31 protein-coding genes (1 of these 31 running past the window's edge) are annotated in these 57,671 nt (G+C 74.4%); 12 read left to right on the top strand and 19 right to left on the bottom strand.

The window, feature by feature from the left end; translation table 11 throughout:
- The 13 genes from QOZ89_RS07735 to QOZ89_RS07675 form a co-directional block, all read right to left on the bottom strand.
- Nucleotides 1-11,248, bottom strand: the 5' portion of a protein-coding gene (locus QOZ89_RS07735) for a non-ribosomal peptide synthetase (protein WP_312623397.1). Its footprint begins 8,864 nt before the window's first position; 11,248 of the gene's 20,112 nt are visible here — the first part of the coding sequence; it begins with the start codon at nt 11,246-11,248; its stop codon lies beyond the left edge, outside the window.
- A gap of 122 nt (nt 11,249-11,370) precedes the next feature.
- Nucleotides 11,371-13,047: a (2,3-dihydroxybenzoyl)adenylate synthase gene (locus tag QOZ89_RS07730; RefSeq protein WP_071051138.1), complete on the bottom strand. Its 1,677-nt coding sequence runs from the start codon at nt 13,045-13,047 to the stop codon at nt 11,371-11,373.
- Entirely contained in the window at nt 13,044-18,191 is a 5,148-nt protein-coding gene (locus QOZ89_RS07725) for a salicylate synthase (RefSeq protein ID WP_312623396.1), read from the bottom strand. Before QOZ89_RS07725 ends, QOZ89_RS07730 begins: the two co-directional genes overlap by 4 nt.
- On the bottom strand, nt 18,188-18,478 hold the full coding sequence (locus tag QOZ89_RS07720) for an MbtH family protein (RefSeq protein WP_071051136.1): 291 nt from the start codon (nt 18,476-18,478) through the stop codon (nt 18,188-18,190). The genes QOZ89_RS07725 and QOZ89_RS07720 overlap by 4 nt, the downstream gene beginning before the upstream one ends.
- 146 nt (nt 18,479-18,624) lie before the next feature.
- A complete protein-coding gene (locus QOZ89_RS07715) occupies nt 18,625-20,316 on the bottom strand; it encodes an ABC transporter ATP-binding protein (protein WP_312623395.1) in 1,692 nt (563 codons plus the stop codon).
- A complete protein-coding gene (locus QOZ89_RS07710) occupies nt 20,309-22,081 on the bottom strand; it encodes an ABC transporter ATP-binding protein (protein WP_312623394.1) in 1,773 nt (590 codons plus the stop codon). The genes QOZ89_RS07715 and QOZ89_RS07710 overlap by 8 nt, the downstream gene beginning before the upstream one ends.
- Nucleotides 22,082-22,248: 167 nt before the next feature.
- On the bottom strand, nt 22,249-23,223 hold the full coding sequence (locus QOZ89_RS07705; RefSeq protein ID WP_083419245.1) for an ABC transporter ATP-binding protein: 975 nt from the start codon (nt 23,221-23,223) through the stop codon (nt 22,249-22,251).
- Nucleotides 23,224-23,302: 79 nt separating this feature from the next.
- Nucleotides 23,303-24,376 carry a FecCD family ABC transporter permease gene (locus tag QOZ89_RS07700; protein WP_071051209.1) on the bottom strand — a complete coding sequence of 358 codons (1,074 nt, stop codon included), beginning with the start codon at nt 24,374-24,376 and terminating at the stop codon, nt 23,303-23,305.
- Nucleotides 24,373-25,572, bottom strand: coding sequence for an iron chelate uptake ABC transporter family permease subunit (locus tag QOZ89_RS07695; RefSeq protein WP_312623393.1), 1,200 nt, complete (start codon nt 25,570-25,572; stop codon nt 24,373-24,375). The genes QOZ89_RS07700 and QOZ89_RS07695 overlap by 4 nt, the downstream gene beginning before the upstream one ends.
- 136 nt (nt 25,573-25,708) lie before the next feature.
- Nucleotides 25,709-27,478 carry an ABC transporter ATP-binding protein gene (locus QOZ89_RS07690; protein WP_083419244.1) on the bottom strand — a complete coding sequence of 590 codons (1,770 nt, stop codon included), beginning with the start codon at nt 27,476-27,478 and terminating at the stop codon, nt 25,709-25,711.
- On the bottom strand, nt 27,475-29,208 hold the full coding sequence (locus QOZ89_RS07685; RefSeq protein ID WP_312623392.1) for an ABC transporter ATP-binding protein: 1,734 nt from the start codon (nt 29,206-29,208) through the stop codon (nt 27,475-27,477). Before QOZ89_RS07685 ends, QOZ89_RS07690 begins: the two co-directional genes overlap by 4 nt.
- Nucleotides 29,208-31,232 (bottom strand): ABC transporter ATP-binding protein, encoded by a 2,025-nt coding sequence (locus QOZ89_RS07680; protein WP_312623391.1) that lies wholly within the window; start codon nt 31,230-31,232, stop codon nt 29,208-29,210. The genes QOZ89_RS07685 and QOZ89_RS07680 overlap by 1 nt, the downstream gene beginning before the upstream one ends.
- Nucleotides 31,229-33,151: an ABC transporter ATP-binding protein gene (locus QOZ89_RS07675; protein ID WP_312623390.1), complete on the bottom strand. Its 1,923-nt coding sequence runs from the start codon at nt 33,149-33,151 to the stop codon at nt 31,229-31,231. The genes QOZ89_RS07680 and QOZ89_RS07675 overlap by 4 nt, the downstream gene beginning before the upstream one ends.
- A 329-nt stretch (nt 33,152-33,480) precedes the next feature.
- Here QOZ89_RS07675 and QOZ89_RS07670 point away from each other — a divergent pair, with 329 nt between their 5' ends.
- From QOZ89_RS07670 to QOZ89_RS07655, 4 genes are all read left to right on the top strand, one after another.
- Nucleotides 33,481-34,464: an ABC transporter substrate-binding protein gene (locus tag QOZ89_RS07670; protein WP_312623389.1), complete on the top strand. Its 984-nt coding sequence runs from the start codon at nt 33,481-33,483 to the stop codon at nt 34,462-34,464.
- 3 nt (nt 34,465-34,467) lie between these two features.
- Nucleotides 34,468-35,637 carry a FecCD family ABC transporter permease gene (locus tag QOZ89_RS07665; RefSeq protein ID WP_312623388.1) on the top strand — a complete coding sequence of 390 codons (1,170 nt, stop codon included), beginning with the start codon at nt 34,468-34,470 and terminating at the stop codon, nt 35,635-35,637.
- Between the two features lie 80 nt (nt 35,638-35,717).
- Complete coding sequence (locus QOZ89_RS07660; RefSeq protein ID WP_312623387.1) at nt 35,718-36,860, top strand: FecCD family ABC transporter permease; 1,143 nt, start codon at nt 35,718-35,720, stop codon at nt 36,858-36,860.
- Nucleotides 36,861-36,951: 91 nt separating this feature from the next.
- The gene (locus tag QOZ89_RS07655; protein WP_491677174.1) at nt 36,952-37,857 is read left to right on the top strand and encodes an ABC transporter ATP-binding protein; all 906 of its coding nucleotides are present in this window, start codon (nt 36,952-36,954) and stop codon (nt 37,855-37,857) included.
- Nucleotides 37,858-37,905: 48 nt separating this feature from the next.
- Here the strand turns inward: QOZ89_RS07655 and QOZ89_RS07650 are convergent, their stop codons facing one another.
- Nucleotides 37,906-38,655 (bottom strand): DeoR/GlpR family DNA-binding transcription regulator, encoded by a 750-nt coding sequence (locus QOZ89_RS07650; protein ID WP_071051129.1) that lies wholly within the window; start codon nt 38,653-38,655, stop codon nt 37,906-37,908.
- 49 nt (nt 38,656-38,704) lie between these two features.
- Between QOZ89_RS07650 and QOZ89_RS07645 the strand changes: the two genes are divergently transcribed.
- The 5 genes from QOZ89_RS07645 (at nt 38,705) to QOZ89_RS07630 (ending at nt 44,076) form a co-directional block, all read left to right on the top strand.
- On the top strand, nt 38,705-39,067 hold the full coding sequence (locus QOZ89_RS07645) for a DUF4406 domain-containing protein (protein WP_198543400.1): 363 nt from the start codon (nt 38,705-38,707) through the stop codon (nt 39,065-39,067).
- Entirely contained in the window at nt 38,967-39,221 is a 255-nt protein-coding gene (locus tag QOZ89_RS47190) for a Chromate resistance protein ChrB (RefSeq protein WP_397428701.1), read from the top strand. The genes QOZ89_RS07645 and QOZ89_RS47190 overlap by 101 nt, the downstream gene beginning before the upstream one ends.
- The gene (locus QOZ89_RS07640) at nt 39,218-40,414 is read left to right on the top strand and encodes an MFS transporter (protein ID WP_198543399.1); all 1,197 of its coding nucleotides are present in this window, start codon (nt 39,218-39,220) and stop codon (nt 40,412-40,414) included. The genes QOZ89_RS47190 and QOZ89_RS07640 overlap by 4 nt, the downstream gene beginning before the upstream one ends.
- A gap of 67 nt (nt 40,415-40,481) precedes the next feature.
- The gene (locus QOZ89_RS07635; protein WP_274536581.1) at nt 40,482-40,607 is read left to right on the top strand and encodes a hypothetical protein; all 126 of its coding nucleotides are present in this window, start codon (nt 40,482-40,484) and stop codon (nt 40,605-40,607) included.
- 235 nt (nt 40,608-40,842) lie between these two features.
- A complete protein-coding gene (locus QOZ89_RS07630; RefSeq protein ID WP_083419240.1) occupies nt 40,843-44,076 on the top strand; it encodes an ATP-binding protein in 3,234 nt (1,077 codons plus the stop codon).
- A gap of 1 nt (nt 44,077) precedes the next feature.
- Here the strand turns inward: QOZ89_RS07630 and QOZ89_RS07625 are convergent, their stop codons facing one another.
- Nucleotides 44,078-44,989 (bottom strand): bile acid:sodium symporter family protein, encoded by a 912-nt coding sequence (locus QOZ89_RS07625; RefSeq protein ID WP_071051128.1) that lies wholly within the window; start codon nt 44,987-44,989, stop codon nt 44,078-44,080.
- A gap of 352 nt (nt 44,990-45,341) precedes the next feature.
- Complete coding sequence (locus tag QOZ89_RS07620; RefSeq protein ID WP_071051127.1) at nt 45,342-46,136, bottom strand: alpha/beta fold hydrolase; 795 nt, start codon at nt 46,134-46,136, stop codon at nt 45,342-45,344.
- A 158-nt stretch (nt 46,137-46,294) separates the two neighbouring features.
- On the opposite strand from QOZ89_RS07620, the gene QOZ89_RS07615 reads away from it, so the two are divergent.
- Nucleotides 46,295-46,507: a 2TM domain-containing protein gene (locus QOZ89_RS07615; protein ID WP_071051201.1), complete on the top strand. Its 213-nt coding sequence runs from the start codon at nt 46,295-46,297 to the stop codon at nt 46,505-46,507.
- A gap of 24 nt (nt 46,508-46,531) precedes the next feature.
- Here the strand turns inward: QOZ89_RS07615 and QOZ89_RS07610 are convergent, their stop codons facing one another.
- Entirely contained in the window at nt 46,532-49,831 is a 3,300-nt protein-coding gene (locus QOZ89_RS07610; protein ID WP_071051126.1) for an ATP-binding protein, read from the bottom strand.
- 595 nt (nt 49,832-50,426) lie between these two features.
- On the opposite strand from QOZ89_RS07610, the gene QOZ89_RS07605 reads away from it, so the two are divergent.
- Entirely contained in the window at nt 50,427-51,284 is an 858-nt protein-coding gene (locus QOZ89_RS07605) for an alpha/beta fold hydrolase (protein ID WP_157910567.1), read from the top strand.
- Nucleotides 51,285-51,291: 7 nt separating this feature from the next.
- Here QOZ89_RS07605 and QOZ89_RS07600 read toward each other — a convergent pair whose 3' ends face one another.
- Together QOZ89_RS07600 and QOZ89_RS07595 are read right to left on the bottom strand one after the other, a co-directional pair.
- Nucleotides 51,292-54,246, bottom strand: coding sequence for an AfsR/SARP family transcriptional regulator (locus QOZ89_RS07600; RefSeq protein ID WP_198543398.1), 2,955 nt, complete (start codon nt 54,244-54,246; stop codon nt 51,292-51,294).
- Nucleotides 54,247-54,326: 80 nt separating this feature from the next.
- Complete coding sequence (locus QOZ89_RS07595; RefSeq protein ID WP_071051124.1) at nt 54,327-56,513, bottom strand: MMPL family transporter; 2,187 nt, start codon at nt 56,511-56,513, stop codon at nt 54,327-54,329.
- Nucleotides 56,514-56,897: 384 nt separating this feature from the next.
- On the opposite strand from QOZ89_RS07595, the gene QOZ89_RS07590 reads away from it, so the two are divergent.
- The gene (locus tag QOZ89_RS07590; protein ID WP_071051123.1) at nt 56,898-57,596 is read left to right on the top strand and encodes an alpha/beta fold hydrolase; all 699 of its coding nucleotides are present in this window, start codon (nt 56,898-56,900) and stop codon (nt 57,594-57,596) included.
- Nucleotides 57,597-57,671 lie beyond the last annotated feature (75 nt).

Raw genomic sequence — 57,671 nt, 5'->3', positions numbered from 1 at the left:
CGGGGACGCCGTCCGGGACCGGGCGCAGCCAGCGGTCGAGCACGTAGACCGAGGTGTTGCGGATCGGCCGGCCGACGGTCGGGGTCCGGCTGTCGGCGGTGGCGGCACCGAGGGTGTTGATCGTGTACTCGGTCGGCCCGTAGAGGTTGTAGCCGGCCGTCCCGTGGGTGTCGCGCAGCCGGTTCCAGACCGAGTCGGGCACGGCCTCGCCGCCGAGCATGACCAGGGGCGGCCGGTGACGGTACCCGTTCGCCGGGGCGCCCTCCCGGTCCGGCGTCGCGCCGGAGCCCGGCCCCGCCTCGCCGGCGGCGGGCTCGTCGGTCCGGTCCAGCAGCCCGGACTCGAACAGGTGGGCCGCGTAGGTGGGCGTGACGTTGACGACGTCGATCCGGTGGCGATCGCAGTAGGCGACGAGGCCCTCGGCGTCGCGGCGCAGGTCCTCGTCGCAGATGTGCACCTCGTGGCCCTCGACGAGCCAGAGGAGCTCCTCCCAGGACATGTCGAACGCGAACGAGACGGTGTGCGCGATCCGCAGCCGCCGGCCACGACCTCCCAGATCGGCTTCGCCGATCCGGCAGGAACCCCGGGCCGCGGCCACGGTCGGGTCGAAGATCTCGTCCCGGTGGTTGAGCCACATGTTCGTCAGGCCGCGGTAGGGCGTGACGACGCCCTTGGGCCGGCCGGTCGAGCCCGACGTGTAGATCACGTAGGCGGGGTGGTCGAGCCGGTCCGCGCGGCCGCGGGCGAAGGCGCCGAGCTCGGCGTCCGACAGCGTGCCGGGGGCGGTCGCGGCGAGCTCGGCCGCGACGGCCTCGTCGTCGAGCACCAGCCAGGCCGGAACGACCCGGTCCGGGCCATCGGCCGGCGCGACCGTGCCGGCCACGACCGTGCCGGGAGCGTTCGTGCCGGGAGCGTCCGTGCTGGGAGCGTCCGTGCTGGGAGCGTCCGTCCCGCCGGTGAGGTAGCTGCCGGCGGCCTGGGTGGTCACCACCAGCTCAGCCCCCGCGTCGGCCACCATCTCGAGCAGGCGGGCGGGCGGATGGTCCAGCTCGAGTGGCAGGTAGGCGGCGCCGGTGCGCAGGACGGCGAACAGGGCGACGACCATGTCCACCGTCCGGCCGATCCCCAGGGCCACCACGATCTCCGGGCCGGCGCCGCGGGCGATCAGGAGCCGGGCCAGCCGGTTCGCCCGGTCGTCGAGCTCGCGGTAGGTCAGCCGCTGGGCGCCGAGGACCAGCGCGACCTGGTCGCCGAGGTCGCCGGCCCGCTCGGCGAGCAGGTCGGAGACGGTCTGGCCGCCGATCGGCAGCGCCGGCGCCGCCCCGACCGCGAGCCTTGCCCGCTCGGCGGGCAGCAGCAGGTCGAGGGAGCCGACCGGCGCGTCGACCTCGCCGACCAGCGCGTCGATCGTCGCCATGAGGCGGGCGAACAGTCCCTCGGCCGCCTCCGGCGCGACCACGTCCGCGCGGTACTCCAGCCGCGCCGTGATCCGCGCCCCCGGGAACAGGACGAACGTGAGCGGGTAGTGGGTGTGGTCGAGGCTGCCGCCCCCGATGATCCCGTGGCGGGCACTCGTCTGGTCGTTCGCCACCTCGTCGATGAAGTTCTGCAGGACGTAGAGGGTGTCGAACAGCACCGGGTGGCCGCTGGCCCGCTGGATGTCGCCGAGGCCGAGGTACTCGTGGTCCAGCAGGTCCAGCCGCTGCCCCGTGAGCCGGCGCAGCAGCTCGCCGACGGTCTCGCGCGGGTCGAGCCGGATCCGGACCGGAACGGTGTTCAGGAACAGCCCGACGACCTCGTCGATCCCGTCGAGCTCCGTCGGGCGGCCCGCGACGGTCGTGCCGAACACGACGTCGTCCGTCCCGGTCGCGGTCGCCAGCACCAGCGCGAGCGCGGCGTTGAAGACCGTGTTCAGGGTGACGCCATGGGCGCGGACGGCCGCCCGCGCCGCGCTCGCCGTCGCCTCGGGCAGCTCGGCGGTGATCCGGGCCGGCGCGACCGGCTGCAGGCCCCGCGCCGCCGGTACCACCAGCGTCGGGCCCTCCAGGTCGGCGAGCGCCGAGCGCCAGGCCTTCTCGGAGGCGGCCGTGTCCCGCTGGCGCAGCCACACCAGGTAGTCCCGGTACGAGCCGCGCGGCGCGGGCGGCGCCGGGCGCGACGGGTCCCCGCCCGCGGCGTAGAGGTCAAGCAGGCCCTCGACGAACAGGGCGCCGGACCAGCCGTCCCACAGCAGCACCTGGCGGTTGACGACGAGCCGGTCGCGCCCCTCGGCCAGGTGGATCAAGGTCAGGCGGAACAGCGGCGGCCGGGCGACGTCGAACGGGCGGGCCCGGTCGGCCGCGGCGATCCGCTCGGCCTCGGCTGCCCGCTCGGGCTCGGGCAGGCCGGACAGGTCGACCTCGTCGACCGGCGCGGGCAGCTCGCGCGCGATGACCTGCACCGGGCGAGGCAGGCCGTCGCTGAGGAAGCCCGCGCGCAGGGTCGGGGTACGGGCCATGAGCGCCTGGCAGGCTCGGCGCAGCCGCTCCACGTCGAGCCGGTGGTCGAAGTCGAACGTGAACTGGGCGGTGTAGGCGTCGCTGGTCTGGTCGAGGGCCGAGTGGAAGTACAGGCCCTCCTGCAGCGGCGAGAGCGGCCAGACGTCCTCGACCGCCGCCGGGAACGCGCCCGCGATCCGAGCCGACTCCTGCGCCGAGAGCGCGAGCAGCTCGACCGGCGGCTGAGCCGTCGCCGTCGCGGCGGTGGTGGTGGTGACGGTGGCGGCGGCGGCCGGCGCGAGCGCGGCCAGCTCACGCAGGGCGTCGAGGAAGCCGTCGGCGATGCGCGCCGTCTCATCCGCCGCGAGCACCGTCGTCAGGTAGGTGAACGTCGCGCGCAGCGCCGGCCCGTCGGCGGTCTCGACGCAGACCGCGTCGACGGTCAGCGGGTAGCCCACGCCCAGGCCGGGGTCAGGCCTGGCGGCGAGCGCGTCGAACTCCTCGGCCGGCCCCCAGTCGGCCCGGCGGTCGGCGCCGAACCGGCCCAGGTAGTTGAACAGCACCTGGGCCCGTCCGGCGCGGGCGAGCGCCGGGCCGGCCAGTGGGCTGGCGTAGCGCAGCATGCCGAAGCCGATGCCGCCATCGGGCGCGGCCCGCAGCCGCGCCGTCACGTCGGCGAGCGTCGCGCGCGCCTCCGCCCGGGCCGGCGCCAGCCTGACCGGCGCGATGCTGGTGAACCAGCCAACGGTCCTGGCGAGGTCCACCCCGGAGACGATCTCCTCGCGGCCGTGGCGTTCGAGGTCGACGAGAAGGTCGCCATCGACCTCACCGGCGGCGTCATCGGCGCCGGCCGGCCTGCCGCCGGGCTGGCCGTCCGCCTGCCGGGCCGGGACAGCCAGCCGCAGCCCGGCCAACAGCACGTCGGTGACCTCGGCGCCCGTCGCGACGGGAACGCCGGTGAGCAGGGCGGCCGTGGCGGCCGGTGGCAGTTTGACGACCAGGCTCGCGGTGTCGGCGATTGTGCCGACGGCGCCGGGCCCTGGCTGGGGCTCGGCCAGGCCACCGGAAACGGTGACCGGCCTCGCCGGTTCGGCGAACGGTCGCCCGCCCGGCGCGAGCGTCGCCAGCCAGTGGGCCAGCTCGCCGAGCCGGGCCGGCGCGGCCGCCTGCTCGCCGAGGACCTGGCTGAACGCGCGCAGCGAGGTGCCCACCGGGTCGAGCCAGGGCCGGCCGCCGGACCGGGCCGTGACGTACGCGGCCTCCAGGTCCGCGAGCAGGATCCGCCACGACACGCCGTCGATGACGAGGTGATGGGCGACGAGCACCAGCCGGCCGGGCTCGCCGGGGCCGGCGTCGAGCCAGACCGCGCGGAGCATCACCCCGGCGTCCGGGTCGAGGCGCCCGGCGGCCGAGCCGGAGGCGGCGGTGATGACGGCGCGCAGCGCGGTCGGGTCGAGCCCGGCGACGTCGATCCGGGTCAGCAGGCCGGCGTCCGCCGCCCCGTCGCCGGCCGTCGTGTCCCCCGCTGCCGTGCCTGCCGATGCCGTGCCTGCCGCGGCCCCGTCACCAGCGGTGGCCCCGTCACCAGCCGTGGGTGCCGCCGGGTCGATCTGGAGCAGCCACACGCCAGGCGCGGGCCGCAGCAGCCGGGAACGCAGGCCGTCGTGGTGCGCGACCAGCGCGGCGAGCGCGGCCCGCAGCGCGGCCTCGTCGGTGCCGGCCGGCGTCCGGGCCAGGAACGCCTGGTTGAACCGCCGGATCTCGCCGCCCCACTCGGCGAGCCGGGCCACGATCGGCAGCGGGGTGAAGATCCCCGTGGCCGTCGCGTCGAAGGTCCCGGCCGGGACGACCGCCGCGGCGGCGGACCCCTTGGCCGATGCCGGCCGGGCGGACTCGGTCTCCAGGACTGGCTGCCGCTCGGGCACAGCGGCGCGGCCGGCGACGAGCGCGGCGAGCGCGGCCGGCGTCCGCTGGACGAAGACCTCGCGCGGGGTGAGCTCGACGCCCTCCCGGCGGGCCCGGTTGACCAGCTGGATCGCGAGGATGCTGTCGCCGCCGAGCGCGAGGAAGTCATCGTCGACGCCGACCCGGTCGAGGCCGAGCACGGCGGCGAACACCGCGCACAGCGCGCGCTCCAGGTCGGTGCCGCCGGGGCGCGCCGACGTCACGGCGGTCAGGTCGGGGGCCGGCAGCGCGGCCCGGTCGAGCTTCCCGTTGCCGGTCAGGGGCAGCGCGTCCAGGCTGACGACCGCCGCCGGGACCATGAAGTCGGGCAGCGCCGCCGCGGCCCGGGCCCGCAGCGCCGCGCCGTCGACGTGGTGGCCCGCGCGGGGGACGGCGTAGGCGACGAGCCGGCGCCGGTCCGCGCCGTCCTCCCGGGCGACGACGACCACCCGCTCCACCGCTGCGTCGGCGGCGAGGACGGCCTCGATCTCGCCCGGCTCGATCCGGAAGCCCCGGATCTTGACCTGGTCGTCGGCCCGGCCCAGGTATTCCAGCGAGCCGTCGTCGCCCAGCCGGGCCAGGTCGCCGGTGCGGTACATCCGGTCGCCGGGCTCGCCGTACGGGTCGGCCACGAACCGGGCCGAGGTCAGGGCGGACCGCCCCAGGTAGCCGCGGGCGAGCTGGCCGCCACTGACGTAGATCTCGCCGGCGACGCCGGGCGGCACCGGGGCGAGGTGGCGGTCGAGGAGCCGCGCGCGCAGGCCACGCAGCGGTTCGCCGATCAGGCCGCGCCGCCCGGACGCGGCGTCGGCCTGCTCAAGCCGCAGGTACGTGACGTGCACCGTGGTCTCGGTGATCCCGTACATGTTGACCAGGGCGGGGGCGCCGTCCGGGTGGCGCTCGTACCACGGGGCGAGCCGGCCGACCTCCAGCGCTTCGCCGCCGAAGATGACCAGGCGGAGGCCGAGATCGCCACCGCCACCGGCGGCCGCCTCGGCCGCCATCAGCGCGCCGAAGGCCGACGGCGTCTGGTTGAGGACGGTGACGGACTCGCGGCGCAGCAGGGCGAGGAACTGCTCGGGGGAACGGGAGACGTCGTGGTCGACGACGACGAGCCGGCCACCGTGCAGGAGCGGCCCCCACAGCTCCCACACCGAGAAGTCGAACGACACCGAGTGGAACAGCGTCCACACGTCCGACTCGTCGAAGTGGAAGTGGTCCCGGCTGTCGGCGAACAGGCGCACCACGTTGCGGTGCGGGATCAGGGTGCCCTTCGGCCGACCGGTCGAGCCGGAGGTGTAGATGACGTAGGCGAGGCTGTCCGCCCGTGCGCGCCCGTCCGGGCCCGGTGGGCCAAAGGAGGTGCGAAAATGGTCTTCCTTCGCACCTCCGGCGGCCCCCGTCCCCGGAGGCACAAGCGAGGTCGACGGCTGCTCGGCCAGGGCCGCGACGACCAGCGGGTCGTCCAGCGCGATCAGGGGCACGCCCGTGCGGGTCGGCAGCGTCACCCGGGTCGCCGCGGTGGTCACCGCGCACACCGGCGCGGCGTCGCGCAGCATGAACGCGATCCGGTCCGCGGGGTAGTCCGGGTCGACCGGCAGGTAGGCGCCGCCGGCCTTCTGCGCCGCCAGCAGGGTCACGACCAGGTCGGTCGACCGGGGCAGCGCGACCGCCACGATCGACTCCGGCCCGACGCCCCGCCCGCGCAGCAGCCCCGCGAGCCGGGAGGCGCGGGCGTCGAGCTCGGCGTAGGTGAGCTCCTCTTCGCGCCAGCGCAGCGCCACCGCGTCCGGGGTCCGGCGGGCCTGGGCCTCGAACAGGTCGGGCAGGGTGGCGTCGGCGCTCCAGTCGCCGCGCCGGGGCGCCGAGGTGAGCGCGGCCTGGGCGCACGCGGCCGGGGGCAGGGCGGCGACGGCGCCGATCGGCCGGTCCGGGTCGGCCGCGATCTCGCCGAGCAGCGCGAGCATGCGGTCGGCGAGGCCGGCGACGGTCGCGTCGTCGAGGACGCCGCGCTGGTAGCCGAAGGTCAGCCGAAGCCGGTCGCCGGGGATCACCCGGATGGTCAGCGCGTAGTGGGTGGCGTCGTGACCGTCGACGGCGGCGAGCCGCGGCCCGCCGGCGGGGATCAGCGTGACCGCGTCGAACGGGTAGGACTCGAGCACGAGCAGGGTGTCGAACAGGTCCCCCTGGCCGGCCAGCGCCTGGATGTCGGCCAGGCCGAGGTGCTGGTGCGCGAACAGCCGGCCCTGGGCGGCCTGGAGGTCGGCCATGAGCGCGGCGAACGTCCGCTGCGCGGTGACCGTGGCCCGGACCGGGACAGTGGTGACGAACAGGCCGATCATGGCATCGACGCCGGTCAGCTCCGGCGGCCTACCGGCGGTCACCGCGCCGAGGACGACGTCGTCGCGGCCGGCCGCCCGCGCGAGCAGCACCGCGTGGGCCGCCCGCAGCACGGTGCTCAGCGTCAGGCCCCGCTCGCGGCCGAGCGCGGCGAGCCGGTCGGCCAGCTCCAGGTCGACCTCGCGGTCGAGGGCGGCCGCCGGGCCCGGCTCGGCGGCGCCCGCCGACTGGGCTGCCCCGGCCGGCGCGGCGGCGCGGTGGCCGGCGCCGGGCGCCAGCAGGGTCGGTCCCTCAATGCCGGCGAGCTCCGCGCGCCACGCCGCCCGCGCGGCGTCCCGGTCCTGGGCACCCAGCCAGCGCAGGTAGTCCGCGTAGGGGCGGGCGGCCGGCGGGCGGGCCGCCGCCGTGTCGGTGGCGGGGCCAGAGCCGCCGGCGGCGATGGAGTTGGCGTCGGAGCCGGCGGCCAGCTCGAACAGCTCGCGCAGCAGGAGAGGCAGCGACCAGCCGTCGACGATGACGTGGTGGGCGCAGACCGCCAGCCGGGCGCTGTCCGGCCCGGTGCGGACCCACAGGAAGCGGATGAGCGGGGGCGCCGCCAGGTCGAACCGCGCGGCCCGGTCGTCCGCGACCAGCCGGTCCGCTTCGGCCGCCCGCTCGGCGGCGGGCCAGGCAGACAGGTCGACGACGGTCCACTCCGGCTCGGCGTGGGCCAGGATCACCTGGGCCGGTGCCCGGCCGTCGGCCAGGACGGCGGCGCGCAGGATGGCGTGCCGGGCGGTCAGCGTCCGCGATGCCGCCCGCAGCCGGTCGAGGTCGAGCTCGCCCTCCAGGTCCAGGACGAACTGGATCACGTATACGTCCGGCGTGTCGTCGCCGTCGACGAGGCGGTGGAACAGCATCCCCGCCTGCGACGGCGACAGCGGCCACACCTCGGTCAGCCCGGGCAGCCGGTCACGCCAGCGGGCGAGGTCCGCCGGATCGACGGGCGCCAGCTCGGCGAGTTCCGGCTCGGCCGGGGGCACCGGACCGGCCGCGGCCGTCAGCTCGGCCGTGGCCACCGCGTCCGCGGCGGCGGCCAGGCCGGCGACGGTCGGGGAGATGAACACGTCGGCCAGCGCGACCGGCACGCCGGCGGCGGCCGCCTGGGTGACGACGGCGAAGGCCAGGATGCTGTCCCCGCCGTGATGGAAGAACGAGTCGTCGACGCCGAGGCCGGGCTGGCCGAGCACGGCCGCGAAGACGTCCCGCAGGACCGTCTCCGTGCGGGTGGTGGGCGCTCGGCCGGGCCGGGCCGCCGCGAAGTCGGGGGCGGGCAGGCCGCGGCGGTCCAGCTTCCCGCTCGTGTTGGTGGGCAGGGCGGGCAGCGTCACGAAGGCCGCCGGCACCATGTAGCCGGGCAGGAACGACGCCGCGTGCGCGCGGAGCCGGTCCGCGAGCGCCGCGCTCCTCCCGTCCGAGGCCTCAGCGGGCTGGCCCGCCGGCGCCGGCTCGAGCCGGTCGGCCGCGCGGGCCGCGCCGGCCGCCGGGACGACGTACGCCACCAGCGCGCGCCCGGCAGGTCCGTCCTCGCGGACGACGACCGCGCAGCGCGCGACCGCCGGGTGGCGTTCGAGCACCGCCTCGATCTCACCCGGTTCGATCCGGAAGCCGCGCACCTTGACCTGGTCGTCCGAGCGGCCGGCCACGACCAGCTCGCCCGGGGTCCCTGCCGGATCGCCCCCGGCGATCTGGGAGGTCCGCCCGATCCAGTGGGCGAGGTCGCCGGTGCGGTACATCCGCTCGCCGGCCGCGAAGGGGCTCGCGACGAAGCGGGCCGCGGTCAGCTCCGGCCGGGCGAGGTAGCCATGGGCGACGCAGACCCCGGCGATGTACAGCTCACCCACGACTCCGGGCGGCACCGGCATGAGCGCGCCGTCCAGCACGTAGGCCCGGGTGTTGCGCAGCAGCCGGCCGACCGGCGGTGGCCCGCCGTCGGCGCCGGCGCCGTGCCAGGGGCCCACCGTCACCCAGACCGCCGTCTCGGTCGGCCCATACAGGTTGGTGACGCTCTGCGCGCGCGCGGCAAGCTCCCGGGCAAGGCCCGCCGGCATCGGTTCGCCGCCGCACAGGACGCGCACCCCCGGGTAGGCCTCGGGAGCGGCATCGAGGATGGACCGCCACCGCGACGGGGTCGCCTGGGCGAGCGTGACCGCGCCGGTGGTCAGCAGCCGGGAGAGCTGGGACGGGTCTCGGGCGGCCTCGCCTTCGACGAGGTGGACCGAGGCGCCGACCGTCAGCGGCGCGAGCAGTTCGAGCGTGCTCGGGTCGAACGTCAGCGTGGTCGCGGCCAGCACCCGGTCGTCCGGTCCGATGCCAACCGTGTCGGCGACGGATGAGAGGAAGTTCGTGAGTGACCGGTGGCCGAGCGGGACGCCCTTGGGCCGGCCGGTCGAGCCCGACGTGTAGATCACGTACACCAGGTCGTCCGGGTCGACGGCCGGCGGCCAGGGTCCGGCGACCGCCGCGGCCGCGGGCTCGGGCTCGGGCTCGTCGATGAGGACGAGTTCCATGCCGGGTGCGGCCGGGATCCGCGGGGCGAGGGCGCGTGTGGTCACCACGACCGACGGGGCCGCGTCCTCGATCATGAACGCGATCCGGTCGGCCGGGTAGTCGGGGCCGATCGGAAGGTAGGCGGCGCCGGCGCGGCCGACGCCTGCCAGCGCGACGACCAGGTCGACCGAGCGGGGCAGCGCGATCCCGACGACGGAGCCGCGTCCGGCTCCTCGGCCGGCCAGCCGGCGGCCGAACGCGTCGGCCGCGGCGGCCAGCTCGCCATAGGTCAGCGTCCGGCCGGCGGTGACCAGCGCCGGCCGATCGGGGTCGCGGTCCGCCCGCGCGGCGAACAGAGCCTCCCACGGCTCGGTCGGGCTGGGCCCGGCAGTGTCGTTCCAGGCGCGCAGGACCTGGTCACGCTCGGCCTGGTCGAGCAGGTCCACCGGGCCGATCGGCGCGTCGGGCTCGGCCACCACCCGGGTCAGTAGCCGGGCAAGGCGCGGGCCGACGGAGCTGGCGAACGCGGCCGACACCGTCCCGGGCTGGAAGGTCGTCTCCAGTTCGAGCGAGTCGGGCTGGCCCGCGTCCCCACCGAGCTCGGCCACCACCATCAGCGGGAACTGGGCGGTGCCGTTGTGCAGGGGGCGGCGCTCGCCGCGCAGGTCGCCGCCGGCGGGGTCATGGCGGTGCAGCGCGGCGGCGGCCGGCGAGCGGACGCCGAACATCGTGCTGAACAGGCTGGACACCCCGTCGGAGCGGTCCGGGTTGACGGCGCGCACGACGTCGACCAGGTCGACGTCGGCGTGGGCGAAGGCACCCAGGCATGCCTCGCGGGCCTGTTCGAGGAGGTCGGTGAAGGTGTCGGCCGGTGCCACCGCCAGCCGGAGGCAGACGGTGTTGCCGAAGTAGCCGATGACGCCGTCGGTCGCGGCGGCGTCCCGGTTGACGACGGGCGAGCCGACGGTGACGTCGGTCGCGCCGGTGACCCGGTGGATCAGGGCGGCGTAGCCGGCGACCAGCACCATGAACGGCGTCACGCCGTACAGGGCGGCGAACGCCCGGATCCGGCCGGCGAGCTCCGCTGGTGCGTGGTGGACAACCTGCCGGCCCGCGTCGCGCCGGCCGGCGGCGGCCGCGCTGGGCAGGCCGCTGGCCGCGAGGGCGTCGGCCGCTCGGTCGTCTGGGGTCGGCTCGGGCAGGCGCACCGGCTCGGCCAGCGGGAGCAGCCGGTCCCGCCAGTAGGACAGGCCCTCCGGCCGGACGGGCGGATCGCCATCCAGCACGGCCGCGTCGAGGAACTGGACGGCGCCGTCCGCCCCGGCGTCCTGGGACGTGTCCGGGTCGCGGTCCCCTCGGCTGTAGGCGGCCAGCAGGTCGCCGAAGAAGACGTCCCAGGACGCGTCGTCCCAGGCGATGTGGTGGGCGGCGAGCGCGAGCGTGTGCCGCAGCGGCCCATGCCGCAGGACGGTGACCCGCAGCGGCGACTCGGCTGTCAGGTCGAACGGGCGCCGGGCCGCGCTCACGGCGATCTCTCGCGCGCGCCCGTCGCGGTCCTCGGCGGGCTCGGCGGGCTCGGCGGACAGGTCGACGCTGAGCCAGGCCGGTTCGACGTCGTCCCGGGATACCTGCTCCAGGTGCCCGTCCGGTGTGATCTGGTACGTCGTGCGCAGGATCTCGTGCTGGCGCGCGACAAGGAGCAGGGCGCGGCGCAATGCCTCCGCATCGAGCGGACCGGTCAGCTCGAAGGCGGCCGAGATCGTGTACGCGGCGCTGCCCGGGTCGAGCCGCGACAGGAACCACATCCGCCGCTGCCCCGGGCGGACCGGGTAGCCCCGCCCGGGCTCCCGCCGGGCCCGGCCGCCTGCGCCGCCCGCCACCTCACGCGTCAGCCGCTCGGCGGCAAGCCGGCGGCGGAGCAGCTCGCGCTTGCGCTGCGCGGAGTCGGGACTTGCCACGATGCACGTCCTTCCGGTGGTGCCGGCCTCGGTGGGCTGGGGGGCGGCACGGGTACGGCTGGGGTGGCGGGCGCCGGGCCGAGTGCACGGCTCGGTGCCCCGGCGGCGCTGGCCGGGCGGCGTCAGCCGATGCGGCGCCGCAGCTCCCGCTTGTCGATCTTTCCGACCGCGGTGAGCGGCAGCGCGTCGGCCACCGTGAGCAGGTCGGGGAGCATGAAACGGGCAAGCCCGCGCTCGCGCAGGAAGGCCTTGACCGCCTTGAGGGTGAGCGTCGCCGCGGGCACGAGGACGACGACCGCGCGGACGCTCTCGCCGACCTGCTCGTCCGCCGCCGCGATGACGGCGGCCTGCGCGATCGCCGGGTGGGCGAGCAGGTGCTCCTCCAGCTCGCCGGCGGAGACGTTCTCGCCGCCGCGGTTGATGACGTCCTTGATCCGGCCCTCGACGACCAGGTTGCCGCTGGGGGTCTGCCGGACCAGGTCGCCGGACTGGTAGTAGCCGTCCGGGCTGAAGGCGGTCGCGTTGTGCTCGGCGGCTCGGTAGTAGCCACGCAGGGTGTACGGGCCGCGGGTCCACAGCTCGCCGACCTCGCCGGGGGGCACGTCGGCGCCGTCGCGGTCGACGATCCGGATCTCGTCGGCCGGCGCGAGCGGCCGGCCCTGGGTGGTGAAGGCCAGCTCGTCGCCCTCGTCCAGGCGGGTGTAGTTCAGCAGCCCCTCGGCCATGCCGAAGACCTGCTGGACCTGCGCGCCGAGGGTCGTCGGGATCCGCCGGGCGAGCTCCGCGTCCAGCCGGGCGCCCCCCACCTGCAGCAGGCGCAGGCTCGCGGTGTCGGGCCGCTCCCACTCGGCGGCGCTGACCCAGATCCGCGCCAGCGCCGGCACGAGGGCGGTCACTGTCACCCGCTCCCGCGCGATCAGGTCGAAGGCGACCTCCGGGCTGGGCGAGCTCGCCATGACCACGGTCGCCCCGGAGCCGAACGCCCCCAGGATCCCCGGGCAGGCCAGCGGGAAGTTGTGCGCCGCGGGCAGCGCGACCAGGTAGGTGTCCTCGGCGGTGAGCCCGCACAGCTCGGCGCTGGCCGCCGCGTTGTACGCGTAGTCCCAATGGGTGCGCGGGATCAGCTTGGGCTTGCCGGTCGTGCCGCCCGAGATGAGCAGCACCGCGACGCCGGCCGGGTCGGGGGCGGGCGGCGCCGCGGCCCGCCCCTCGGCCCGCGCGGCCGCGCCGGCCGCCGCGAGCGCGTCGAGGCCGGTGAACTCGCCGGCGTCGCCGGCCACGAGCACGTGGCGCACGGCCGGGACCGTGGCCATGATGTCCCTCGCCAGCGCGCGGTGGTCGAAGCCCTCGTGCGTGTCCGGGACCGCGTAGGCGACGGCGCCGGACAGGCTGGCGAGGTGCTCGATCTCCACCCGGCGGTGCGCCGGCAGCGCCAGCACCGGGATGACACCGAGACGCAGCATCGCGAACAGGAGCGTCACGAACTCGGCGCGGTTCGGCAGCTGGACCAGGATGCGGTCGCCGGGCGCGATGCCGAGCTGGGTGAGCCCGGCCGCCAGGTCGTCCGCGGCCTGGTCGAGCTCGGCGTAGGAGAGCCGGACCGGGCACGACGCCGGCCCGGCCACGACGGCCGTGGCGGCGCCGGACCGGGCGGCCCAGTCCCGGAGGCGGTCGCCCAGCGGGCCGCCGCGCCAGTAGCCCTCGGCGACGTAGCGGCGGGCGAACTCCTCCGGCCAGGGGACCCAGCCGCCGGCCGTGTCCGGCTGGGCCGCGGCGTCGGTGACCAGCGGGGCGCTCACTGCTGCGTCCCGGCGGTGCCGGCGGAGGCGCCGGCGGCGCCGGCCTGGTCGGACGAGCCGGCCTGGTCGGTGGCGTCGAGCAGCCGTGCCTCGATCTCGTCGTCGGAGAGCGCGGCGATCTCCCAGGCGATCGCCGCGACGCGGTCGAGCCGCCCAGGCAGTGCCTCGGCCGCGCGCATGTTGTCCGCGAGCCCCGCGACCGTCGGTGCGCCGAAGACCATCCGCACCGTCACCTCGCCGGTGTCGAGTTCCTCACGCAATCGGGCCACGACGGACGTGGCCAGCACGGAGTCGCCGCCGAGAGCGAAGAACTCCTCGTCGACGCCGAACTCGTCGACGCCCAGCACCTCCCGCCAGACGGCCCGGATCACCCGTTCCAGGTCCGACCGCGGCGGTGCCGAGGCGCGGTGGGGCCCGGCCAGCTCGCGCTCGAGGAGCGCGCCGACCGCCCGCCGGTCGATCTTCCCGTTGGCGCTCAGCGGGAGCTCGGCCACCACGACGATGCGGTCGGGCACCATGTGCGGCGGCAGCAGCGCCCGCAGGCCCGCCTGGACCGCGGCCGGCGCCTGCGTCTCGTCGGTCCCCGCGGCCAGGACGACGACAGCCCCGAGCGCCGGCGGCCGGCCACCCGCGCCGGGCGTCAGCGCGGCCACCCCGGACCGGACTCCGGGCACGGAGCCGAGTGCCGCCTCGATCTCGCCGAGCTCGACCCGGAATCCCTTGATCTTGACCTGGTGGTCGCGGCGGCCGAGGAACTCGACGGTGCCGTCCGCCTGGTACCGGGCCAGGTCGCCGGTGCGGTACCAGCGGGCGCCCTCGTGGGTCACGAACCGGTCCGCGGTGCGTTCCGGGTCGCCCCGGTAGCCGCGGGCGACGCCGGCGCCGCCGATCCACAACTCGCCGGCGACGTGGTCGGGGCAGTCGCGGCCCAGGGTGTCCACGACACGCAGCGCGACGTTGCGCAGCGGCTTGCCGTAGGGCACCGAGCGCCACTCGGGCGGCACCGGGCCGCCCCCGGCGACCTCGCACACGGTCGAGTGGATCGCGGTCTCGGTCGTGCCGCCGAGCCCCAGGAACCGGCAGCCTGGGACGGCTGCCGCAAGCCTGCCCGGCAGGTCGACGCCGACCCGGTCCCCGCCGAGCAGCACCGCGCGCAGGCTGCCGCCCAGCGGCACGCCGGCGGACAGGACCAGGTCCAGCACGGCCGGCACGCAGTTGAGGATCGTGACGCCGCCGGCGATGAGCTCGGCCCACCGGGTCGCCTCGCGCCGGGACTCCTCGTCGACGATCACGACCGCGCCGCCGGAGGACAGCGGGGCGAAGATGTCGAAGACCGACAGGTCGAAGTCGAGAGCCGAGACGGCCAGCGTGCGGTCCCCCGCGCCGAGCTCCAGCCGGTCGATCAGGTCGTCGATGGTGTTCATCGCGGCCCGGTGCCCGACCTCGACGCCCTTGGGCTGGCCGGTCGACCCTGAGGTGAACAGGACGTAGGCGGGTTCGTCGAGGCGGGCGGGATCGTCCGCCGCGCCCAGCGTGAGCGCGCCGCGCGGGGCGGCCTCGTGAGCGTCGTCGAGGATGAGCGGGGTCACGCCGGCTGGCCAGTCCTGGCCGGCCGCCGGGCTGGCGATGACCGTGCGCAGGCCGGCGGTCGCGGCGATCTGCGCGACCCGGGCCGGCGGCTGTTCCACCCCGATCGGCACGTAGGTCGCTCCGGCCGCGAGCACGCCGAGGACGCTGACGACCTGGTCCGGCCCCTTCGGGAGGCTGACGCCGACCAGCTCGCCGCGCCGGACGCCGCGCGCGACCAGCGCGCCGGCGACGGCCGTCGCCCGCTCGGCGAGCTCGCCGTAGGAGAGCGACCGGCCCCCGGCCGGTCCAGCCGCGGACGCCGCCTCGTCCCACAGCAGGGCGGGCGCGTCCGGACGGTGTTCCGCCGCCGCGAAGAACCCCTCGTGCAGCAGGCGGGTGGACGCCGGCCCGGCCGTCGCCGCGACCCGGCGGCGCACCGCTCGGGTGGACTCGTCGAGGAGGCCGTCGACGGGCTGGTCCCAGGCGCCGCCGCCCGCGCTGCTCGCCGAGCCCAGGTCGGCCAGGTCTCGCACGAGCCGTTCGAACGCCGCGAACATCGCGTCGACGACGCCGGGCGCGAAGGAGCCCTCGCGGATGTCCCAGTTGACCAGCAGCCCGCCGTCGAGCTCGGTGACCTGGGCGTCCAGCAGCACCTGCGGGCCCTGCGAGATGATCCACACCGGCTGGCCGAACTCCCGGCGCACCGGGGCGTCGAACAGCTCGCCGAGGCCGAGCGCGCTGGTGAACACGACCGGTGCCAGCACCGGCTCGCCGTGGCGGCGGCCCAGGTCGCGCAGCACCTCGACGCCGGAGTAGTCCGCGTGGGCGGCGTCGGCGTGCAGCCGGGCCTGGACCTGGCGGCCGCGGTCGACGAACGGGACGCGGTCGGTCAGGTCGATCTCCAGCAGCACCGAGCTGGTGAAGTCGCCGACGACGCGGTTGACGTCGGGGTGGAGCTGCTCGCGGTCGAACAGCGGGACGTTGAGCAGGAACCGCGGCTGCGCGCTCCAGCCGCCGAGGACCTCGGCGAACGCGGTCGCGACGGCCATCGCCGGGGTCACGCCGCGCTGGTGGGCCGCCCGGCCGAGGGCCTCGCGGGCCGACGGCGGCAGCTGGAAGTGGCGCCGCGACACCCGCGGCGCCGCCGCCGGGCCGCCGGGTCCGGTGGGGCCGCCGGGTCCGGTGGGGCCGCCGGGTCCGGTGGGGCCGCCGGGTCCGGTGGGGCCGCCGGGTCCGGTGGGGCCGTCGGTCGCCACCGGGGCCGATGCCAGCGCGAGCTGGGGCGCTCCCGGCAGGCTGGGCAGGCGGTCGAGCCAGGCGGCGCGGGCCTGCGCCACCGCCTCCGGCCGGGCGGCCCCGTGCTCCGCCCGGTAGCGGCGGTAGCTGTAGGCCAGCGCGGGCGCGACCTCGTGCGGGCGGTCGTACAGGTCGGCCAGGTCGGCGAGCAGCACGCGGTAGCTGACGGCGTCCGCGGCGACCATGTCGACGTCGAGGTGGAACCGGGTCGCGCCGCCCGGCCGCAGGCTGAGCGCGGTCGAGAAGACCTCACCCCGCTCGATGTCGAGCATCTGGTGGGACAGGTCGTCGCGGACGGCGGCCAGCCGGGCGGCGGCGGTGTCCTCGTCCAGGCCGCGCAGGTCGTGGACGGTCAGCCCGCGCCAGCCGGAGACCTGTTCGACGACCTGGCCGCCGTTGTCGGTGATCCGGGTACGCAGGGCCTCGTGCCGTTCGATGAGCCGCCGGGTAGCGGCGGACAGCCGGGCCGGCTCGAGGCCGCTCCCATCGAACTCGGTGTAGAGGTGGGCGGCGACGCCCCCGTAGGTCTGGCCCGTGCCGCGCCCGACCCAGTAGGCGTGCTGCATCAGCGCCAGCGGGAACTCGGTGCCGGCCTCGGGCTCCACCCTCTCGGCACCCACCGGTTCGGCGCCCGCCGGTCCCGTTCCGGTCCCGGTCTCGGTCCGCGCCGGGGCCGCGGGCCGCCGGCTGGTCAACAGCTTGAACCAGCCGTCGAGGGTCGGGGTCTCGGCCAGCTCCGCGAAGTTGACCTCGATCCCGGCCCGCCGCCACTGCCCGATCGCCTTGATCAGGGCGATCGACTCCAGGCCCTGTTCGAAGAGGTTGTCCTGGTCCCCCAGGGCTGCCGGGTCCTCCTCCAGGAGCTCGGCGACGGCGCGCCGCAACGCCTCGAGATCCTCGGCCGTCACCGAACCGACCAGCCCCGAAGCGGCCGGGATCGCGGCCGGCTCAGGTGCCGCCGCCGGCCGGGCCGGCACGAGGAAGCGGCTGACGCTGCGCAGCTTCTCGCGCGTCTCCTCCAGCTCCCGCTCCGGGCTCGACGCCCCGACGATGCCCGCGCCGGCGCGCAGCCAGGTCCGGCCGTCGCGCTGGAACACCGTCCGCAGGACGAGGGCGGCGTCGATGGCGCCGTCCGAGGTCGCGCTGATCACGGCGCCGCTGTAGAGGCCGCGCGGCCGCGGCTCGTAGCCGCGGATCGCGGCGCAGGCGGCGTCCTTCGGCACGCCGGTCGCCGTGATCGACGGGAAGACGGCGGCCAGCGCGTCCCAGCCGTCCCGGCCGGGAACGAGCCGGCCGCTGACCCGCGAGGCCAGGTGCTGGACGCTGCCCCGCTCGAGGACGTTCATGAACTCGTCCACGACCAGTGTGCCCGGCGCGCACAGCGGCCGCAGCTCGTCCTGGACCGCCTGCACGGACACCGCGTGCTCGTAGATCTCCTTCGGGTCGCGCAGCAGCTCGTCCCGCCGGGCCGCGTCGCCGTCGTCGCCGAGCAACGCCCTCGTGCCGGCCAGCGGCTGGCTGGAGACCCGGCCGTCGGCGCCGACCTCGACCACGGTCTCCGGGCTGAAGCCGATCGCGCGCTCGCCGGCCAGGTCGACCAGGAAGGACCGGGCGGGCGTGTTGCCGCGCCGGCCGAGCTCGTAGGTGGCGACCAGGTCGATCTCGCCCTCGACCGGGACGACCCGGGAGGCGATCACCTTGCGCAGCCGGCCGGCCGCGATGTCCTCGACGGCGCGCGCGACCGTGCGCCGGTACTCGTCGGCGTCGTGCTCCAGGTCGGCCAGCGGCCGGGCCTCGCCCGGCTCGGCGGCGTCCGCGCCGGTCACGAGCTCGGCCAGGGCGTCCAGGTCGGCCGGGTCGGCCGCGCGCAGCAGCGCGCCGGTCGCCGACAGCCGCGCCTCGCGGGCCGGGATGACCAGATGGGCGAGCGGGTCGGGGCTGACCGGCCCGGGCAGCCCGAGCTCCCGGGGGCCGAGCTCGAAGCCGGCCCAGCCGCACGCCCGCCAGTCCGCGATCGGGAGGACGGACAGGACGCGGGCGAGGGCGCGCAACGGGTCACCCTCGACCGGCTCGACTCGCCAGCCACCGTCCATCCGGTAGCGGATCTCGTCCCAGTACAGGACGATCTCGGCCAGGGCGCCCGAGCCACAGCGCCATTCGCCGTCCTGCTCGTACACGGTGACCGGCGCGGCCGCACCGCGGGCGAACCGGGCCGCCGCGGCGAGCGGGTCGCCGAGGCCGGCCACCGTCCGTTCGCGGTAGACCACCGGCGCCGTCATCGCGACGTGCCGGAGTCGACGCCGTCGCGGCTGCCCCGCGCGGCGAGCGCATCCGTCGCCGGCGCCGCTGGGCCGTCGGCCTCCATCCGGGCGATCAGGCTGGCCGGACGCAGGTCCGTCCAGTTGGCCTCCACGTACTCCAGGCAGGACGCCCGGCTCGCGGCCCCGTGCACCGTCGTCCAGCCGGCCGGCACCGGCGCGAACGTCGGCCACAGCGAGTGCTGGCCCTCCGCGTTGACCAGGACGTAGAAGCTGCCCATCTCGTCATCGAACGGGTTGGTCGACATGAGGTGCCCGTCTCCTTGGATCTCTGCCCGCTAAATCAGCGCCCGTGATTTAGGTTCGCCTTACTTTAGGTTATCTTTACCTAAAATCGCCGCATTCGTCTACCCCCGCGCTTCGGATACCCACCACTCCGACGCCGCGCGCCGGATCAGCTCAGCCGGCCGGCCTCGACGCGCACGATCCGTGGCAGGCGCTCGATGGTGGTCGGCCGGTGCGCGATCACGATCAGCGTCCGGCCGGCCCGGAACCGTTCGACGGCCGCCTCCAGCCGCCGCGCGGTGTCCGGGTCGAGGTCCGCGGTCGCCTCGTCGAGCACCAGCACCTCCGGGTCGACCAGCGCGGCCCGCAGCAGCCCGACGATCTGCCGCTCGCCGGCCGACAGCCGGTCGCCGCGCCCACCCAGGTCCGCGTCCAGGCCGCCCGGGAGCCGGGCGACCCAGTCGGCCAGGCCCAGCAGGTCGACCGCCCGCTCCATCGCCGCCCGGTCCGGGGCGCCCGGCGTGAGGGCCAGGTTCTCGGCCAGCGTGCCGGTGATGATGTGCACCTGCTGCGGGATGAGGACGATGCGCGCCCGGACCTGTTCCGGGGTGGCCGCACGCAGGTCCACCCCGCCGTAGCGCACCGTCCCGGCGTCCGGCTCGTACAGGCCGGTCAGCAGCTTGGCCAGCGTGGTCTTGCCGGACCCGGTGGCACCGACCAGGCCCGCCCGGTCACCGGCGGCGAAGGCGACCGAGACGCCACGCAGCACGTCCGCGCGGTCGGCGTAGCCGAACCGCAGCCCGTCGGCGACCAGGTCGCCCCGCGCCGGCAGCTCGCTCCCCCGCGCTCCTGGGCCCGCGGGCGGGGCCGGCGGGAGCACGTCGAGCAGGTCTGTCAGGCGGGCGAGGCCGACCCGGGCCACCTGGGCCTGACCGGCCAGCCCCGCCAGCATCAGCAGGCCCTCGAACAGGTTGCTCGTCGCGACCACGAACACGACCACCGTGCCCACGTCCAGCTGCCCCGTCCGCACCAGCCAGACGCCCAGCAACAGCAGCGCGGCGGTGGCCAGGCCCTCGATCACCCCGAACAGCTGCAGGCGGTTCTGGACGCCGATCGTCCGGTCGGACGCCCGCAGCAGCTCGTCGTTGTCGGCCTGGAACCGGCGGATCCACTCGTCCGGCCGCCCCGGCGCGACCAGGGCCTCGTGCGCGCCCAGCATCTCCGTGAAGGTCGCGGTCATGGTGGCGTCCGTCGCCGCCTGCCGCCCGAACGCCGCCGGCGCCCCCCGGTTGAACCAGGCGGCGATCACGGCCGCGACCGGCAGGAACAACGCGAGCAGCAGCAGCGCGAGCAGCCACGAGTAGACCAGCAGCAGCGTGGTGGTCAGGACGACGGTGAGGCTGACGCTGACCAGGTTGGGCAGCTGGTCGCGCAGGAACAGCGTGAGGTCGGCGATCTCACCGGTCGAGCGGCGCAGCAGGTTGCCCGTCCGGTGCGCCTCGATGAAGCGCAGCGGCGCGCGGGCGAGGCGTTCGACGACGAGCTCGCGCAGGCCGCGGATCGTTCGCTCCCCGGCCGCGGACAGCAGGATCTCGGACCACCGCAGCAGGAGCATCCGGGCCACGACGAGCCCGGCCATCAGGGCGGCCGCCCACCACAGCCGGCCCCGGTCGCCGACGGTCACGGCATCGACCCCCAGGCCGATGGCCGGGGCGATGCCCACCACCGCCGCCGTGCTGGCCAGGCTCGCCAGCAGCGCGCCGCCCAGGATCGCCCGGTGCGGGCGCAGGTAGGGCCAGAAGCGCCGGAAGACGCCGGCGGTGGGCGGGTCCTCGGCCAGCAGCCGCACGGCCTCAGCCATTGCCGCCGCCCACCCCGACGACCTCGTCGCCACCCTGTCGCTGGATCGGCGCGGGCGCGGGTGCCAGCGCTGGCCACGCCTCGGGTGGTCCAGCCGCCGGCGCCTGTACGCCGGCCGCCGGTGCCGGCGTGCCGTCGGCCGTCAGCCGCAGCACCCGGTCGGCGGCGGCCAGCACGGACGGGCGGTGGGAGATGACGACGAGCGCGGACTCGGGCGACCACGCCCGCAGGCGGCGCAGGATCGTGGCCTCCGTCGCGGCGTCGACGGCCGCGGTCACGTCGTCGAGGATGAGGACGTCCGGCCGGCCGACCAGCCCGCGCGCCAGCGCCAGCCGCTGTCCCTGGCCGCCGGACACGGACGCCCCGCGCTCGCCCAACTCGGTGTCGTAGCCGTCGGGCAGGCCGCGGACGAAGTCGTCGACGGCGGCGACCTCGCATGCCGCCCGCAGCTCGCCGAGCTCGATGTCGCGGCCGACCCGCAGGTTGTCGGCGACCGTGCCGGCCAGGATCAGCGGCCGCTGCGGCACCAGGCCGACCCGGCGGGCGAGCTCCAGGCGGGGCGCCCGGCGCAGGTCGACGCCGCCCAGGCTGACCGTCCCGGTCTCCGGGTCCTCCAGCCGGCACAGCAGGCGGGCGAGCGTGCTCTTGCCGCTGCCCGTCGGGCCCGTGACGGCGACAAGCTCGCCGGGGCCGACGGACAGGTCGACCGGGCCGAGCACCCGGCGGCCGCCGTGCCGCGCCGTCACGGCGGCGGCGCGCAGCACCGCCCCGGGCGGCGGGGACTCGGCGTCGGCCGGCTCGCCGTCGTCGACCGCGGTGTCCAGGATCTCGGCGATGCGACCGGCCGCGACGCGGGCCTGGCCCTGGGCGGAGAGCAGGTCGACCGCGACCGTGACGGCGAGCGTCAGGGTGGTCATCCAGGAGGTGAAGGCGACCAGGCCACCGACGGTGAGGTCGCCGCGCAGCGCCGCCGTCCCGCCGATGGCCAGGCCGGCGGCGATCGCCAGCCGGGGCACGGTCGGCGGCACGGCCGACCACATCGCCGAGATGCGCGCGGTCGTCATCGTGTGCTGGGTGAGGGCCGCGCTGCGGTCGTGATGGCGGCGCACGAGGGCCGACTCACCGCCGAGGCCGCGCACCGCGGCGCTGGCCGAGAGCAGGTCCTCCACCGCGTCCGCCCGAGTGGCGAACGCCGAGGAGAGCTTCTCGTTCGCCGTGTCGAACCGCGCGGGGAAGTACGCGTTCGCCAGCGCGACCAGCGGGATGGTCACCACTCCCACGACCAGCAGCGGCCAGGCGAGCAGCGCGAAGGCGGGCAGCACGATGACGATCGTCACGACGATCCGGACCCAGATCGAGAGGTTCTGCACCCACAGCCGGACCAGGTCGACGTCCCGGGTGACCCGGGTGGCCAGGTCGCCGTGCCCGTAGCGGCCGAGGGCGGGGCGGTCGAGGACGGACACGCGCCGGACCAGCGCCGCCCGCAGCGAATGCGCGACCCGGTTCGCGGCCCGGCCCGACCACCACAGGCCGCCGGCGCCGCCGAGCACGAACACCACGGCGATCAGCGCCGTCGGGACGGCCCAGGTGAGCGTGCCGTGCACCGAGCGCGGGGTGACGCCCCGGTCGAGAGCGCGCTGGACGCACCACGGGAGGGCGAGCATCGCGGTCTGCTGGACGACCGTGGCCATCCCACCGAGGGCGAGCTCGCCGCGCCGTTCCAGCAGCCGCGACCGCAGCAGCCGGCTGCCCGTCGCGCTGTCCAACTCCGCACCGTCCTGACCGGATCGTGCCCGCGCCGTCCGATCAGCCGCTGCGCGCGGCCTCCAGGCGGGCAGCGTCGAGCGCCCGCGGCCCGCATGATCGGCGACAGCGGGCGGCGGTTACCTGCCCGACATACTTAGGTATAGCTAACTTAAATTTTACATACGAGTCAACCCATGTCGACGGGTTCGCTCGCCTCCGTGAGCGGTCCAGCCGATCCGTCCGAAGCGGCCGCCACGCTCAGCACCCCGACCGCCTGCCCGGCTGTCTCCACCGTTGTCCCCGCGGAGGTCTCCACAACCGCTGTCCCCCCGGAGGTCTCCGCAGCGGTCTGGGCGGCCGTCCCCGGCTCGGCCGGGCGGCGGCGCCGGTGCACCGGGATCACCAGCGGGGTCCCCGACTCCGGATCGGTGATGACCCGGCAGGCCAGGCCGAAGACGTCCGCGACGAGGCCGGCGGTGACGATCTCGGACGGCGGCCCCTGGGCGACGATCCGCCCGTCGCGCATGGCCACCAGGTGGTCGGCGTACCGGCTGGCCTGGTTGAGGTCGTGCAGCACGGCCACCAGCGTGTGCCCCCCGCCCGCGAGCAGCTCGGCGCACAGGTCCAGCACCTCGACCTGATGGGCGATGTCCAGGAACGTCGTCGGCTCGTCGAGCAGCAGGATCGGCGTCCGCTGGGCGAGGACCATCGCCAGCCACACCCGCTGGCGCTGGCCGCCGGACAGCTCGTCGACCATCCGGTCGGCGAGCTCGGTGACGTTGGTCCTGGCCATCACCTCGGCCACGACCCGCTCGTCCTCCCGGGACCACTGCCGCAGCAGCCGCTGGTGCGGGTACCGGCCGCGGGCGACCAGGTCGGCGACGGTGATGCCGGCCGGAGCGGTCGCGGACTGGGCCAGCAGGCCAAGCCGGCGGGCGACCTCCTTCGTCGAGTACGACGAGATCAGCGCGCCGTCGAGGTGGACCGCGCCCGCCTTCGGCCGCAGCAGCCGGACGAGCGCGCGCAGCAGCGTCGACTTGCCGCAGGCGTTCGGGCCGACGATGACGGTGAACGCGCCGTCCTGGATGTCGATCCCCAGCTCGCGGGCCACGACCCGGTTGTCGTAGGCGAGGGTGAGATCACGGGCGCTCAGCCGCGTCATCGGCGGTCCTCCTTCGTCGGCCCGGCCCGTCGTCGACCGGCCGGGCGCGCCGTCACCCGTGGGTGCCGTCCGCGCGGTGTCACGCCGACCGCCGCTGGCGGACCAGCAGGATGGCGAGGTAGATGCCGCCGATGGCGGCGGTCGCCACGCCGACCGGGAGCTGGGTGGGGGCGAACAGGCGCTGCGCCGCCAGGTCGCTGACCGTGACCAGCGCCGCGCCGGCCAGCGCGGTCGGGACCAGCGGCGGCGACGGCGCCGCGGTGAGCCAGCGGGCGAGCGGCGGCGCGGTCAGGGCGACGAAGCCGACCGGGCCGGCCGCCGCCGTCGCGGTGGCCGCCAGCGCCGCCGCGACCGTGACGAGCGTGAGGCGGCACCGCTCGACGTCGACCCCGAGGGCCTTCGCGGTGTCCGTCCCCAGCTCCAGGTAGGCCAGCCGGCGGCCCTGGTACACGCCGATCGGCACCAGGATGACCAGGGCCACGGCCAGCGGCCGGACCTGCTCCCAGCCGCGGCTGTTGAGGCTGCCGATCAGCCAGACCTGCGCCGTGACCGCGTCCGCCAGCGTCGCCCGGGTGATCAGATAGGAGTTGACGGCATTGAGCAGCGCCGCCGTAGCGATCCCCACGAGGACCAGCCGTGTGCCGGCGAGGCCGCGCCGGTAGGCCAGGAGGTAGACGGCGGCGCCGGTGGCGACGCCGCCGGCCAGCGCGCCCAGCGACGCCTGCGTCGCGTCGCCGCGCAGGACCAGCAGGACGATGACCGCGCCGGTGGCCGAGCCGGTGGTGAAGCCGAGGATGTCCGGGCTGCCCAGCACGTTGTCCGAGACGCTCTGGAAGATGGCGCCGGACAGCGCCAGCGCGGCGCCGACCAGCAGGCCGGTCAGCAGGCGCGGCAGCCGCAGGGTGTTGACCACGAAGTCCGTGCCGCCGTCGCCGTGCCCGAGCAGGGCGCGCACGACGTCGCCGACCGGGATCGAGTAGTCCCCCGTGGTCAGCGTGGCGACGCCGGCGGCGACGATCACCACGACGAAACCACAGCTCAGCGCGACGGAGCGCGGGACGACCCGGACGGACACCGCGTCGCCGCCGAACCGGGCGACCCGGTGGCGCCACACGGACGGGCGGGCGGCGGAGGTGGCGGCGGTTGTGGTCACGCCCGGCCCAGCCTCGCGCGGCGGCACAGCACGATGAACACCGGCGCCCCGACGAAGGCCGTGACGACCCCCACCTGCAGCTCTCCCGGCGCGATGATCACCCGGCCGACGAGGTCCGAGCCGATCAGCAGGACCGGGGCCAGCACCGCGGAGTACGGCAGGACCCAGCGGTTGTCGGGACCGGCGATCACGCGGGCGATGTGCGGGACGGCCAGGCCGACGAACGTGATCGGCCCGGCCGCGGCCGTCGCCCCGCCGCAGAGCAGGACGACGGCGACGGCACCCGACACCCGGGCGCGGTGCAGGCGGACGCCCAGCCCGCGCGCCGCCTCATCTCCCAGCGCGAGGGCGTTCAGCGGGCGGCCGAGGGTGCAGGCGATGAGGAGACCGGCCGCCATGATCGGCGCCGTCGCGGTCAGGCTGCCCGATCCCCGCACCGCCAGCGAGCCGACGTCCCAGTGCCGGAACTGGTCGAACGTGCGGGTGTCGAGCAGCAGCGCGGCGTAGACGAACGACCCGAGGACGGCGGTGGCGGCCGCGCCGGTCACGACCAGGGTCGCCGGCGACGTCCCCGAGCGGCCGGTGGCGCCGATCGCGAACACGGCGACCGAGGTCACGGCGGCGCCGACGAGCGAGAACCACACGTAGCCGGCCGGGCTCGTGATGCCGAAGACCGAGATCGCGACGACGACCGCGGCGGACGCGCCGATGCTGACCCCGAGCATCCCCGGCTCGACCAGGTCGTTGCGGGTCAGCGCCTGCGTCAGCGCTCCGGCGACGCCCAGCGCGGCGCCGACCACCAGGCCGAGCAGCGTGCGCGGGATCCGCAGGTCGTGGACGACCACGGCGGCCTGCGAGCCGTCGTCGTGCCACAGGACCCGCCACACGACGGTGAACGGGAGATGGTTCGCGCCGATCCAGACGCTGAGCAGGCACACCCCGGCCAGCACGACCACCGCGAGCGTCAGACCTGGCAACCGCCGCCGCCGCGGCTCCCACAGCCGCCAGCGGGCCTGGCGCAGCCGCGTGGCCTGGGACTCCCCGACGGCCGCGGGCACCGGTGCGACCGCGAGGATCGCCGCGGACGTACCGACCACCGGGACGGGCGGGTGCGTCGCCGTCGCGTCGCCCTTCGGCGGGTGTGCCGAGGGGGCCGGCGGACGCTCGGCGGGAACGCCGTCCGTGACAGTACGCACCAACCGCCCCACAGTCCGGCCCGACAAGTAAGGCCAGGTTAACCTACATCCGGCAAACCGACCGGCGGACGACGGCAAGGACCGGCCACCGCCCGACGCCAGGGCCGCGACCACCTCGGAGAGCGCGGCACCCGCCTTATGGGCTTGTCTGGTCGGCGGGCTCCCGGTCCAGGCGCTCGCCGGCGTGCAGCCGCCACCCGCGGGCGCGGCCGCGTTCGCGCCAGAAGGCGGCGTATCGCCCGTCCTGGGCCAGCAGCTCGGCATGCGGGCCGCACTCCACGACGCGGCCACCGTCGAGGACCGCGATCTGGTCGGCGCGCACGATCGTGTCGAGGCGGTGCGCGATGACCAGGACCGTGCGGTGGACGGCGAGCTCCGCCAGGGCCGCGTGCACCGCGGCCTCGTTCTCGGTGTCGAGGGACGCGGTGGCCTCGTCGAGGAGCACGATGGGCGCGTCCTTGCACAGGGCGCGGGCGATGGCGACGCGCTGGCGTTCGCCGCCGGACAGCAGCCGGCCGCCCTCGCCGACGCGGCTGACCCAGCCGTCCGGGAGCCGGGCGACGATGGAGTCCACCTGGGCGCGCCGGGCCGCGTCGCGCACCTGTTCCGGGGTGGCGTCGGGGTTGCCGAAGCGAATGTTGTCCTCGAGGGTGGCGTCGAACAGGTAGACGTCCTGGAACACGAGCGCGATGTGGCCGAGCAGCTCGGCGCTGGTGAGCTCGCGGACGTCGACGCCGCCGACGCGCACCGAGCCGGCGCCGACGTCGTGGAAGCGGGCGATGAGCTTGGTGACGGTGGTCTTCCCCGAGCCGGACGCGCCGACGAGCGCGGTGGTGCGGCCGGCCGGGATCGTCAGCGTCAGCCCGGTGAACACCTCGGGGCCGCCGGGATAGCCGAAGCGGACGTCGGCGAGCTCGATCCCGGCGTCGCCGATCGGCTGGCCGGCCGCGGGCTCCGGGAGCGGCTCGACCGCGAGGAGCTCGTCGATCCGCCCGGCGGACGACTGGCAGGCCCGCAGCACCCCGCCGAGGCCGACGAGCGCGTCAAGCGGGCGCAGCAGGCTGATCCCGAGGACGACGACGGCGATCATCCGGGCCGGCGCGAGCTGATGGTCGGTGGCCAGGGCGAGGCCGGTGAGGAGCAGCGCGGTGAAGGCGAGCTGGATGCCGAGCTCGCCGAGGTACTCGCCGGGCAGCGAGCCGACGATCTCGCGCCGCGCCGCCCGGTGCTGGGCGGCCAGCGCCTCGTCGAGGCCCACGCGGCCGGCGGCGGCGTTGCCGGTGGCCCGCAGGGTCGGCTGGGCGCCGGCGAACTCGACCAGCCGGCTGCCGGCCTCGGCGGTCGCGGCGTGGTTGGCCGCCTCGGTACGTTCCGTCAGCCGGCGGCCGACCGAGAGCGCGGCGAGCACGACCGGGACGACAAGCAGCGCCGCGAGCCCGACCCGCCAGTCGAAGACGAGCAGGAACACCGCGATCGTGGCCGGGGTCAGGACCGCGCCGAGGAGGGCCTGGACGAGGAAGACAGTGCTCGCCACCCGGGCCACGTCACCGACGATCAGCTGCGGCACCTGGCCGGCCCTCGGCCCGTCGAACCAGCCCAGCGGCAGCGTCACGACCTTGTCACCGATGCGGGTGTAGAGAGCGCGGCGCCAGGCCGAGGACATCCGCAGCGCCCGCGACCCGAGGTAGTAGTGCGCGAACCAGCCAACCCCGGCGGCGGCGGTGAGCGGGATCAGCCACCAGGCGGCGGTGGCGGCGCGGCCGTCGAGCAGGGCGATCAGCAGTGGGACGAGCACCCCGAACGCGACGCCCTCGCTCACGGCGTAGGCGGCCACCGCCGCCAGGTAGCGGCCCAGCGGCCGGTGCTGACCGGCCGGGATGAGGCCCCGCAGCGGATCGTCCGTCACAGTTCACTCCCCTGCTGGGCGTGCCAGAGCTGGGCGTAGCGCCCGTCGGCGGCGAGCAGGTCGCCGTGCCGGCCGCGCTCGACGATGCGCCCCTCGTCGAGGACCAGGATCTGGTCGGCCTCGGTGACCGTGTAAAGGCGGTGCGCGATCACGAGCAGGGTGCGGCCGGCGGCCAGCTCCGCCAGCGCGTCCTGGATCGCGGCCTCGGAGTCCGGGTCGGCGAACGCGGTCGCCTCGTCGAGGACGACGATCGGCGTCCCGGCGAGCAGGGTCCGCGCGATCGCGACCCGCTGCGCCTCCCCGCCGGACAGAAGGGCGTCCTCGCCGGCCACCGAGTCGTAGCCTCGCGGCAGCGCCAGGACCCGGTCGTCGACGGCGGCCGCGCGGGCCGCCGCGCGCACCGCCTCCTCGCTCGCGTCCGGGACGGGCAGGGCGATGTTGTCGCGGATCGAGCGGCGCAGCAGGACGGCGTCCTGCAGCAGGAACCCGACGTGGCGGTACAGGTCGTCCCGGTCGAGGTCGCGCAGGTCGACGCCGCCGAGCCGGATGGCGCCCTCGGAGACGTCGGCGAAGCGCGCCAACAGCATGGCCAGCGTCGACTTCCCCGCCCCGGACGGCCCGACCAGCGCCGTCACGGTGCCCGGCGCGAGTGTCGCGCTTACGCCGTGCAGGACCCGGTGCCCGTCCGCGTAGCCGAAGTGGACGTCGTCGAACTCCACCGTCAGCGGGGTACCCACCGCGCGGGCCCGCCCGTGCCGGGCGGCCGGCTGCTGAGGCTCCCGCAGCAGCTCGCCGATGCGGCCGGCCGCTCCCTGGGCGCTCTCCCGCAGGTCCTGGGCGAGGTAGATCGGGGTGAGCTGCTCGAACAGGCCGACCGCGAGCAGGGTGAAGGCCACCAGGTCCACCGGGTCGCTCCACCCGGCCGCGACCAGCCCGGTCCCGACGGCGGTGACCGCGAACACCACGGTCGCCGGGGCGACCGTCGCCCTGGCCACGCCGCGGGGCCGCAGAAAGATCCGCTGTGCCTGCTCGTCGGCGTCGACGTACTGCGCCGCGGCCGCGGTGAACCGCGCCGCGCCCCGGCCGCCGGCGAACGTCTTGACGACGCTGATGCCCCGCACCGTCTCGAGCACCGCCGCCGTCAGCTCTGTGTTCGCCGCCGCGATGCGGCCCATCTGTTCCGTGGCACGGACCTGGACCCGCATCCGGATCGCCTGGGCCGCGCCGACCATCACCACCGTCAGCAGGGCCAGCGGCCAGTCCACCCAGAGCAGGTAGCCGACGACCACCACCGGGCCGGCCACGGCTGAGGCCAGGTCCCCGCGGGCGTGTGCCACCGCGTGGTGCAGCGTCGCGACGTCGTCCTGCGCCGTGGCGCGCACCCGGGCAGACACGCCGCCCGCGAACCAGCTCAGCGGCAGCGCGCTCAGCTGCTCGGTCAGGCGGCGGCGCAGCAGGTAGGCGAGGTCCGCGTCGGCGAGATGGTTGAGCAGGCTCGCCGACGCGTACAGCACGAACCGGGCCACGAGCAGCCCGACCGCCAGCCACGCGAGCGGCCACACGGGCTGCCCTGACCCGTTCAGCAGCCGCCGCGCGATCTCCACCAGCACGACCGCCGGCGTCACCGCCAGCACCGCGGCCAGCGCCTGCAGCACGGCCCCCACCATCGTCCGCCCGCGGACCGGCCGCCGCAGCTCGGCGAGATCAGCCGCGGCCAGGTCGGCGGCCATCAGGCCCTCCTCGGGGCGAGGGGCGGCACGGACCCGCCAGGAGCGTCCGGACGGTGGGCGGTCCAGGCGGACCAGAGGGTGGCGTACGGACCGGGCGTGGTCAGCAGCTCGGCGTGCGGGCCGGACTCGACGACGCGGCCCTCGTCGAGCACGACAACGCGGTCGGCCGTGGCCGCCTGGGCGAGCCGGTGGGCGACCAGGATGGCGGTGCGGCCGCGCAGCGCCGCGTCGGCGGCGGCGTCCAGTGCGCGGGCCGCCGCGCTGCCGGCCTCGGCCGTGGCCTCGTCCAGGATGGCGACCGGCGGGTCGGCGAGGACCAGGCGCGCGAGCGCCAGCTGCTGTGCCTGGGCGACGGTCAGCCGGTGGCCGCCCTCGCCGACGACAGTGTCCAGGCCCGCCGGCAGCAGCTGCACCCAGGCGAGGGCCCCGACCGTGTCGAGCGCGGCGCGCAGTTCGTCGTCGGTGGCGCCCGGCGCGGCCAGCCGGAGGTCGTCGGTCAGCAGGCCGGCGAAGACGTGCACCTCCTGGGTGACCAGCGCCACGGTGCGCCTCGTCGCCGCCGGCCCGAGCTCGTCGAGCGGGACACCGCCGATCGACACCGAGCCGCGTGACGGCAGGTGGATACCCGCGATCAGCTTGGCCAGGGTCGTCTTGCCGGCGCCGCTCGCGCCGACCAGCGCGACCCGTTCCCCCGCCCGGACCGCGAGATCGACGTCCCGCAGCACGTCATGCCCCGGGCGGTAGCCGAACGTCACCCGGGCCACGCTCACGGACGCCGCGCTCGGCTCGACCAGGACGCCGGGCGCCACGGGCCTCGCCGTCGCGACCTGCTGGCCGGCCCCGGCCAGCACGCCGGCGGGGGCCGGTCCGGTGGAGGCAGTGGAGACGACGGAAGCAGTGGAGACGACGGAAGACGCCTCGGCGGGCGGCCGCGCGGTGCGACGCCCGTTGCCGTCCGCCGCACGCGTGCCCTGGGGGGGCGGTGCCGCGGCCGTGGCGGTCTCGTCCGGCAGGTCGATGACGCCGACCAGGCGGGCGAGGCTCGCGCCGGCGGCCTGGGCGTCGTCGACGAGGCTGAGGGCGGCGTTGATCGGGTTGAACAGGTTGTGGAAGTACAGCGCCGCCGCGGTCGCCGTGCCGATGCTGACCGCGTCGTGCCGGACGAGCAGGAAACCGGTGGACAGCACCGCGGCGAGCCCGATGAACTCCGCCAGGTTCAGCCGGCCGAAGAACCGGGTGATCAGCGCGGTCCCCGACAGCGTCCAGCGGACAGCCGTCGCGGACCGCTCCTCGACCCGTCCCAGCTGGCGCGCGGAAAGGTGGAACGCACGGACCGTCGCCGCGCCGCCGACCGTCTCCAGGAGCTGCTGCTGCTGGGCGCCGGCGGCGATCCGCTGCGTGGCGTACACCGGCGGCGCGGTCCGCGCGTACCACCGGACCGTCGCGGCCTGGACGGGGGTGGCCAGCAGCGCGGCCAGCAGGAAACGCCAGTCGAGCACCGCGATGCCGACCAGGGTGAGCCCGATCGTCAGACCGGCGCGGGCGAACTGCGGCAGCGCCGACCGGACGACGTCGGCGATCATCCCGACGTCGTTGGTTACCCGGGCGGTCAGGTCACCCGTCCCCGCCGCCTCGACCCGCTCCAGCGGCAGGCGCAGCGCCCGGGCCACCAGCCGTTCGCGCAGCTCGGCGAGCATGTCCTCGCCGAGGCGCGCGACCAGCGACTCACCGACCATCGTCAGCGCCCCGGCGACGACCGCGACCACGATCAGGAACAGGAACGGCGTCGTCATCGCGGCGGCCCGGTGACCGTCGACGGCGAGGTCGACGAGGTGCCCGAGGATCGGCGCCGTCAGCAGCCCGACGCCCGTCGCCGCCGCGACCGCAACCAGCGCGGCGACGGCCAGCGCCCACCGCGGCCGCAACAGCTCGCCGACGGCGGCCCCGGTGCGCGCGCCGCTCGCGGTCGGCAGCAGCACCGCCCCCGGCGCCGTGCCGGCCGTCGATCCGCCCGGGGCGGTCACGCGAGCACCGCCGCGCGGTAGCCGGCGTCGCTGTCGAGCAGGTCGCGGTGCGTGCCGTCGGCCCGCACGCCGCCGCCGTCGAGCATCACCACCCGGTCGGTCACGGCCAGCAGCGCCGGGCTCGTCGCGACCAGCACCGTCGTCCGCCCGCGCCGCAGCTCGCGCAGGCCGGTGGCGATCCGGGCCTCCGTGACCGTGTCGACGGCGGTGGTCGGCTCATGCAGCACCAGCACGGGAGGGTCGGCGGCGAGCGCGCGGGCGAGCGCGACCCGCTGGCGCTGGCCGCCCGACAGCGACCGACCGAACTCGGAGATCTCCGTGTCGACGCCGTCGGGAAGCGCCCGCGCCACCTCGTCGGCCCCTGCTGCCGCCAGCGCCGACGACAGGGCGGCGGCGCGCGTCGGCGCGTCGGCCGCGGCGAACATGGCCGGTCCGTCCGCGGCGAGGCCGGAGGCGACGTTCTCGGCGAGGGTGCCCGCGAAGAGGTCGGCGTCGTGGTCGGCGACGAGGAGCAGCCGGCGGGCCTCGCCGGGCGGGAGGTCCGCGAGTGACACGCCGTCGAGCTCGACGACACCGGCGTCCGGGTCGCGCTCGCGCGCCAGGCAGCGCAGCAGGGCGCCGGTGGCGTCCGGGTCGGTGACGACCAGGCCCAGCAGTTCTCCCGGGGCGACATCGAGGTCGACGCCGCGCAGCCCGTCGACGCAGGCGAGGCCGCCGATCCGCAGGCGGCCGTGCGGGTGCGCCGGCGGGTCCGCCCGCCCGCCGGCCACCGCCGGCCGCGCGCCGAGGACAGCGGCGATCCGCGTGGCCGACGCTCGGGCCTGGGCGAACTGGCCGATGACGGTGGTCACCATGCCCAGGGGGCTGAGCAGGTACTGGGCGAGCCCCACCGCGGTGACGAGACCGCCGATGCTGATCTCGCCGTGTGCCGCCAGCCGCCCGGCGAGCAGCGCCACCACCGCCAGGAAGATCCCGTTGAGCACGAGCACCGCGCCGTCGAACCCCGCCTGGGCCCGGGCGGCCCGCAGCGTCGCGGCCAGCGAGTCCTGGCTCGTGCGCCGGTAACGGGCCACCGCGGCATCCTCCGCGCCGATGCCCTTGAGCACCCGCAGACCGGTGGCCAGGTCGGTGGCGACGCCCGACGCGCGCGCGGCGCGTTCCTGCTCGACCGCGCTGCGCCGCTCCAGCGGCCGGCCCAGCAGGTGCGAGAGCCACAGCAGCGGGGGCGTGCCGAGCAGCACCAGCAGGCCGAGCACGATCGACACGTTCAGCAGCGCGACGGCCGCGACCACCAGGCCGGCGAACCCGGCGGTGCCGCCCGGCATGACCAGGTTGACGGCACTGGCACGCCGGACGTCGCTGGTGGCCAGGTTCGTGAGCTCGCCGGCGAGGCGGCCCTCCTCGGCCCCGCCGCGGTCGTCGACGACGCGTGCCGCCACCCGGAGGCGCAGGTCATGCCCGGCCCACTCGGAGGCGTTCACCGTCACCCGGAAGCCGAACCGGAAGCCCAGGGACAGCAGGACGAAGTCCGCGGCGAGCGCCCCGAGCCAGGCAAGCAGGCCGCTGGTCGCGCCGGTCGCGACCGCGCGGTCGATGATGACACCGATCAGGACGGGCACGAGGGCCTCGCCGCCCTGGTGACAGATCGCCCCCACGACGCCGCCGGCCAGCCGGCGCCGCTGGCCGCGCACCGCCGCCCGCAGCAGATCTCCGCCAGTCGGCTGATCGCCGCCCGCCAGGCCTGCCGTGCCGGTCGACGGCACGGCGCCGGAGTGCGCGGCGCCAGCGTGGGCGATGCCGGCATGTGCGGCGCCGGAGTGCGCGCCGCCGGCATGCGCGGTGCCGTCGTGGGCCGCCGGCGCGTCGCCATCGGCGGGCGGCGCACCACCGTCGGTGGGCGGTGGCACGACGACGTTCACGGGCAGCTCCTTCCGTCGGGTCCGGGCAGATCCAAGGGTTGCGCCGGATACGCCGCGCCACGCGCGAGGGCCGGCCCCGCACCGTCCGGTTCGGGCCGGGCAGCCGAGCCACCCCAGGTGTCTATCAGCTTAGGTAAGCCAAAGCTAAATATGTCATGCTATGACCTGCGGCGATGCGCGCTACGCACTGCGCGAGCCGCCCCCGACGGGCGGGCATGCCGAGGCGTCCGACCCGTCATGTGACGGACGCCACATGGTCGGCTGGATGACGATCAGCTGAAGACTAAGGTAAGGCTAACTTCATGTTCCGATCCAGCCGAATGTGGCGAATGGTCCTGGCGCTGGTCGCGGCGGTGCTCCTCGCCGGCACCGCCGCCGCCTGCGGTTCCGATGACGACGACTCCTCCGGTACGACAGGCACCTCGACGGGTGACTCGTCCGCCCTGGCGACCCCGGTCACCGTCCAGCACACATATGGCACCACCACGATCAAGACCGTCCCGAAGCGGATCGTCACCCTCGACCTGCAGTGGACCGACGTGATGCTCGCGATGGGCGTCCAACCGGTCGGGTACGCGGTCGACCCGGGAATGCCAGCAAGCGGTGTCCCATGGCAGAAGCTCCCCGCAGACGCCACGAAGATCTCGGTGACCGACGGGCTGCCGGTTGAGAAGATCCTCGCGCTGCACCCGGACCTCGTCGTCGCGGCCTACGCGATCCAGGACGAGGAGACCTACAAACTGCTGTCCGCGAGCGTGCCGACCATCGCCGGCCCGCCGGGCGACGCGGTGCCCGCCTGGCAGGACCTCACCCACACCGCCGGGCAGTTCCTCAACGACACGGCGAAGGCCGACAAGGTGATCGCCGACGCCGACGCGCCGGTGAAGGCCGCGGCAGCGGAGCTGCCCCAGCTGAAGGGCAAGACGTTCGCCCTGGCGCAGTACATCGTCGGCGACTCGATGTACATCGTCGGCGACCCGAAGGACGGCTCCAGCCTGTTCTTCGAGGAGTTCGGCATGAAGCTCTACCAGCCGGTACTCGACGAGGCCGCGAAGACCGGTGAGACGAGGGTCAACGTGAGCACCGAGCGCGCCGACCTGCTGCGCGCCGACCTCCTGGCCTTCCTCATCAACGGCGGCGACGAGAGCGACCTCAAGGACATCCCGGGCTTCGACCAGCTTCCGGGAACGGTGGCGGTCCTCGACTACGCGACGATCGTCGGCCTGAACACGCCGTCGCCCCTGTCGATCCCGTACTCGCTCGACAAGCTGCGGCCGTACCTCGACAAGACCGCGGGCAAGGCCGGAGCCTGATCGATGACCCCAACCGTGCCGCCGTCGGCGACGCCCACCACATCGGCCGACGTCACGGTCGCGGCTCCGCCGCAACCGGTGACGCCGGCCGGGGCTGACCGATCACCCGACCTGTCAGCCCCGGCCCGCGCGGCCCGCGCGGCCGGGACGGCTGGAGCGGTGCCGGCGGCGTCACGGCGTCGGGGACGACTGATGCTCGGGCTCGCCGGGCTCGCCGTCCTACTGCTGGCGGTGTCGATGCTCGCGATCGCCGTCGGCGCGCGGCAGGTCGGCCTCGGCGTCATCCTCGACGCGCTGCGCCACCAGCAGCCGGGCAACAGCGACCACGAGGTGGTCATCAACCGGATCCCGCGGCTGTTCGCGGGCCTGCTGGTCGGCGTGGCGCTGGGCCTGTCCGGCACGATCATGCAGGCGGTCACCCGCAACCCGCTGGCGGACCCGGGGCTGCTCGGGGTCAACGGCGGCGCGGCGTTCGCGGTCGTGTGCGCGATCAGCCTCGGCGGGATCACCTCGGCACTCGGCTACGTGTGGTTCGCGTTCGCCGGTGCCCTCGCCGTCGCCGTGCTCGTCTACGCGATCGGCGCGGTCGGCGGCGGGGGCGCGACGCCGGTGAAGCTCGCGCTCGCCGGCGCGGCCGTGCAGGCCGCAATGCTCTCGGCGACGACGGCCGTGCTGCTGACCGACACCGCGACGTTCGACCAGTTCCGGTTCTGGAGCGTCGGCTCGCTCGCCGGCCGGCGCCCGGAACTGGTCGCCGAGCTGGCACCGTTCGTCGCCGTCGCGGCGCTGCCCGCGCTGTGCTCCGGGCGGCTGCTCAACGCACTCGCCCTCGGCGACGAGGTCGCGCGCGGGCTCGGGCAACGGGTGGGGGTGGCACGCGCGGGCGTCGCCGGCCTGGCCGTCGTGCTGTGCGCCACGGCGACCTCCATCGCCGGGCCGATCTGGTTCATCGGCCTGCTCGCGCCGCACCTCGCCCGGCCCTTCACCGGGCCGGACCACCGCTGGATCCTCCCGTACGCGGCACTGATCGCCCCGATCCTGCTGCTCGCGTCGGACGTGCTCGGGCGGGTGATCGCCCGGCCAGGTGAGCTGCAGGTGGGTGTCGTGCTGGCGTTCCTGGGCGGCCCGTTCCTGATCGCGCTCGTCCGCCGCCAGCGGATGGCCGAGCTGTGACACGGACCTGCTGGATCGGCGGGGCCGATCCAGCAGGAGCCCCGTCCCCGACCTCTCAGGCCAACCCGGAGCCCGCGTCCATGTCCACGTCATCGATGTCCACGTCCGCCGCCACCGTTCGGCCCGGGCCGGCCCCCGCATCCGGGGACATGTCCGCGGCGGCGCGGGCGAGGTCCGCGGCGGAGCTGGACGCGGCGGCGCGGGCGGCCGTCGTCCGGGCGCGGCGGGTCCGCGACGCGCGCCAGGTGGGCGTGATTCTCACGCTGGCCGCGCTGTGCTTCTGCGTGCTGTGCGTCTCGCTCTCGCTGGGCGAGGTCAAGATCCCCGTGCTCGACGTCGTGCGGACCCTGTTCGGCGCCGACGAGGGCGGCGACGGCTACATCGTGACCAGCATCCGGCTCCCCCGGGCGCTCACCGGTGTGCTGGCCGGCGCCGCGTTCGGGATGTCGGGCGCCATCTTCCAGGCGCTGCTGCGCAACCCGCTGGCCAGCCCCGACGTGATCGGGATCACCGACGGCGCGAGCGCGGCGGCCGTCATCGCGATCGTCGGGTTCGGGCTCGGCGGCTACCCGGTGTCGGTCGTCGCCTTCGTCGGCGCCCTGGTCACCGCGACGATCATGTACCTGCTCGCCTGGCGCCGAGGCGTGACCGGCTACCGCCTGGTGCTGATCGGCATCGCGGTGGGGGCGATGCTCAGCAGCGTCATCTCGTACGTAATGACGATCTCCAAGGTGTACGAGGCGCGGCAGGCGCTCGGCTGGCTGACCGGCAGCCTCAACGCCAAGTCGTGGGACACGGTCCGGCCTCTCGGCCTGGCCCTGGCCGTGCTGGTCCCGCTGGTGCTGCTGTCCGGCCGGCGGCTCGCGGTGCTGCGGGCCGGGGACGACGTGGCGCGGGCGCTCGGCGTGACCGTCGAACGGTCCCGCCTCGCGCTGCTGCTGCTCGGCGTCGCGCTGACGGCGGTGGCCACGGCGGCCGTCGGGCCGGTCGCGTTCGTGGCCTTCACCTCCGGGCCGATCGCCCGTCGCCTCGTCGTCGACGGCGAGGCGGCGATCCTCCCGGCGGCGCTCGTGGGCGCCCTGGTGATGACGACCTCGGACCTCATCGGCCAGCACGCCATCCCCTCCATCGACTTCCCGGTGGGTGTGGTGACCGCGATCATCGGTGCGCCCTACCTGCTGTGGCTGCTCGCCGCCACGAACCGAACCGGCCGCGGCGGCTGACCGGACCGACGGACCGGACCGACGGACCACGGCGGCCGACCGACGTGGCCGCCGTGCCCGGCCGCTGTGCCAGGCAGGCACCGGCGGACGGATGGCGACAGCACGACCGGCGGGCGACGACCTGGACAACACCAAGGAGTGGACGATGACGACCGGGGGAAGCACGACCACGGTGGCCCAGGCCCGGCTGTCCGGCCAGGCGGTGACGCTCCGGTATGGCGAGCGGGAGATCGTCAAGGACCTGTCGGTCGACATCCCGACCGGCCGGATCACCGTGATCGTCGGCGCGAACGCGTGCGGGAAGTCGACGCTGCTGCGCGGCCTCGCCCGGCTGCTCGCGCCGGCGTCCGGCGCGGTGTACCTGGACGGCAAGGACATCCACTCGCTGCCGACCAAGGCCGTCGCCGCGAAGCTCGGCATCCTGCCGCAGTCGCCGGCGGCGCCGGACGGCATCAGGGTCGTCGACCTCGTCGCGCGCGGCCGCTACCCGCACCAGGGCTGGTTCCGCCAGCTCGGCCCCGGCGACGACGCGGCCGTCGCGCGGGCGCTGGTGGTGACGGACACCGTCGAGCTCGCGTCCCGGTCCGTCGACGAGCTGTCCGGCGGGCAGCGCCAACGGGTCTGGATCGCGATGACCCTGGCCCAGGGCACCGACCTGCTGCTGCTCGACGAGCCGACGACCTTCCTGGACGTCAGCCACCAGGTCGACGTCCTCGACCTGCTCACGGACCTCAACCGGCAGGAGGGGAAGACGATCGTGATCGTGCTGCACGACCTCAACCTGGCCTGCCGCTACGCCGACCATCTGATCGCCATGCGCTCGGGCGCCGTCGTCGCCGCCGGCGACGCGTCCGAGATCGTGACCGAGGAGCTGGTGACCACCGTCTTCGGGATCCGCGCCCGGGTCGTCCCCGACCCCGTCTCCGGCACGCCCATGGTCGTCCCCATCGGCCGCTACCACGCGGACGCGAGCGCCGAGCCGGCCGTCACGCCGTAGATCCGGGCCATCGGGCCATCGGGCCATCGGGCCAACGGGCGACGCGCGTTACGGAGCATGGATAACGGGCACGTCCAGCGCTCGCACCGTCGGGTTGTCCGCGCTCGCGTCGGTGACAACCCCGGCGACCTCCGTCAGCGGCAGCACGGCGAACCGCGACGCCGCGCCGATCTTCTCCGAACTCGCCAGCACGTAGGTGTCGGCGGCCTGGTGCGCCAGGGCACGTTTCATCGCGGCCTCATCCGCGTCGCCGGTGGTAAGCCCCGCCTCGGGGTGCACGCCGGTCACGCCCAGCAGAAACAGATCGGCATGCAGCCCGCGCGCGGCCTCCACGGCGGCGGCGCCGCAAGCGACCATCGAGTGCTTGAACAGCCGACCGCCGATCAGGTAGACCTCCACGTCCTGGTGGTCGACCAGCGCGCTCGCCACGGTCGGGCTGTGCGTCACGACGGTGGCCCGCAGGTCGACGGGCAGCGCATGCACCACGGCCAACGCGGTCGTGCCGCCGTCGAGGATCGCGGTGCTGCCCGGTTCGATCAGCGCGGCCGCGGCGACCGCCACCCGCTGCTTGCCGGGCACCTCGACGTCCTGGCGTGCGGCGTAGTCAGCGATCGCCGGAGAGACGGGCAGCGCACCGCCGTAGACGCGCTGGCACAAGCCCGCCGCCGCGAGGTCGCGCAGGTCGCGGCGGATGCTGTCCTCGGACAGGCCGAGTTCGGCGGCGAGGACCTTGGCGATGATCCGGCCGTCAGTGCGCAGGCGTTCGAGGAGAAGGTCGCGGCGTTGAGCGGCAAGCATGCACGTTCCTTCTTGTTCATGCCGAGTCATGCACGATACGGTTGGCACCATGCTGATTCTTATCGCGGGGCCCTACCGCTCGGGCACCGGCGACGATCCCGATCTGATGGCGCGGAACCTGGCCCGCCTGGAGGAGGCTGCCTGGCCGATCTTCCGCAGCGGCCACGTCCCGATGATCGGAGAGTGGGTCGCGCTGCCCGTGCTGCGCGGCGCGGGCGGCGCCGGCCCAACCGATCCGGTCGCCGAACAGATCATGTACCCCACCGCGGAACGCCTGCTACAGCATTGCGACGCGGTACTCCGGCTACCCGGTGAGTCCACCGGCGCCGACCAGGACGTCCAGATCGCCCAGGAGCGGGGCCTGCCGGTCTACCGTCGCGTCGACGACATCCCCGGCTACCGAGCTGCCTAGCCTGAGGCGGCCGCGCCGCTGGCATCGTGACCTGACCGCGCGGGACGTGTTCGGCGCACCGGAGGCGGCCGAGGCCACCAGATGGCTCAAGGAGTGCGCCACGGCCCGCGAGAACCACGCCGAGCTCGCCTTCCGCGCCCTACACGACCGATGACGCGGTCGGCGACGGTCCGGGCGGCGCCGGCCCGGCAGATGTGGCCGCTCTACGCGGCCGGGTTCACCACGGCCTTCGGCGCGCATGGCATCGCCGCGAACCTCGGCGGCTTCTCCACGGACGCGGTCACCTCGCTCATGGTGCTCGGCGGGCTGCTCGCCCTGTACGACGGAGCCGAGGTGCTGCTCAAGCCGGTGTTCGGCAGTCTCGCCGATCGGGTGGGAGCCCGGCCGGTCCTGCTCGGCGGGCTCGTGGCCTTCGCCATCGCCTCCGCGCTGTATGCCGTCGCGGACAGCCCCGGCTGGCTGTGGGCCGCCCGCCTCGGCCAGGGCGCCGCGGCCTCGGCGTTCTCTCCCTCGGCGTCCGCGCTGGTCGCCAGGCTCAACCCGGCCGCGAAACATGGCCGGGCGTTCGGCTCCTACGGCTTCTACAAGTCGATCGGCTATACCCTCGGCCCGCTGCTGGGCGGGGTGCTCGTGTGGGCCGGGGGCCTGCGGCTGCTGTTCGCGGTGCTGGCGATGCTCGGCGCGGCGGTCGCCCTCTGGGCTGTGCTGGCCGTTCCCGGCGTACCGCCACTGCCCAAGGCCCGACAGACGGTGCTGGACCTGGCCCGGCGGTTGGCCGATCCGGTCTTCCTCGCCCCGACCGCCGCGCTGGCCGCGGCGACGGCGGCCCTGTCGACCGGGGTCGGCTTTCTGCCCGTCTCCGGCCGAGCCGCCGGGCTGAGCCCGATGGCCACCGGCGCCGCCGTGTCCGTGCTCGCCGCCTGTGCGGCGTTCACCCAGCCATGGGCCGGGCGCGCGCTGGACCAGGGACGCCTCACGACCCGCTCCGGTCTGGCCGCGGGCCTGGCGATCACCGCCGCTGGTCTGGTCGGTGCGACGCTGCCGGGTCTGACCGGAGTGCTCGTCGGCGCTGCCCTGATCGGCATGGGCACAGGCGTGATCACCCCGCTGGGCTTCGCGGCGCTGGCCGCGGGCACCCCCGCGGACCGCCTCGGCCAGACCATGGGCGCCGCCGAACTCGGCCGCGAACTCGGCGACGCAGGTGGCCCCTTGCTTGTCGCCGCCGTCGCCACGCTCACCACCCTCACCTACGGCTTCGCGGCACTCGCGGTTCTCCTCGCCGCCGGCGCGGCACTCGCGCTCACCCACCGCCCAGCAAAGGCCGCCACGCCCGGCACAGAGACCTGACCGGGCCACGCCATCCAGACCCGACGCCCACGTTCACGGTGAACGTGGCCCATGGAAGGACCGTGTCGTGGCGGGCAAAGCTCATGAGGAACGAGCCGGCCCGGTCGAGGGCGGCGGCGGCCTCGACCAGCCTCCCGGCGGCCAGCCACATCTCGGCGAGCCGGCCGGTGTGCGGGTGGCCCGCTGCGAGTAGCGGGTGAAACCACCTGGGGTGGTGATCCCGACGGCGTAGGCGCACGCGGTCTCGTACCGACGGCCGCCGCCTGGGACACCGCGCTGCCGACCACCCGGTCCTCGTCGAGATGGACCACGACGCACAACGGGTCTCGCTCGCGCAGCCGCTCCCACTCCGTGTGGTAGGCCCGCCCCAGCTCGGCTAGACTCGGCGCGCGGCGGTCCGATAGAGGTCGCAGGCGGACAAAGCTGTCATGTCCATCCGGGAGTCGACAGACATGGCGGGGCGTTCCTATCCCGTTCGGCCCGACGGCGGGGATCCGCCTGCCGGCGCAGGTACGCCGTGCCTGCAGATTCTCGGTCCGTTACGCCTGTGGCGTGATGGCGCCGAACTGGACCCTGGCCCCCGTCAGCAGGCGCAGCTGTTGGCGCTGCTCCTGGCTCGCGTGGGCCGTCCGGTGAGCACGAGAGAACTGATCGACCTGATCTGGGCCGATGACGTCCCGGCCAGTGCGCTCAACGTCATCCACAAGTACATCGGGGCATTGCGGCGGGTGCTCGAACCCGCGCTCCCCGCTCGGCAGGCTGGTACATACCTGTACCGCCGCGGCAACGGGTACGTGTTCATCGCCGGTCCCGGCATGCTGGACCTCGTCACGTTCCGGGAACTCCTCAAAGCAGCCCAGGCCGCTCTCGCCGAGCAGGCTCGCGAAGTGGCGCTCGACCACTACGTCGAAGCGCTCGGCCTCTGGCAGGGTCCGGCGGGGGACGGAGTCTTCCACGGATCGACCGTGCCTCCGGTCCTGGCCGCCCTCGACGAGGAGTTCCATGCCGCCGGCGCGGCAGCGGCCGAGCTGGCCGTGGCGTTGCGCCAACCGGCGCGGGTGATCCCGCCGTTGCGGCTGGCCGCGTCGATGGCACTGTTCCACGAACCCGTACAGGCCAGCCTCATCACCGCCCTCGGCGCCGCGGGACGGCAGGCGGAGGCGCTGTCAGCGTTTCACGCGGTCCGCGACCGCCTCACCGAGGAGCTCGGCATCGACCCCGGCCCGGAGCTGCAGGCCGCGCACCTGCGCGTGCTGACGCAGACCCCGAGGCCGACCGTCCGGGCGAGCGTGGAGCACGAGAGCGAGGGCGAACGTGTACCGGCGAGGCGGGCAGCCGGCCTGGTCGGCCGGCGCGAGGAGCTCGGAGTGCTGCGGCAAGCCATCGAGGAGGCGCTCGCGGGCCGCACCGGGCTCCGCATCGTCGAAGGCGAACCGGGGGCGGGCAAGACGCGCCTGCTGGAGCAGGCCGCTGCCGCCGCGGACCAGCGCGGCGCGTTCGTCGTCTGGGCTTCCTGCCTGGAAGGCGACGGAACACCATCGATGTGGCCGTGGGAGCAGGCGCTCTCTGTTGTTCTTGACAGCCTGCCCGCGTCGGCGCGCGAGAAGTGGCTGGCCAGCGAACTCGGCAGTCTCCTCGAATCTCGACACGATGACGCCGCGCCGCCGGTTTCCGGCGCCCGCGGACAGTTCCGTCTGTTCGAGCAGGTCGTCACCGTCATTGGCCAGGCCGCAGCGGAACGGCCGGTGCTGCTCGTCATGGACGATCTTCAATGGGCTGATGCCGCCTCGCTCCAGCTGTTCGGCCACCTGGCGGGCCGGCTACCGACCGGCACCGCGATCATCGGCGCCCTTCGCGACCGCGCACCCAGACCCGGCTCCGACCTCTCGCGAGTACTGGCCGCCGCCAGCCGGCTGAACAGCCATCGCAGGATCCGACTCGGCCCGCTCAGCCTGACCGACGTGGCCGAACTCATCCGTCGCGAGACCGGCCACGAACCCGGCACGGACGTCGCCCGCGACATCCACGTTCGCACCGCCGGCAATCCCTTCTTCGTCCGCGAACTGTCGCGGCTCCTCGTCGACCGTGGCGCGGTCGGCGACGGCGCCGTATCGGCCCGCGCCGGGGTGCCGTCCACGGTGCGAGACGTCGTCCGCGATCGGATGACGGGCCTCGACGACGGCGGCCGCGACCTGCTGCGGGTCGCGGCACTCATCGGCCGTGACCTCGACCTCGGCCTGCTCGCCCGCGCCGCCGGCGTCGACATCGCGGACTGCCTCGAACGCCTCGAACCGCTGCGCGCGCTCGGCCTGCTCGAATCGGGGCCCCAGGACCCGTTCTCGTGGCGCTTCGCGCACGACATAGTTCGAGAGTCGGTCACCGAGACAACGGCACATCAGCAGGCCATCCGGCTGCATCTGCGCATCGCGGACGCACTCGAAGAAAGCCAAGCCGACGACGAGTCGATCACCGAACGCCTCGCCTACCACCTGCGGGCCGCCGGCCCCCTCGCCGACCCGGTTCGCACCGTGGAGGTACTGAAGCGCGCCGGCCGCCGCGCCGCGACCAAGCTCGCGGTCGCGGCCGCCGATCGGCACCTCGAACTGGCCGCCCAGATCGCGCGAACCGCCGGGCTCCCGGAACTCGAGCTCTCTGCCCTCTCGCTACTCGCCATCGCCCCGCGCCGGCAGGCCGGGTTCGGCGGCACGACGTTCGATCTGCTGGAGCGCGCGGAACACCTGGCGCGCCAACTCGGGCGGGAGGTCGAGGCCGCCGGCCTCCTCTTTGCTCGTCTGTTCGGGGCTTACACCTTCCTGGAGTGGGACCGCGAACATCTGGTCCGCCGGCTGTCCGAGCAAGGGGAGGCGTCCTGCGATCCGGTCGTCCAGGTGTACGGCCGGCAAGCCTGGGGCCTGCATCAGTGGGACAGCGGCAACATCGGCGAGGCATACCGGTGCCTCAGTGGGAACAATCCCGCCCTTCTCGACGGGGTGGTCTCGTCGCACAGCGAGACCCCGATCCGGCGTGACGTCTCGGGTGAGTGGCCCGGCTGGCTGGCCGTCGTGACCGCGCTCCACGGTGACGCCGAGACGGCGGGGACCATGATCGAAAAATGGAACGGCCCCGAGGACCTGTACGCCGTCGCGACCTGGGCGTACTACATCACCATCATCGCTTCGATGGCCGGTGACGCGGACTGGGTGATGCGCACGATCGAGCGGTGGATGGCCGTCGGTACGGGCCGCGCCGCCATCCAGCAGGAAAACTACATACGGCTGAACTGGTACTGGGCCCGCGCCCTCACCGGCGACAACCCGGCCGGTACCGCGGCGGAGGCCGAACAGCTCCTGGCCGGGACGCTGGTCGACCCTCCGCGGTGGGGCGTCGCGTGCCACCACGCACTGATCGCCGAAATGTGGCTGGCCGCCGGCATGCCGGACGAGGCAGGCGCCGCCCTCGACCGAGCGGACCGGGCCCTGGATGCCTACGGCCAACGCTACGCCGAAGGACTTGTCCTGCTGCTGCGCGCGCGCCTGCTCCACGCCCGCGGCGAACCCGCGGGCGTCGTGCGAGCCGCCGCCGACAAGGCCCACGAGCGATCCAACGAACGCGAGTCCTACCTCTTCGCCCGCCGCGCCGAAAGGTTCCTCGCCGAGCTTTGATTCACTTGAAGCCGCCCCGAGCATCACCAGGGATGGTTAGCGGGACGGGGCCCGGCTGAACTCGACGGGTGATCAACCAGCCGAACCCGGCCGCCGTGAAGAACATGACAATGCCGTACACCACACTCGGAATGGCCATCTCGGCACTGTTCAACAGCGCTGGGCTCAGCGCGACCGTGAGGGCGAGTGCGGTGTTGTGGATGCCGACCTCGAACCCGGCCGCGATGGCCGCGCGGTGGTCGACGTCGGCCAGGCGCGGCACGCCGTAGCCGATCAGCAGGCTCACGATGTTGAAGACCAGCACGGCCAACCCGACCGAAAGGAAGTAGTCGGCGAGGTTCTCCCGTTGCCCGAACAGCACGGCGAAGATGACGCCGACGAGGACCACGACTGACAGCACCTGGACGGGGCGGTTGAGCCGCTGCGCCATCTTTGGCGCCCGCGCGCGCACGAGCATCCCGATGGCGACCGGCACGAGCACGATCGTGAAGACCTGCAGCATCTTGTCGAACCGCAGCCCGATCGCGGCTTCGTCGGCCAGGAAGTACTCTGCCGAGAGGTTCACCACGATCGGCAGGGTGACCACCACCAGCACCGAGTTGGTCGCGGTGAGCGTGATGTTCAGCGCGACGTTCCCGCCAAACAGGTGGCTGTACAGGTTGGCTGTTGGGCCACCCGGCGACGCCGCGACCAGTATCAGCCCGACCGCCAGCTCCGGCGGGAGCCGGAAGGCGAGCGCCAGGCCGAAGCAGATCGCCGGCAGCAGCACGACCTGGCAGAGCAGCGCGACCCCGACCGCCTTCGGATGCCGACCCACCCGGCGGAAGTCGTCCACGGTCAGGCCGAGGCCCAAGCCGAGCATGACGATGCCGAGAGCGAAAGGCAGACTGGCCAGGATCACCGCAGAATCCATGGTGACATTCTCAGATACGCCGCGGCCGGATCACGGGCTGGCCCGGCGCTTCCGCGGCCCGCCGCGATCGTGCGATTCCCGCCTACCAGGCTCGTCGTCGACATGCTCGATCTCGACCCGAAACCGCCCAGTGCCAACGCGACCAACGTCATCTTCGGATTGCGGGCCGGCGCCCTGGTGGAGGTGTGCCGCTTCTCCTCGGCGGCGCACTGGCCTTCATATGCACGCTGATGCATCGTCCATCCTCGACGGAAATCGGTCGAATGACGCCCGGGCTGGTTCGGGACGGAGCCCGGCGCCGGCGCGTGCGCCCGGGCGATCGTCGCGTCCGTCCTGCCCCTCTGCGGCTTCGTCAGCCTGCGGCGTGTTTGATGAGGTCGGCCGCCGCGGCGGGTTTGGCGATCATCGCGACGTGTGAGGTGGCGGCTTCGACGGTGTGGGCGCCGGCTCGCTGTGCCATGAACCGTTGCGCCGCGGCGGGTAGCACGTTGTCGTTGCGGGCGACGAGGTACGAGGTAGGAATGGTCTTCCAGGCCGGGGGGCCGGACGGTTCCTGCAGGGTGCGTACGTCGCTGGGGCGCTGGCCGGCCCACATCAGGTTGGTGGTCGTCCTTGGCAGGTCTCCGGCGAACACGTCGTGGAAGGCCTCCTTCTTGATGTATCCGTCGACGCCGTCGGCGTAGGGGCGGATGTCCAGCGCCGTCTCGTCGAGTTTGCTTCCCGGGTATTTCGTCTGCAGGCCCAGGAGCGTCTCGCCCTGGTCGGGTACGAACGCGGCGACGTAGACCAGGGCTTTCACGTTGGCATTGCCGGTCGCGGCGTTCGTGACGACGATGCCGCCGTAGGAGTGCGCGGCCAGGACGAGCGGGCCGCCGAGGGTGGCGAGGATGCTGGCCAGGTAGGCGGAGTCGGCGGCCACGCCGCGCAGCGGGTTCGGTGGGGCGATGACCGGGTAGCCGTCGCGGATGAGCCGGGTGGCGACGTCGTTCCAGCCGGAGGCGTCGGCGAACGCGCCGTGCACGAGTACCACGGTGGGTTTCTGCCTGCCGTCGGGCCGGGCGAGCGCCTGCGCGGCGGGCGCCCCGACCACGGTGGCGGCCGCGACCGCGGCGGATCCGGCGAGCACCGTTCGGCGAGTTGTCGTCATCAATGTAGGCCCTTCAGCATCAGTTGTTGTCAGTCACCATCCAGGGGCCAGCGTAGAATCGGGTGCTTGACGTGCACTGGACAAAACCGGGGCCCGTGCCGTCGGCGGATCAACAGAAAATCCACTGCCCATCAAGTGCGTCGGCCTAGCCTGTGGGCATGGAATCAGCAAAAAGCGAAGCCGCCTGGAAGTGGGGCCTCTGGTCCCATATCTTCTGGTACGTTCTGGCCAATGTCGCCCAGGTAGTGCTGTGGGCGACCCTCACCTCGGATGTCTTCTTCTGGCCCCTGTACTCGATAGTGGCCTGGGGCATCGGCCTTGGGTTCCACATCTGGGCTTTCTCCAAGCGTCCCACGCTGGGTTCCACCTGAGCGGCGCAAGGAGAGCGCTGGCGTCTACGCCAGCCCGGTCAGCAGTTCCTCGGCGCGGCGGGCGAACAGGTGGGCCTCGCGCTTGATGGACAGGGCGCGAGCCCGCTCGGCCACGGCCCGGATGACGGCGGCGGGCTCGCCGCGTGCCTGCAGCAGCCGCGCCCGCATCAGGAGCACATGGCCCTCGGGGTATCGCTGGCCGTAGGTGTCGAGGAACGAGCCGGCCCGGTCGAGGGCGGCGGCGGCCTCGATCAGCATCCCGGCGGCCAGCCACATCTCGGCGAGCAGTCCGTACCAGGTGGCCAGGCCCGAGCGCGGCGGGTCGAGCAGGGCCACGGCGATGAGCCTCTCGGCCTCGGCCGCGGCGCCGGCCGGGTCCTCGCCGGTCACGGCCCGCGCCCAGCACCGGGCCAGCCGCTGGTAGCTGCCGAGGAAGACGAAGGAGAACTCCGGGTCCACCGCGATCCCCCGTTCCGCCGCGCGCAGCGCCCACGCCGGGTCGCCGGCCAGCGCCGCCACCGTGACGGCGAAGGCGGCCCAGACCGTGACCGCATAGGAGTCGTCGCCCGCGGCGGCCTCCAGCGTGTCGAGCAGCGCCCGCGCCGCGTCGACGTCACCGTGCAACGCCGTGTTCAGCGCCAGCATCACGGGTGAGAGCAACTGCAGGTCATGCCGGAGCGGATCATCCTCGCGCTGGGCCAGGCCATCGAACATGATCGAGTTGGACTGGCTCAGGTACCGGAACGCCTCGCCGATGTTGCCGACGTCCCACTGATGGATGCCCCAGGCGTGCAGGCCATACGTGCGCACGACCTGGTCGGGGGATGGCTCGCCCTCCTCGAGCAACCGGCGCGCGAGCCGGCCGGCGCGGTCGAGCTGGATGCCCTGGGAGTACGCCGCCCAGCGGGAGAAGAGGAAGTCGGCGGCCTCCCGTTCCCGGCCGAGGCCACGCGCCAGGTGCTCGGCGCGCTCCAGCAGGTCGGCCGCGGAGCCGACGTAGCCGGACCGCATCCCGATCACCGCGGTGAGCTGCGACAACGCGGACAGCTCCAGCTCCGCCAGGCTCGCCTTCCGCGCCACCTGCGCGGCCGACACCAGCTGCCGCGCGGCGGCGTCGAACGCGGACTTGGCCGCGGCGCGGCGCCCGGCGCGTTCCAGCGCGCCGGCGGTCCTGGCCGGGTCCGCGAGCGGCCCCGCGGCCCACAGATGGTGGGCGAGGCGTTCGGCGATGGACTCGCCGTCCGCGCCGGAGCGCTCCAGCGCGTCCGCGACCCGCAGGTGCAGCCGGGCCGCGCGCGCCGGCGGCGTCGTGCTGACGACCGACTCGCGGACCAGGTCGTGCGCGAAGCGGAACGAGAACGGGTCCCCGGGCTGGGGCTCGAGCAGGCCGAGCGCCTCCAGAGGCTCGAGACGGTCGATGCAGGCCTGGACCTCGAGGTCGGCCGCGCTCGCGAGCAGGCCGAGGTCGACGTCCCGGCCGATCAGCGCGGCGATCTGCGCCAGGCCGCTGGCGTCGTCGTCCAGGCCGGTCATCCGGCCGCGAACGACGTCCCGGACGGTGGACGGCACGCCGGCTCGTGCCGCCGCGTCCTCGTTGAGCTCCCCGCCGTCGGCGAGGAGTCGGGACAGCTCCCGGACGAAGAAGGGGTTGCCGGCGGTGCGGGCGTGGATGCTGCGGGCGACGGCGGGGCCGGGGACCTGCCCGGTCTCGCGATGGACCAGCTCCGCCACCTCCGCCTGGTCGAGCGGACCGAGCCGGATCCGGCGGTGACGGGGCAACCGGCTCGCCGTGGCGAGCATCCGCGCCAGCTCCGAGCCGGGCGCGGGCACCCGGTCGCGGAGCGCGCCGACGATCACGGTGCCACCTGGCAGCCGCGCCGCCAGGTGGCTGAACATCTGCAGCGAGGCGACGTCGGCCCACTGGAGGTCGTCAACGACGAGCACCACCGGCCGGCGCGCCGAGACCTCGCCTACTAGGGCGACGGCCCGCTCGAACAGCCGGAACTGGGCGCCGCTGTCCGGCAGTACCGGCGCGGCGACGACGCCTCGGGGCTCCACGAGACGGCCGAGCTCGCCGGCGTGCCACCCCTGGCGCGCCGCGGCGGGCAGGCCGTCGAGGACCACGCCGACCGCCTGCACCCATGGCCACATCGCCGGCGTCCCGTCGCCCTCGAGGCAGCGGCCCCACACGACAAGCGCGCCGAGCCAGTCCGCGTGGGCGCCGGCCTCCTCCAGCAGACGGGTCTTGCCCGCCCCCGGCTCGCCCTCGACGAGCACGAGCGCCGCGCCGCCGGCGAACGCCGAGGCCACCGCGTGCCGCAGCACCCCGAACTCCTCGACGCGACCGATCAGGCCGTCGACGTGCGGCGTCCCGAGGGCGGTCGTCCACGGCCGTTCGGCGGGTGCCTCCTCGGCGGGTGCTTCCTCGGCGCGGCCGACAGGCCTGGGCGGCTCGGTCGCTGGTCGCGCGGGCGTCGGTGGCTGCGCGGACAGGGATCCGCCCGCCGTCCCCGCCGACCCGCCGACGTCCGCGCCGTGGGGACCCGCCGACGTCGTTGGCTGCCCCAGGACCCGCAGGTGGGCGGCCCGCAGCGCCGGTCCGGGATCGATGCCAAGCTCGTCGGCGAGCTGGGCTCGCACCTTCTCGAACACAGCCAGCGCCTCCGCCTGCTGACCGGCGGCGGCCAGGGAGAAGACGAGACTCGCCTGTACGGTCTCGTGCAACGGCGCCATCCCCGCGGCCAGGCGCAGGGGCGCCAGCACGCGCTCGGGCTGGCTCCGCGTCGCCGCGAGTTCGGCCGCCGCCGCACAGGCGTCGAAGAACTCGTCGTTCAGCGCGGCGAAGACGGGCATCGCCCTCGGTCCGAGGGCCAGCCCGTCGCCCGCGGGGCCGTGCCAGAGGCCGAGCGCCTCCGCGTAGCTGTCGAGCGCCTCGCCGAGACGCCGCTCGGCGAGGCATGTCCTCGCCGTCTCGACGAGTTCCCGGAACGCGACGACGTCCAGCATGTCGGGGCCGGCCGCGAAAAGGTAGCCGCCACCGCGGCGCTGCAGGTACGACCCGGTTCCACGGGCGGGCAGCTCGGGCTCCAGCAGGCGCCGCAGCGCGCCGACGTACTTCTGGAGAATGTTGACGGCCGAGGGCGGGACGTCGTCGTCCCAGATCAGGTCGATCAGCTCGCTGGTGCTGGTCGGCCGCCCCGCACGGACGAGAAGCATGGCGAGCAGGTATGCCTGCTGCCGGGGCCCGGCGTCCAGCTCGGCGCCGGCCCGCCAGATCCGCAACGGACCGAGAATACGAAGACGCGGCTGTCCACTGGTACTCACGACGAACTCCTCCGCAAAGGCGATGCGCGCAGCGTCGCCGGAGAGTCGGTGCCCGCTGATCCGTCAGATGACCTATGTCGTGTCAGTCGACGCCGGCACCGGGCTGACCGGGTCGCCGAGCAGCGCCACAAGGCGGGACCGTTCCTCGTCCCGCCCGAAGATCGACCCAGGGGCACGCCGGAACCCTATATCCGGCGACAAATCCGGCGATGGTTCGTCCGGGAATCGGAGAAGGCCCCACCGGGCGTCGGGTGGTGCGGTGATCGGTACCCTGCCGGCGTGGGTCCGTCCGGCGCGGGTCCGTCCGGCGCGGCCTCGCCCGCGCTCGCCCGGTCCTGGCTGCCCGCCGGACCGTCCGGTACGCCGCTGCCCCTCCAGACGAGCGCGTCCCGGGTGTTCGCGGTCGGCGAGCTTCGCTCGGGCTCGACGAACGGGTGGTCACCGCGGTCGGTGAGTGCGCGAACGCGGTCTCCTCGGTGCACGCGGTGCTCGGGCGCGACTGACCACCAGCCGACGACCGGTCACTGAAACTACACTCACCACCGGCACCATGACCGCGAGGAGAATTTGCGGTTTCGGTGTCGAGGAGTTTGCCGTGGTAATTCCGGAGAGAACCCGGCAGGTCCAGGTGGACGGGCTGTCACTGGTGTGCCACGTGCGCGGTCGTGGCCCGCTGTGCGTGGTACATCCGGGCGGCCCGGGAATGCATTGGGAATACCTCCAGATTCCACTCGCCGAACGCGGGCTGACCATGGCATATCTCGAGCCGGCCGGAACCGGCGAGTCTGGCTTCCTCACCACGGAGGCGGGCTACGACGTCGCGACCTACGTGGCGCACCTGGACGCCGTGGTCAGGACCTTCGGCGGTGATCCGGTCTTCGTGCTCGGGCACGGGCACGGCGGATTCGTCGCCCAGAACTACGCGCTGCGCCATCCGGGGCGGGTAGCCGGCCTCATCCTCTACTCGACGAGCCCGGTCGCCGACGCGCGCACGTCGGCGTCGACCCGGGAGCTGCTGCGGCGCCACGCGGCCGAGAACCCGGCCCCAGGAATACTCGCCGCCTGGGACCGGACGCCGGGCACCAGCGCGGACGAGGCAACCGAGCGGCTGCGGGAGATCTTCCCGGCGTACTTCGCCGACTACCGGCGCCGCGAGGCGGAGTTCCGGCATCTGCGCGACCGGGTGCGCTGCTGGCCCCGGGCCCAGTCGGATTTCGACGTGCGGGACGGTCTGCCCTCGATCACCGCGCCCACGCTGGTCACCGCCGGGGCGCACGACGTCTTCTGGCCGGACGCGGCGGAGGCGCTGCGCTGGGGCATACCGGAGTCCCGCCTGGTGACGTTCCCGGAGAGCGGCCATCTCGCCCACCTGGAGGAGGCGGAGCGCTTCGCCCACGTGCTGCTCGAGTTCACCCGCCGGGTTTCCGGACCGATCCGCACGGCCCAGGCGTGAGGTCAGGTCACGGCACGCTGGGGTCGAGCTGGGTCAGCTTTTCCGCCAGAGCCCGCAGGCCGGCCCGCATGCGGTCGGGTCCGCCGTCCTGGAGGGACTCCAGCACCTCGCGGGCCCGCCCGAACGCCTCGAGCGCGCCACTCACGTCACCGACCGAGATCAGCAGCTCCGTCAGGCTCCGGATGGCTTCGAAATCCATCGGATAAATCCGAGGTATGGCGGTCTGTGGGGCCGCGGCGGTCGCACGGCCCGGCCCCGGGCTCAGCCTGGCCGCGATCGCGAACGCCAGCTTGAGCTGGTCCACGGCCTCGTCGAGCCGGCCCATCGTCGCGAGGTTCTGCGCGACGGCCACCCGGATGGAACCTTCCTCCTGCTGGTGCTCCTCCATCTTGGCGTCGAGGTCGAGGGCCTCCTGTAACACCTGGACCGCCTCCTCGTGCCGCCCGAGGCGGCTCAGCGACCGCCCGTGGTAGTCGAGGCTGCGGATCTCCGCCCGTCTGTGGCCGGCGCCGCGGCTCAGCGCCACGGCCTTCTCGATGTGGGCGAGCGCCAGATCGTGGCGGCCCAGCGCGGTGTGGACCGAGCACAGGTTCAGCTGCACCATCGCCTGTTCCGGGAGCATGTCGTGCGCGGCGAAGGCGGCCAGGGACGCCCGTAGCAGGTCGAGGGCCTCCTCGTTCGCGCCGAAGTACCACCGCGCACCAGCCAGCGAGCGCAGCACGTGCGCCTCGCCGATCACGTCCCCCTGCTCGCGCGCGGCGCGCAGAGCGAGCCGCATGACGTCCTCCCAGCCCTGGAAGAACCCGTACCACTCCAGGTACCACTGCATGGTGACGGCGAGGTGCCACGGGACGATGCCGTAGCCGGCCTCGGCCGCGACCCGGACGGCCTCCTTCAGCACGTCACGATGGCGGGCGAACCAGTCGAGCGCCTCCTGATACGAGGCCGGCCGCTCGGCAACGACGCTGGGCAGGGCCGGCGGGGGCACGATCGGGGTCCGGTGCGGTTCGAGCAGGAGCTCCGCGTTGGAGCTGCTGTGCAGGTAGTGCTGCAGCAGCCGGGTGAGCGCCGCCCGCCGTTCGGCTGGCGGCTCGGCGGCCAGCAGGAGCTCCTGCGCGTACGCCTTGACGAGGACGTGCGAGGTGAAGTGCCCGGTGGCGTCCTCGGTCAGCAGCGCCGCCTCGGTCAGCTCCTCCAGGGCGGCGCGGGCGCACCGGAGATCCCGGCCGGAGAGGCTGACGCACGCCTCGACCGTGATACCCGGGGTAAGCGCCACCGACAGCAGCCTGAACAGCCGGGCCGCCTCGGGGGTGAGCTGCCGGTACGACCAGGAGAACGCGGTCCGGGGATCGATGACTCCGCGACCGCCCGGGAACGCCTCGAGCCGGCGGGCGCCGTCCCGCAGCTCGGCGGCGACCGACTCCAGCGACAGTTGTGGGCGCGCGCCGAGCCGGGCGCCCAGGACGGCCAGCGCCAGCGGCAGCCGGCCACACGACTCGATGATCTCGTCCAGGGTGCCGGTGTCCGCCCCGACGGCGAACGTCCGGCTCCGCATCGCGGCGAGCCGGGTCCGGAGCAGTTCCCGGGCCTCCGGCAGCTGGGGAGGATGGGCCCGCAGCAGCCGCGCGCCGTCGGACGCGGCCAGGCCGAGCAAGGGGCGCCGGCTGGTGATCAGCACCAGGCTGTCGGCGGAGTTCGGCAGCAACGGGCGCACCTGCGACGCGTCACGCACGTTGTCCAGCAGCACCAGGAACCGCTTTCCGGCGGTCAGGCTGCGATACGTGCCGATCAGCGCGTCGAACGTGTCCGGGACGTCCGACGCGCGGACACCCAGCGCGTACAGCAGGGAGCGCAGGGCGTCGCCGGCGGCGACGCCGCCGTCCTCACCCTCGTGTCCTTGGAGGTCGAGGTAGAGCTGGCCGTCGCCGAACTCGCCGGCGGCCAGGTGCGCGAAATGCGTGACGACCGTCGACTTGCCCACGCCGCCCATGCCGTCCACCGCGATCACCAGCGGACTGGTGCGATCGACGCCGCGCATACCGGTGACCAGGTCGCGCAGGATGACCAGCTCGGCCTTGCGCCCGACGAACAGGGGTTGATCCGACGGCAGCTGCGCCGGGCGTATCGGGGGAACCAGCCGGGGCACCGCGGTCGGCATCACGGGCTCGGCGTGTTCCCGTCGCGGTGTGGGCGGCACCACCGCCTGGGTCAGCACCCGCTGCTGGGCCTCGCGCAGCCCACGCCCCGGGTCGATGCCCAGATCCTCGGCGAGCCGGTCGCGGATCGTCCGGTACGCCGCCAGCGCCTCGGCCTGGTGCCCAGCCGCGGCCAGCGCCGTCACGAGGCTGGCATGCACCGGCTCGTGGAACCGGCCCATCTCCACCGCCAACCGCAACGCGGCGAGGACCTCCACCGAGCGGTTCGCCCGCACGGCGAGGTCCGTGGCCGCGACGGCCGCGTCGAAGAACTCGCCGTCCACGCCCGCCAAGCTTGCCGAGACCGCCGCGCTGTCGGCCAGAGCATCGCCGGTGGATCCGTGGCAGAGCCCCAGCGCGTCGACATAGCGGTCGAGCGCCTCCCGCGGGCGGCCCTCGGCCACGCTCATCTTCGCCGCGGCGACGCGCCGACGGAACAGGGCCAGGTCGAGCATCTCGGGATTGGCCACGAAGCGGTAGCCGGTGCTGTGCCGCAGCAGGTAAACGCCGGCTGCCCGCGGCGGAAGGTCGGGCTCGAGCAGCCGCCGCAGTGCACCGACGTATTTGTGGATGACGTTCACGGCGCTGACCGGCGGCGCGGTCTCCCAGATCAGGCTGACCAGGTCGCTCGTGCTGACCGGCCGGCCCGCACGAACCAGCAGCAGCGCCAGCACACACCGCTGCTGCCGGGGGCCCGCGTCCAGCTCGACGCCGTCCCGCCAGATCCGCAGCGGACCCATGATCTGCAGGCGTAGTCGTGGCGCCACGGACCAACCTCTCGACAATCATCCACGAACGTCAGGCCCACCGCCGACCCGCGGCCGGTGCCGGCCTGGCCAACGGCCGCTCAGTCGGATTGCGTGCTGGCTGGTGTGGGGCGTAGCTGAGGTGCCGGCGGGGGCGAGTCCTCGGCTTCATGGAGGCCGTGGCGGACGTAGAAGCGCCGCAGGGGCGCCGGCGCCCACCAGTTCGCGTTCCCGAGCAGGCGCATCGTGGCCGGGACCAGTAGCGCCCGGACGATCGTCGCGTCCACCAGGATCGCGATGATCAGCGCCACTCCGATCAGCTTGATGAACGTGATTCCGGAGATCGAGAACAGCCCGATCACGACCAGGATGAGCAGCGCGGCGCTGGTGATGATCCGGCCGCTGCGCTGCAGCCCGACCGCGACCGCCATGGTGTTGTCTCCGGTCCGGTCGTACTCCTCGCGGATCCGGGACATCAGGAAGACCTCGTAGTCCATCGACAGCCCGAACACGATCGCGAGCACCAGGATCGGCTGGGTCGCCTCCAGCGTCCCGGTGGAGGTGAAGTTCAGCAGGCCGGACAGGTGGCCGTCCTGGAAGATCAGGACCAGCGCGCCGAACGAGGCGCCGAGCGACAGGACGTTCATCACGATCGCCTTGATCGGCAGTACGACCGAGCCGAAGGCGAGGAAAAGCAGGATGAACGTCGCGCCGACGATGATCAGGGCCATCCAGGGCAGCAGATCGCCCACACGGTCGAGCTGGTCGGCCAGCCGCGCGGTCAGGCCACCCACCAGCACCTCGCCACCAGGCGGTGCCGGTACGGCGCGGATCCGGCTCACGAGGTCCCGCCCCTCCGCCGAGATGGGGTCGCCCTGGTAGTAGACCGTGATCCGCGAGACATCGCCGGACTGGCCGGTGACCTCGGCCGAGGCCACCCCGTCGACGTCCCGGACCGCGGCGACGTAGCGATCCAGACCGGCCCGGTCGGCCGAGGTCACGATCGCCTCGATCGGCACCTGGCTGTTCCGGACGAAGTCGCGGTCGACGGCTTCGGAGACCACGCGGCTCTCGGTGCCCGCCGGGAGCACCCTCGGGTCGATACCGCCGAACTCGACGCGCAGGAACGGCGAACCGGCCAGCAGCAGGACCGCGAGCACCCCGACCGCGTACACGACCGGGCGGCGCATGATGCTGTGCGCGAGGCGGTACCAGAACCCGTGCGCGACCTCGACCTGCGCGGGAGCCGGCGGCGGGCGGCGGAACAGGCGCCGCACGGAGAGAGCCTCAACCCGGGGGCCGAGGATGCCGAGCAGGGCGGGCAGCACGGTGAGTGCCGCCAGCATCGCCACGACGACCGCGGACAGGCCGCCGAAGCCCATCGAGCGCAGGAAGGTCATCGGGAAGATCAGCAGTCCGGCCAGCGAGACCGCGACGGTGATGCCGGAGACCGCGACGGTGTGGCCGGCGGTGGCCATCGTGCGGGCGACCGCGTCCTCGACGCCGAGCCCGCGGGCGATCTCCTCTCGGAACCGCCCGACCATGAACAGGCCGTAGTCGATCGCCAGCCCCAGCCCGAGGATCGTCACCAGGTTGACCGAGAAGACCGAGACGTCGGTCAGGTAGCTCAACCCACGCAACGCGGTGAACGCCCCGAGGATCGCCAGACCGCCGATCGCGAGCGGCAGGCTCGCCGCGGCCACCCCGCCGAAGATAAGCACCAGCAGCACGAGCAGTACAGGTACGGAGATCGTCTCGGCAAAGGCGATGTCCGCCGCCACCTGCTCGCCGATGTCGTGGCTGACCGCGGTGATACCGCCTACCTGGGTCCGCAGGCCGGGCGCGACGAGCTCGTCCTCGATCTTCTCCAGCGCATCGCCGCGCTGCGTCTCGTCGTCGCCGGCCATGGTCAGCACCGCGAAGGTGGCGTGCCGGTCGTGGCTGACCAGGCCAGGGCTGTTCGTGCCCCAATAGGTGATCGTCCTGGTCACCACGTCGTCCGGGAGCGCGTCCAGCGTCTCGGTGACGGCCCGCCTGAACGCCGGGTCGTCGACCGTGGCGCTGGGGCTGGTGTAGAGCACCACCACGTCGTTGCCGGTCCGGCCCAGCGTCGCCTCGGCACGGTCCAGGGCGCGGGAGCTCTCGCTGGCCGGGTCCTCGAACCCTTCGGTGGTCAACGCGCCGAAGACCTGCGTACCCCAGATGCCGCCGAACGCGAAGAAGGCCACCGCCAGGCCGACCACCCACCACCGGCGGTGGAACATCGTCCGCCCCAGTCGCTCGAACATCGCTGCCCCCTTGGGCATTTCGCGCGACCCATGATCGCAGTGTGGACACAGGAGCTCATCGACAAATAAACGCACGCGCGTCGCACACTGGAATGTCGTCCTTCTCGACCGCGAATTCAGGGCCCTGGCAGGACGAATTCACGACCGCGATCCGATCCCGGCCGCGTCCACTTGTTTCCAGGCACCTTAGGGCCATGTTCTTGATGGCGAGTGAACACATAGTGGATCCGCCACCGGCCCTGACCGGCCCGCTGGTCTCCGCGCGGGAGACGCGCGCCGCGGCGAGCAGGCCTCCGGTTGTCCGGCAGGGCAGTCATGCACAAATCGTCAACTACCCGGTGATGTACTCGGGCCTCACAACTCCGGTCAGGAAGGCCGAAGAGCATGTCGCAGCCCACCGTCGTCCTCGTCCACGGCGCGTTCGCCGACGCGTCCAGCTTCGCCAGGGTGGTTCCCGAGCTGCTCGCCGACGGTCTCAGGGTGGTGGCACCCGCCGTGCCGAACCGCTCGCTCCTCGGCGACGCCGAGTACGTCGGGTCGGTCCTCGCGGCCATCGACGGCCCCGTCGTCCTCGTCGGCCACTCGTACGGCTGCGCGGTGGCCACCGCGGCCGGTGTCGCCGACAACGTGAAGGCCCTGGTCTATCTCGCCGGCTTCGTCCTCGAGGAAGGCGAGGCCCTGGGCGAGCTCCAGGGCCGCTTCCCCGACTCCGACCTGGCCCAGGCTCTGGTCGCCACGCCCTTCCCGGGCGGCGTCGATCTCTCGGTCGACGTCGAGAAGTTCCCGGCGGTCTTCGCCCATGACGTCGACCCGGCCGTCACCGCGGTGCTCGCCGTGTCGCAGCGGCCGTTGTCCGCGGCGGCGTTCGGCGAGAAGGCGCCCGCCGCCGCATGGCAAACCAGGCCGGCGTGGGGCCTCGTGGCCACCTCGGACCACGCCATCAATCCGGAGGTCGAGCGCTTCGGATACCGGCGCGCGGGGGCCGACACCGTCGAGGTGGACTCGTCACACCTGGTGATGTTCTCCCAGCCGACCATCGTGGCCGACCTGATCAGGACGGCCGTCAAGTCGGTGTCCGCCTGACCTGACGACGAGGCGGGGGGGGGGGGCGCCCCCCCCCCCCCGCCCCCCCCCCCCCCAAGAGATAAACAAAAGAAA

It is taken from the genome of Pseudofrankia coriaricola, assembly GCF_032027725.1.
In the GTDB taxonomy this organism is placed as follows: Bacteria; Actinomycetota; Actinomycetes; order Frankiales; family Frankiaceae; genus Pseudofrankia.
The sequence above is the reverse complement of the archived record's forward strand: the minus strand, read 5'-3'. Positions and strand labels throughout refer to the sequence as shown.

Coding starts and splice junctions, on each gene's coding strand:
- QOZ89_RS07725 (WP_312623396.1), bottom strand. CDS start 18,191: ATGACGGCGCCGGTGGTCTACCGCGAACGGACGGTGGCCGGCCTCGGC.
- QOZ89_RS07720 (WP_071051136.1), bottom strand. CDS start 18,478: ATGTCGACCAACCCGTTCGATGACGAGATGGGCAGCTTCTACGTCCTG.
- QOZ89_RS07715 (WP_312623395.1), bottom strand. CDS start 20,316: ATGGCTGAGGCCGTGCGGCTGCTGGCCGAGGACCCGCCCACCGCCGGC.
- QOZ89_RS07705 (WP_083419245.1), bottom strand. CDS start 23,223: ATGACGCGGCTGAGCGCCCGTGATCTCACCCTCGCCTACGACAACCGG.
- QOZ89_RS07685 (WP_312623392.1), bottom strand. CDS start 29,208: ATGGCCGCCGACCTGGCCGCGGCTGATCTCGCCGAGCTGCGGCGGCCG.
- QOZ89_RS07670 (WP_312623389.1), top strand. CDS start 33,481: ATGGTCCTGGCGCTGGTCGCGGCGGTGCTCCTCGCCGGCACCGCCGCC.
- QOZ89_RS07665 (WP_312623388.1), top strand. CDS start 34,468: ATGACCCCAACCGTGCCGCCGTCGGCGACGCCCACCACATCGGCCGAC.
- QOZ89_RS07660 (WP_312623387.1), top strand. CDS start 35,718: ATGTCCACGTCATCGATGTCCACGTCCGCCGCCACCGTTCGGCCCGGG.
- QOZ89_RS07655 (WP_491677174.1), top strand. CDS start 36,952: ATGGCGACAGCACGACCGGCGGGCGACGACCTGGACAACACCAAGGAG.
- QOZ89_RS07650 (WP_071051129.1), bottom strand. CDS start 38,655: ATGCTTGCCGCTCAACGCCGCGACCTTCTCCTCGAACGCCTGCGCACT.
- QOZ89_RS07645 (WP_198543400.1), top strand. CDS start 38,705: ATGCTGATTCTTATCGCGGGGCCCTACCGCTCGGGCACCGGCGACGAT.
- QOZ89_RS07640 (WP_198543399.1), top strand. CDS start 39,218: ATGACGCGGTCGGCGACGGTCCGGGCGGCGCCGGCCCGGCAGATGTGG.
- QOZ89_RS07630 (WP_083419240.1), top strand. CDS start 40,843: ATGTCCATCCGGGAGTCGACAGACATGGCGGGGCGTTCCTATCCCGTT.
- QOZ89_RS07625 (WP_071051128.1), bottom strand. CDS start 44,989: ATGGATTCTGCGGTGATCCTGGCCAGTCTGCCTTTCGCTCTCGGCATC.
- QOZ89_RS07620 (WP_071051127.1), bottom strand. CDS start 46,136: ATGACGACAACTCGCCGAACGGTGCTCGCCGGATCCGCCGCGGTCGCG.
- QOZ89_RS07615 (WP_071051201.1), top strand. CDS start 46,295: ATGGAATCAGCAAAAAGCGAAGCCGCCTGGAAGTGGGGCCTCTGGTCC.
- QOZ89_RS07595 (WP_071051124.1), bottom strand. CDS start 56,513: ATGTTCGAGCGACTGGGGCGGACGATGTTCCACCGCCGGTGGTGGGTG.
- QOZ89_RS07590 (WP_071051123.1), top strand. CDS start 56,898: ATGTCGCAGCCCACCGTCGTCCTCGTCCACGGCGCGTTCGCCGACGCG.